This window comes from Gardnerella sp. c23Ub_4 (genome assembly GCF_055804115.1).
Genome location: NZ_JANUYO010000002.1, coordinates 1 through 57,057, shown reverse-complemented (window position 1 = coordinate 57,057; position 57,057 = coordinate 1). Strand labels below are relative to the sequence as shown.

Sequence of the window (57,057 nt, the reverse complement as noted above, 5' to 3'; positions counted from 1 at the left end):
GGTTCCTAGAGATTCTGACAATGGTGGTTCTGGCGATTCTGCTGGTGATTCTGGTGAAATTCCAGGCCGTCCAAAGGGGCCACTTGGCGCAGATCAGCAGGTAGAAGTCAAAACTACGCTAACTCGCGGTCCAATGTTCTCTGAAGTTCGTTAGTAAAGCTTTATAGCAAAAGTCGTTAGCAAAAGTCGAATAGTCGAATAGCAAAAGTCGTTAGTAAAAGTCGTTAGTAAAAGTCATGTAGCAAAGGATATTGTCTTGGAAAAAAATGCGAGCAGCAAAAAACGCTCAGGATTAGCCTCTTTAGCTTCCATTGGATCCGATGGAAAAGCGTTTTCTGTGATTGACTCCATTGGCGGCGTTCGAGGCGTAATCGAATCCATGCTTCCAGGATTACTGTTTGTTATTTGCTTTGTTGTAACGCGAAACGTGCAAACAACAGTTATTGCGTCTGCAGCTCTTGCAGTTTTGCAAGTGGTGGCGCGACTTATTCAACGCCAATCGATTATGGGCGCGCTAAGTGGGCTTGTTTCCGTAGGGATTTGCCTTATTTGGGTGTGGACTAGTCATCAAGCTCGCGACTACTACATGATGGGTTTTATTACAAACGCTGTTTATGGTGCACTTCTTGCGATTTCGCTGATTGCGCGCGTTCCAGCTCTCGGGCTTGTGATTGAGTCGATTCGCAAAATGCCTACGGAAAATTTTGGCGCGTGGCTGCACGAATGGCTTGATTACAGGCCACTTAAGCGTGCATATATGTATGTTACTGGATTGTGGATTGGTGTTTTTGCGCTGAGGCTTGTTTTGCAAGTGCCATTATATTTGACGAATCACGTTGTGTGGCTTGGCACTGTTCGATTGCTTATGGGATTGCCGTTCTGGGCGCTGGCAATTTGGGTTTCTTACTTGATTATTGCAACGCCATTTATGCGTCTTCATCATAAAAATCGAGAAGAAAATTATAGTGAAGAAAAGCAGATTGACGAAAAACAGATTAGCGAAAAGCAAAGTGAAGAGAAGCAAAACTAAGGGGTAGTCTATGCAAATAACGATGCGAATCGAGCGATATGCGGATCAAGGCAGATGCGTAGGTCATCTCGAAGGACGCGTTGTATTCGTGCGATTTGCGCTCCCTGGTGAGCTGGTTGTTGTGCGCATGGATGAGCCGATGCGTGCAAAAGCGCACTTTTTTACCGGCGAAGTTGTAGAAGTTTTGGAGCCTAGTGCGGATCGTGTGGAGCCGCAATGGAAGCTCGCTGGTCCTTTGGCTCAGGGCGGCGGAGTTGGCGGCGCGGATTTAATTCACGTTTCTTTGCCTGGTCAGATTCGTTGGAAGGCTTCCGTAATTGCCAATCAATTCCAGCGCTTAGCGCATATAGATGTTTTGGATAGTGATGTTAACGTTGAGCGCATTCCAGGGGACGAGGAGCTTAACGGATTTAATTGGCGTACGCGCATGGAGTTGGTTGCGGATGATGAAGGCCGATTGTCTATGCGTAAGCGCGAGTCGCATGATCGCATTGCGATTGATACTATGCCACTTGCGTCGCGCGCGGTTTTAGCAGTTGCGGATTCTTTGGACTTGTGGAATCGTTCTTTTTCGCCAAATGCGCAAATTCGTCTTGCTGTTCCAGAGCCTCGGGTTGATGGTTTGGATTTTAATGACAAGGCTGCGCTTCTTAGTGCGATTGGCGAAAATTATGCGCTTATAGTAAATGATGAGTTGGTTGCAGGCTCGGCATTGTTGCGCGAGCGCGTGCGCGTTGCGGTTGCTGGCGATTCATCGCGTATTCGTACTTTTGACTACGATGTTGACGCGCGCGGTTTTTGGCAGATTCATCGCGCAGCTCCAGAGCATTTAGTGAACTACGTTTTGGGATTAGTCCGTTCTGCGCTTGGTGGTCGCACTAAGAATACGGTTTTGTGGGATTTGTATTCTGGATCTGGTTTGTTTACGATTCCGCTTGCGACTTTGGCTAATGTTGGCGGAGATGCTGCTGGTGCTGCAGGTTTCGCTGGCGCTGCAGAGCCAGCTCGCGTGCTTAGCATTGAGGGTGCGCCGATTGCTGTAAAGAACGCAAGGCGAAACATTGGGCGCGCAGGGCTTAGCAGGGATGTTGTTGAAGCTTTGCAAGGTGATGTTGCACAAACTCTTGAATCGCAGGTGTTTAAGGCGAGTAAGTCATCTAAGATTGTGCGCCGATTTGCGCATCCAGATGTTGTTGTGTTGGATCCTCCTCGCGCTGGTGCTAAAGCTCAAGTTTGTAAGCAGATTGCGAAGTCTGGGGCTAGAAGCGTTGTGTATGTTGCTTGCGATCCGACTAGTCTTGCTCGCGATGTTGGTACGTTTAAGGAGCTTGGCTACAGCGTTCAGTCTTTGCGCGCGTTCGACATATATCCCAACACTCATCACGTGGAGAGTGTTGTTTTGATGTCAATGACTTAATGGGTGGGTGCATTTTTGCCCTTGTATAGCAGGGGTTTGCGAGGGCTATCGTTAAAAGGTTTAATGCGTGGCGGCTTTAAGCTGGCTTCTCGCGGTTTTTGAGCGTGATTTTGCTGTTTGAGGAAACATGTCTACACTCTAGGGTTGAGTGCACAGGATGTTAACGTTAAAAAGTGCACCCACCCTGCACCCACCCTGCACCCACCCTGTGGAGTGGGAAAATAAGGTTTAGGCTAATTATCATGGAGGAGAAATCTAAGTTTCGTTAGTCTAAAAATAAGGAGAGATGGCTATGGATAAGATAGATGAGCTAAATAAAGATGTGATAGTCATCAAACCTAAGCGGGTTGTTAAGGATTATGCTGTGGGTATTTATGCTCGTGTGAGTACGAATCGTAAAGAGCAGCTGGATAGTCTTTCTACTCAAGTGTCTGGTCTTACTCGTCTTGCTGCTTCTCACATGACTTGGTTTGTTGCTGATATTTTTCTTGATGTTGCTTCAGCTAAGGTTGGATCTTCAAGAAACGAGTTTAATCGAATGATTGATGAGTGCGAGAAAGGTAATCTTGATATTATTCTTACTAAAAGTGTGAGCCGTTTTGGTCGTGATACGAAAGAAGGCTTAGAGGCTATTAGAAAGCTTAAAGCTTGTGGCACGAGAATTATTTTTGAGGCTGATAAGATTGATACGGAAACGGTTGATGATGAACTTTTAATTAGCGTGGTTCAGGCTTGTAGTCAAGCAGAGAATGATTGGCGAAGTGAAAATATACGCTTTGGCTTAAAACATAGAGCTGAAGATGGCACATTAGGTCTTTATAGCAGAGTTTGTTATGGTTATAAAAAAGATAAACATGGCATGCTGATTATTGATGAAGAGCAAGCGAAGGTAGTGAGAGCTATCTTTGATTGGTATCTAGAAGGTTTAAGCGTTGTTGGAATTATTGAAAGATTAAAAAGTAAAGGTGTTAAGTCTCCAAAGGGGAAAGACAGTTGGAGTAAACGGGCTGTTGAGAGCACTTTGACTAGGCGTAAATATACAGGCGATGTGGCTATAGCTGATTCAGGCGGTTCTGACAGGCAATATTTGTATTCGGATCATCATTCCGGAATTATTTCTAAAGAGAAGTTTGAAGCCGTTGAGCTTGAGATGGCGGCTCGGAGTAATGTGGAAGTTGGAGAGGATGGGACTATTGTTAGAAAGAAGAAAAAATATAGCTCGAAGAAATAGGAAGGAGTCGAGATATGGATTGCAGAGGACATGCAACAAGAGAAAAGATTGCTCAAGATTACGAAATTCATCCTAGAGCACATATAAAACTATTAAAAAATCAAAGTAAACATAGTGATGCAGGGCCTATTATTCAAAATGAATACTATATTTTTAATGCTAAGAGAAGAAATGATGGGGAGCTAGAAATAATTCAGTGTGGTATGGGTGCAGCAAGAGATTTTCTTGAATTAATTAAGCATCAAGGGCTACCAATTTTTAATCCCCTAAAAGTTAATTACAGAGATTCAAACGGTGATGAAAGTAATACTACTGGTACTAATAGCTTAAAAAATGTGACCTGGAATGAAACTGCAAAACAACTGTATAACGCAATCATGTGGCTAATTGTATTATGGGATGCCAAACCTGATACGCCTCTCTTTGATTTTATGGATGAAGTAATCAAATACAAAAAATGTGAGCCTTTTGATAGAAAAATCAGAAGAGTAAATACTGCTATACAACATGGAGGCAAAGGTAGGACTTTAACAGAGATGATTGATGATTATAGAAAGTACAATGATTTTAAGAATGATATTTGCAATTTTGAACTTCTTAGCGACAAAATTAATAATATGAGGGACAAAGACGGAAGTAAAATAAAATCCTATTTTTAAGGCTCGCTAGATGGAATAGAAATTATATGCTTGAAATAGCCTAATCAAGGATAGAAAGAGCTGAATGAAACAACCTCCTCTAATAGACGCAGCAACACAGGAAAAACAAGTACCTTAGCCAATTTCCAAATTTAACCTAACAATCTCACGTCGAGAGTGTCGTATTGATGTCTAGGGCTGATTAGGTGGGTGCATTTTTGCCCTTATGTAGCAGGGGTTTGCGAGGGCTATCGTTAAAAGGTTTAATGCGAAGTGGCTTCAAGCTGGGTTCTCGCGGTTTTTGAGTGTGATTTTGCTGTTTGAGGGAAGATATCAACGCTCTAGGGTTGAGTGCACAGGATGTTAACGTTAAAAAGTGCACACACTTTGCACCCACCCTGTGAAGTGGGGATATACAGTATTACAAGCATAATATAGTAAGAAATAATATGATGCTCTAAATCAAAGTTTCAGAGTACAGAGCAATAGTTTCAGTGTTCAAAAGCAAAGCTTCATTGTATACAACACGTAATGAAGCTAGATGGGAGCGTAATGAAAATAGACGAGTAAAAATAACAAATATACAATATATAAAGGCTAGTCAATATAGATTTTTTCTTGTATAATTAGCACAAGAAAAATTAGCATAAAAGGTTGACAAGCCATGAAAAGACTGACAAAATCCTTGACAGACAGACAGACAGACAGACAGACAGACAGACAGACAGACAGACAGACAGTGTAGTTCTGTCTTTTTTCACGTAGACTTTTTTAATTGGCAGAAATATATACCTGATGGATAGGTATGTGTTTCTGCCTATTTTTATGCAATTTTTCAAAACAATAAAAAGAACATTATTAGATTGATAAGGAGGAAAATATGAAAACATTAGTAAAAAAGACGATGGGTCTATTGATGGCAACATTAGTAGCATTTGGTGTAATGGCCGGAACTACGCAAGCGTTTGCGGCTGAAGGACAACTTGTATATAAAGTTGATAGTCAATTAAACGTAAGCGGATCCTTTTTCTTAAAGAAAATTACAGGAACCGTTGATGTGAGTAAGACTGTAACTGCATCTCCCGTCACGCCAATTGAAGGGCAAAAAGACTCTTATACAGGTACTATAAGCGCAAGCGTGGAAGCTGCTGACCTTTTTGAAGGAGCCTACAAAGTATATGAGAAAGAAATAAAAGGACAAGGTTTTGGACCTTGGAAATTTGAAAATATAATCATGTCTAGTGAAGGTGAAAAGTTCCCTATTGCTCAGTATACGGTAAAATTCCCTTCTAACTTCCACGTTGATAAGACGGGAATTAAAGCTACGGAAAATTCATCTGCTATCAGTGGCATTGAGGCTGAATATGTAGAAAAGGATAATTCAGTTGTTATCACCATTCAATTAGGAAATTGGAATGATTATCAAGAATTCTTTAAGCTTGTAGAAAGTGAACGTAATCAAACTGGGCACGAAATTAACGTAAATATCCCATATACCGTAGAAGGAAAAGAAGAATTACTTGGAACTATAACTGGTTCAGGAATTTGTCAATTATACAAATTTGGCAATCACCCAGTTAGTGATCCAATCGTTAACATCACCTCCCCATTAAAGTCACTTGAAATCAAGAGACCGTAGGAGGCTTTGTATGAAATTACTAAAAAATATGGCTGTAACGATAGTATCAGCCACATTGATTGCATCAACAGCATTTGTGTCACCAGTGTTTGCTGCGGATAAGAGCGAACCGCTTCCATATTTAATTAAGGATTTGTTGGCTGCTCCGTCTGAATATTTGACCGATAGTGCACTAAAGAATACGTATTGGGTTGATGTGGAAAAGAAAGAGATAACCGATGGTTTTACAGGGAAAACTTATTATGGGGTATTCCCTAAGTATTTAACCTCTCCAAGTAAAACAGCGATTGCTGATTTTCCATTTAACTCTTTAGACGGCATGACTAGTACTCCAAATGCGGGGATAGTGAATAGCTCTAATACGTATTGGTTCTTGCCTGGGATGAATTTTGAAGAAAGATATGGTTATCTCGCAGGGCAAGATACGGCAGAAGGAGATACAAAACCAGGACAACATCCTACAAGCCCTATCGAAAAGCGTGTCAACCCATTTGGCTTTGGGAAAAATGATTTATTAACTCAAGATGAAATTAAAAATCCAGTTGATAAACTTAAAGTATACGGTGATCTAAAGCTCAAGGATGCAACGGATTCCAAAGCGGTTGGTGAACTACAGCCTGGGGATCAACTGAATCTTGATTTTTCAGTTAGTATCCCATGGTTTAAGCGTTATCTCAATGGTTGGACGCTAAACTATACAAGAGTTGGTGGTATGAATGACTCTGATGTTGAGAAATTCCACAATAGCTACGGTAAGGTTGATGCAGGATTTGCTTTTACGTTAGATATTCCAGATGGTGTAGAAGTAGCTAAGGATGTGTCTGCTAAAGTTAGTGGGCTTCAGGGGTTTTCAGCTAATGTAACCAAGACAACTAATGGTAAAACACTCATTGTTACATTGAAGAAAGATAATCCTGGAACAACTCAGAAATGGCAAGACATTATTAAAGAAGTTAAAAATGTAGATACCAGCAATATCGTGATTTCAGTAACTGGTCTATCTGTGAAAAAGACAGCTACTGAAGGTACAAAATATAGAATTCGTGGAACGGTATCCGGTTTCTATGATTTCGCCAATTCTTCCACAGAGAATTTTGTGAAAGCAACCACTGCAAGAGATAATAACTGTGCTAATCGCAATTATTTCTTTTTTGCAGCTGAACAGGATTCTAAAGGGTTAGATGCGAACGGAGAAGAAAATAAGTCTAAACAAATCTCTTATTCCTTCCAAGTGAAGAAGCCTGCTCAAAGCACGGTTACATTCAAGGACGGCGATAAGACGCATGCAACAGTAAAGGTAGAAACTGGTATGGCTATTGATACTGATGCGTTGCCTAATGAGTCTATGCCTGCTAATCCAACGAAGGCTGGTTGTACCTTCAAGGAATGGAATACAAAGGAAAACGGTAAGGGTGAGACGTTTACTGGAGCAAGCAAAGTTAATAGCGATATGACTGTGTATGCTATTTACACGAAAGATTCTGTGCCGACACCGGATCCGATTCCGAATCCTCCGGCACCAAATCCGGATCCAACTCCAAACCCACCTACACCGACACCGGATCCAGTGCCTAATCCACCGACTCCGGAACTTAAACCAAATCCTCAGACACCAGCTCCTCAGCCGCAGCCTGAAAAGCATATTGGCATGATTCCTAAGACGGGTGAATCAGCATCATTTGCAGGATTGCTTGCAGCTATAGGTTTCTCGATTGCTGGACTTGCAATTCTTCGTAAGAAGAAAATGATGGAAGAAAACAATAAGTAAGCACGCTTGTTTTAAGTAACGAGCATTGCTTATTAGAAGATGGCTCTAGCGATATGTTAGAGCCATCTTTTTTTAATGTTTCAAAGCTAAAACGTTATATTAAATAGGCAGCATAATAAGACAAAACAATATAGCATATCGGCTAGCTGCGGACGTGCTCTTTGCTGTTAAAGGGCTTATTTGTCACATATAATTAAGATAATGGATTTTTTACTTAGTTATTAGTAAAACAAAGGGGTGATTTTATGAAAGCTTATAGCAGCAAAGAAGAACTGAAATCAGAGATAAAGAAAACTTTCGAGAAGTACATTTCTGAATTTGATGTGATTCCAGAGATATTAAAAGATAAGCGTGTGGATGAAGTCGATCGCACTCCAGCAGAAAATCTTGCCTATCAAGTCGGCTGGACGACCTTGCTTCTGCAATGGGAACAAGAGGAGCAAAATGGGCGGAAGGTAGATACTCCGTCTGATCAATTTAAGTGGAATCAACTGGGTGAACTATACCAGTGGTTTACTGATACCTATGCTCACTTGTCGTTAGAAGAATTAAAAGCGAGACTAAAAGAAAATATTACGTCAATCTACATGATGATTGATTCCTTAAGTGAGGCGGAATTGTTCAAGCCACATATGAGGGTCTGGGCGGATGAAGCGACCAAAACAGCAGTATGGGAAGTGTATAAGTTTATTCACGTGAATACCGTTGCACCTTTTGGAACATTCAGAACCAAGATCAGGAAATGGAAAAAGGTGGCAATGTAGGAAAGGAATCAGCATAAAAATTAGGTCCCCAACGTGGATAGTCAGTATGGTTAAGGCGGTATCAATACCGTCTTTTTTGATGGATAAAATAAGGTTTCAGAGTTCAAAGTTAAAGTTTCAGAGTATAGATCAATAGTTTCAGAGTTCAAGGGCAAGGTTTCATTGTATCCAACACGTAATGAAAATAGATATGACTTTACAGAAAATGATACAAAGTTTGGTGGTTGTTGCTTAAAAGAACACTGTAAATAAGGGCTTATTGTAGGCTGACTAAGCAGAAGAACGTGAATGAAAGTCCGGCGTGAACTTACGCTAGACTTTTTCTTTTTTAGGTATATGTTCTTGATTTAGTGAGTATGTATTATAGCTAGTTTAATAGAACTTATGCATGAGAATGTACTATGTTTTAGATTTAGTACGGTAGTTTTGATGCTAAGAAAACAATAGGAATTCATATGCGTTGCTTAAAAGTTAGGTTGATTTTAGTCTAAAATTAGGCTAAAATTAACCTAGTAAAGGAGAAGACTATGACAGAAGAATTTATATATTTAGACACATATGTTTTACAGCAAGATATGAGAATAAGACTACCTAAGACGATTTTATCAAACTTAAATATCGAAAAAGGAAAGACAAAATTTGATATCTACTTAGATTCTAATAGTAAATGTCTAGTGCTAAAAGTGAATGGTAAGGAGTCAACTAAGTGAAACCGATAAAAGCAGTCTCTCTTTTTAGTGGTGCTGGCGGAATGGATGTTGGATTTGAAAATGCTGGTGTATCTGTAGTTTTTGCCAATGAACTTGTAAAAGAAGCAAGTGAAACATACCGCATCAACCACCCTGAAACAAAATTAGTGAATGACGATATAAATAATATAATGGATTGTTTCACTCAATATTATGGTGTAGATCTCGTATTCGGCGGTCCTCCATGTCAAGGATTTTCTGTTGCTGGTAAAATGAATCCAGACGACGATCGAAGCAAGTTGATTTTCAGTTTCCTTAAAGTTGTTAGTATTGTACAGCCTCGAATGTTTATCATGGAGAATGTCAAGGCGTTGGGCAAATTAGAAAAATGGAAGTCTGTTAGAGAGAGATTTTTAGATGAAGCAAGATCCATCGGATATAATTGTGAAATATATTTATTGAATGCAACTGAGTATGGCGTACCACAAAAAAGAGAACGGGTGTTTTTTATAGGTTTGAAGGGTTGTGATGATAAAACTTTTGGTGCTACTATGCACCAACTTTTGCATAGTCAGATAAATGCTGCTCCATGCGTTAGAGAAGTGTTAAAAGATTTAGGAAGGGCGGGTACCGAACGTAATCCAAATACCTGTACAGCTAAAATTACATTTGCAACAAATCCAATTATGAGAAAATCTCCATACGCTGGAATGTATTTTAATGGACAAGGAAGACCAATAAATGTTGATGAGTATGCTAATACGCTACCCGCATCTATGGGCGGTAATAAGACTCCATTTGTTGATGAAGAGTACTTGTATGGAAATGCAAATCAGGATTGGGTAACACAATATCACAAATCTCTAGAAAACAGCAGTACTAAACCAAAGTTTCAGGAAGCACCTAAGCGGTTACGGCGTATCACGATAAAGGAAGCAGCAAAGATACAGACTTTTCCTGACGATTACATTTTTTGTGGAAATAAGGGACGTATATACACTCAAATAGGGAATGCGGTACCTTGTAAGCTAGCCGAAGCAGTTGCTAAAGCAGTCATGCAGTATTTAGATGGGAAAAAATAAAAAAGAAGAACTTTTTAGGTTCTTCTTTTTTATTTTATAAATATCTATTTGTGTAGCTCCTGCCACTCCTTCTTCACTGATTCAGCAGTATTTATATCTGAAATATATAAATTTAAATCATAATAAAAATTACTTCTAGCTTTTGGTGTCATTCGCTGTAAAGTATCTGCAACCCATTCGTAAATATTCCAATAATAGTAAGTTATATCTTGATAGCTATAACTTCCCATAAAAAGATGGAAATCGCTTTTAATCATTTCTTTTGGACAATCTTCAGTGCGACAAATAACTATTATTTCGTTGACACTATCCTCGGTATTTTCATTATAAATTTGAACGCAGTCATATGAATCTCTAATACGAGCCAGATCAAAGGGTTTTACCGTTATTTCATAAACTTTATAGATTGTTCCATCTGTAGATTCTTCGTTAACGTCACCAGGTTTCTTGCTGGTGGTACTTGTTACAGATGCTCTGTCTTCTTCGCCTGTTACAACCACATTTGTGCACATGGACCTGTGGTAACTTTTCAGGAGTAAAGCCGAAATTTTCTGTGGTGTGTTTCCAGAGTCTGGTACTTTTGCAATAAGGTCGCAGCACAGTTTGCTTAAGTGTATAGGATCAGATGATGGATTGATGGTAATGCTAAGTGTTTCTAGCCGCTTAGATTCATCAATTAGTTTTCTTAGTAGCGAAATAGCAAGCTTATCGATTCTCGCTCTATCTTTTTCAATATAATTAATCAAATTAACTACTTCCTGAGCAACAGCTGACGGTCTACGTTGTGCTGCCCAAGTAACATCAAGACCAACAGTTGCTTTGGCAACATTCAATGGCTCGGATTTCCTATGCGGTATTTCTTTTCTTATTAGAAACTCTTTTATGGGTCCTTCATATATCGCACGTGGATTACAATCGTATAAACTGGTTGAGGCTCTAAAATTTGCATCTAGTTTCATACCTATTATCACAACCAGAAGGATTTCTCTGAACCCCCATGCGGTAGTTGAAAAAAGCATATCTAAGGATTTTTTATAATCCGTTTCATCTATCACATAATCATTACTAACAGCATTAGCATAAAAGTCATTTAGTATGTTTATTATTTTTGAATTTCTTTCGTCAGTACTACTCATAGACTCCTCCTTATATTGAGTGAATGAAAAGTTTTTAGTTGCACATAATTATTCCTTTACGATTTCAGCAATATCACTGATGTCACAATCTAAAACACCACATATTTTTACTAGTATTTCAGTAGTTACGTTTCCGCCATTGTTAAGTTTTGCCATGGAAGAGGAGCTTATTTTTGCCTCTTCACGGAGTTTGGATTTAGTCCAACCCTTGTCGATTAGTAATTTCCATAATTTGTTATAACTAAATTTCATTTTTATCACCTTTAATTTCTCTGTTCCAAGATTGTCCATATAGCTCGCCTCCACCACTGTATAGTTGAAGGACTTTGTTGTCTTGTAGAATTTCATATGTTTCGTTACTGTAGGAGCTTTGCTTATCAAATGCAATGAAGATTTGTTTATTCAAATTTGCCGTATCTTTGTATATTTTCATAATTCCGTCAATACCCTCGTCGTCAATATTCTTAAAGAATAATGAGTCATGCACCAAAGCAGGTAATGCCGAAGTGTAAAGTATAGCAAGGTCTAGTAGGATTAAACCTTTGAAGTTTGTACCAGTCCCAGTATCTTTTGGAGTGAAGAATCTATAACTGTTATAGTTTTTAAGTTCTATCTTTGGTGAGTTGCGTTTTTCAACATATAACCTATCGTTAAATTCATGCATCCTTGTATTGAGGTTGTATTCTATTTCAGAAAGTATATGTTCGACATTTTTCTCTAAGTTTTGTGTAGCTGATTGCTTTGCCTCTTGTAGTTGTGTTTCTTCAAGATAGGCTTTGTTTTGTTCTTCTAGGGCTTCTATTTTTTTGTTAAGCTCAGAGTGTTTGTCAAGAAAATCTTTAGAAATAGAGTTAGTAATATTTAATTCTGACATTTGTCGTTCTACTTGTTCTATAGAATCTTTTATTTCAGCAGTCTTTGTATCAAGTGATTCTTTTTCTGATTTGAACTGATCTTCTAAGATGGCTGAAAGTTTTTTATGGAACTGCTCGATTTCATAAATTTTCTTTAAGTTGATATCAGGGAAAAACTCGGCTAACGATTCAATGTCAGCTTCTGTCGGTAATAATCCAAACTCTATACTGATTTCTAATAGTTTAGATTGTCGTTGAAGTCGTTCAAGTTGGGTGTCTAAACTTAATTTGTTAGCTTTCAAATTTTCTCGAGCTTTATTGCTTTCGATTTCTTCACTGCTTGCATTTACCTCATAATTAAGTGTTAACGCATTAAGTTCAGCCCGTAGATTGGAAAGGATTTTAATGTTTTCTTCGTACTGTGTTTTGCCACCAACCAGATTGGAGATGAAACTATATTTTCTAGCGTTTTTAAATGTTTTGAGCTTGTCTATTTGTACGTCTAATTGATTGTGATATGGTTCTATATCTTTGTAGAAATCAAATAAGCTCATGAGAATTTTGATGGATTCTTTTGTTGGTTGATTTCTATATCCTTGCAGAGGATAATTTTCATCGTGATTATTCTTTCCATAGATTCTAAAAAATGTACTGGTTAATTGTCTAAAGGAAAGATTGGTTTTATTGCTGACGTATTTTTCTTTCAACCACTCGATGAATTCTTTTCTGGACAGTGTTTTGTCTGTGGTTTTATATTTTTCATTACATACAGTAATCGTATCTGCATCAGCTGTGCTTCTACTAAAAAAGTATTTCTTGTCAAACTTGAAACAAAAATATATAACGTGGTTGCCCACATATTTCACGCCATCGCTATCAAGGTAGGAGTTGCCGCCGAAAGCAAAATCTATTGCTAATAGAGCAGATGATTTGCCTATTGAGTTGGATCCTGTTTGTGTTCCTTGAATAACATTAAGCCCGTTTTTTAATTGAATGATTGGTCTAATATTGTTATTTTCTTTAAAGGCAGGAGAATAAATTTCTATAAGCATAGTTTCACCTCACCCTCATCTGTCATATCAATTGCATTAAGAGCGTAAAGACAGTCCATAACGGATAAAAAGTCTGTAGGTTCGTCTAAATAGTTCAAAGTAGATTGAAAAATATCTTTTACATTCGTTTTTCCGCTTTTTATTATTTTTAGCACTACTGGTAGTGTTGCCAGAGTGCTTTTTTCATATGGGTATAGCTTATTTGGTAATTGCATCGAACACCTCGCACTTCTGCACAAAGTAGCTCACAACGATTTGACAATAAATCAATTGCTGAAGAGTTAGTTTATGCAGTTTCTCAGAAATTTCTTCAAAAATCTCCATGTCGCTCCGTTTGGCTTTTTTAAGCTTTTTATAAATGGATCGCATTTGAGCTTGTAAGTCTTCATAATCGATAACATTACTTTTATCTAAGTTAATAAGGATTTCTTGGACTTTCACGAAGTAACTAGTAACTTGTTGTTTTACTGTTAGGTAAAGATGGAAATCTTTGTTAGGATCTATTTTTTCCTTTAATTCTTTTGGATCTAGAGAAGAGCCAAATAAATCTTTTTGATTAAGTTTAGTAATTTTGTAAATAACGTCTGTAAGTCCTTTTTCCAGCTGTGAGGAACTAAGTAAGCCTATGTTTGCCATGTGGTTAGCTAGGGCTTTTTTTCTTTTGAACAAAAGGCTTGTAACTTTTTTCCTATTGTCCATCTGGTATACAGCAAAACATTGAGGGCAAAGAGCTATAAGATTATCAATAGTTGGCTCCTTAGTCTTATCAATGCGACTTATTTCATAGACTTCTGAAACATTGGAATCATTAGAAAGTACGAGTGGTTTGGAACAACCGTTCATTACACAATGGTTTTCACATTCTTGCAATAAATATTTTCCGTATCTGGTTTTTAAATCAGAAGAGGATTGTAGTTGCTTTTTCTTTTCCAATACATCAGGTGCGATTATTCCTGCTGTTTCTCTAATAATATTGACGAATATATCAGCAAGTTTTTCAGCAACATTAGCAGTAGTAACATTCGGATCATACGGACGTAAATCTTGAGCTAATAATTTCAAAACTTCTGAAGGTCTTGAGTTCAGGCTTTCTATAAAAATTTCAGGGGTAAGCCTATAGCAAATTGCTCGAGCAACTTTTTTTGAAATACCTCTTTTAGCAAAATTACGATATGTATTCGTGCTTACGGATTCAGAGGGATCTTTTTTTGTGCCCCATTCACCTTCAGGCACGCTTGTAATCATGACAATTAAATCTTTCACAAATTGAGGAACATCATAATCGTCACTGATACGTTTGTATAGCATTGCACAAAACATTTTAAAGTCCAAAGATACCCCTCCTTTCTTTTTGAACCACATTGAACCACATTGATCCAAACAAGAACCAAATAAAAAATCCGATTTAATACAATCAAATCATCAAAGAAACAACTTTGCTGATGTGTAAATTATATCACGCAAAGATACCTTTGAGCAAAGCAAAAGTTCGATAAAAGGACGGTAGCTTTGCAAAGAGGCATCAGCCTCAACCTCTATGCGGAAATATCCCTTAGCTAAGGATTATTCGGAGTCCGCATAGAACAACTAAATAAGTACAGCAGTCTTACCGAATAAGGCAGCTGCAAGTCAAGATGAAGGAATTCTTCATTCTAGCTTGTGGTGTTTTGTCATGCCTTATTTGAGCTGAATTCAAGAAATTCCTTCATCGGAAATCAGATGGAGGATTTTTTATGAAAATTCGAGTTCGTTGTGACAAGCATTTTACAACATTCGACCTCAAGCTTGATGAGGTTAAAGGGTGGCTTAATATCGACCTTCTTCCCGATGAAAGCGAAGAAGAGTTTGAGAAGAGAGCACAAGAAAAGGTAGATGCTGAGTTTAACCGTCCCGAGTATAACTCTCTGCATAAATATGAGAGGCATAAAGGTTTTACTAGACCTTACAGCGGTGAAGACGGTGAGGAAACTGATGATTATGAGTCTTGCATGAGTGATGTTAGAGACTCTGGCATCTTTTTCAAAACAGTAAATCAGATTAAAGCTTCAGAAGAATATAGGGCAGTTGAGTCATTTGTTTACTCGATTTTAAAGCCGGATGTGGCGGATCTTTTTATGGCTGTCCGTATTAGGAAGATGGCGATTAACGAAAAGGCTGCATCCATGCTTAGCTGTGATGCGTTTGAAACGGATGTCGATTATAAAAAAGCCGTGGATCGCTTGGCTAACAACATTACACAGAAACTTAAGCGGGCTGAGAAAAAATTAGTAAAGAATTTCAAAAAAGCGTCAGATTTTGGCATCCGCCGTGGCTACTTCATAGGAGGAACCAACTCCTCCAATAATCCGAAGGAGGTCATGTAGATGACAATCAAGAAAAGAATTGAACAGTTAGAGCTGATGGCCAAGATCCAAAATCAGCAAATCAAAGAACTTCAATATTCAGTTAGCGAGCTATCGCAGAGATTAAAGGGAGGTGTTCACCATGCAAGCAATGATTCCAATGAATAATTACGGCATTATGGCTGACAAGAACAACACCGCCAGAGTAGACAGCCGATTTATCGCACAGTTCTTTGAAAAAAGGCATTCTAATGTGATTCGTGATATCCAGGCAATAACTGAGCCCAAATCTGGGCTCAGTGAAGAATTTACTGAACTCAACTTTGAGCTCAGTAGTTATAAGGATTCAACAGGCAGAAAGCTCCCGTGTTACTTGCTAACCAGAGATGGATTCACCATTTTAGCAATGGGCTATACAGGTCCTAAAGCAATGAAGTTCAAGGAACTCTATATTAAGCAGTTCAATAAGATGGAAGATTTCATAACAACCCTTGTGTCTGCAAGAGAGATGTTTCCGGTTCTTACAGAAAATATAAGTCTTGTTTATGACCACCCGAAAGCTTATCACTACAGCAACGAGTGCGACATGATCAACCGTCTTGTTTTAGGGATGCCTGCAAAACAAGTAAGAGAAACAAACGGCCTTGAAAAAGGGCAAAGCATACGTCCTTACCTCACATCAGGGCAAATGTATCTAATTGATCGTTTGCAGAAAATTGATGCAGGTCTTCTTATCTCAACACCAGATTTCCAAGCTAGAAAACGCCAGCTTGAATGGTATTTAACCAAGATAGATAAGGAGGCTAAAGATGAGTAAGTCTTATAAAAAACATTTAGAAACGACACCGAATTTTAAGCCTATCGTCTACATTTGTGCTCCCTACCGTGGAGATAAAGAAAGAAACGTGCAACACGCTATTCGGTGTGCGGCTTACGCGTATTCACGCGGAGCAATCCCCGTTACTCCACACCTGCTTTTCCCGTTTATGGATGATGAGAATCAAAAGCATAGAGGGGATGCGATGTTTATGGACATTATCCTCTTAGGCAAGTGCAACGAACTGTGGGTGTTTGGAGAAAAAATCACAGGCGGCATGCAAGTAGAAATCAATCTGGCAGAAAAACGCAGGCAGCCGATTAAGTATTTTACGGATAAGGATTTGGAGGTGAATGTTGATGCGTAGTTTAGCTATCGCTTACGGTAACAACAGGCAGGCAAAAACGTGGGTGAATAAGACCATCACCTATGATGAGCTGAAAGACCGTCTTAAAGTGACAATTCGCACCTCAGAGTCAGCGGAAGAGTATGCAAAAATGAAGAAAACGGATCGTGATCTTGCAAAAGACCACGGTGGTTTCGTTGCAGGAGCGTTGGCTTACGGTAGACGAAAAGTCGACAGCGTTGAATTTCGCTCCATGCTCGCCTTAGACGGTGATCATGTTGCTAAAGACTTTATCGCACTCTACGAGAGTGTTGCGCCTTACACGTCTTTTCTGTACACGACACACAGCCACACGCCTGATAATCCGAGGGTGAGAATTGTTTTTCCTTTAACGAGAAATGTAACACCTGACGAGTTTGTAGCAGTATCAAGGTATTTAGCTGACATGCTGGGTATTGACCAGTTTGATGAGTGCTCTTACTTGCCTAACCAGCTTATGTACTGGCCGTCCACGCCACGAAACGGCGTGTATGAGTATAAAGAGGTTGAAAAAGACTGGCTTAATCCAGATGATATTTTATCCGCTCACCCTGAGTGGACAGATCCAACCAGGCTTCCGACCTCGTCTCGTGAGAGTAAAGCAAATCAGGTGCAGAAACAGAAAGTGCAAGATCCACTCGCGAAAAATGGTGTGGTTGGACTGTTTAACCGAGTATTCTATCCGATAACTCTTGCTTTGGAAAAGTTTTTAAGCGACATATATGAGCCGACAGATAATGAAAACCGCTGGCATCTCATAGCCTCACACAGTATGGCAGGAGTTGAGATTATCGAAGACAAGTTCGTTTACTCTCATCATGCTAAAGACCCAGCGTATTTGAAACTGTGTAACGCTTTTGATATCGTTCGCACGCACAAATTCGCTAGCTTGGACGAGAAAGAGTCGTTTAAGAAAATGAGCGAGTTTGCGATGAGCCTTGATGAAGTAAAACTTCAAGCGGCAAACGAGAGACTCTTGGAAGCAAAAGATGATTTTGTTGACAGTGAGGATTGGAAGAAAAAACTACGCTACACGTCTAAAGGCGCGGTTTTAGAAAACTCGCTTTATAATGCGAAACTCATTATTAAACACGATCCTTTGCTTAAAGGAATCGTTTTTAACCAGCTGGCTGATGGTCTTGAAATTAAAGGCGATGTGCCTTGGCAGCATCCTGCGAAGTTTTGGAGGGACGCGGACGATGCGCAGCTTATCTGCTATGTGGACGACCATTATGGCTCGTTTTCTCAAAGAAACTATGATATTGCTGTCACGAAAGTATCAGATGATAGAAGTTATCATCCGATAAGACGCTATTTTGAGAGTCTTCCTCAATGGGATGGTGTGAAACGTGTAGACACGCTTTTTATCGACTATCTTGGTGCTGAAGACAACGCGTATATTCGTGCAGTGTGTAGAAAAACACTGTGTGCAGCATACATGCGTATCTACCATCCCGGTATTAAATTTGACTACCTTCCTGTTTTTAACGGTGCGCAAGGTATCGGCAAGTCAACGTTTATATCAAACCTTGGCATGGAATGGTTTTCAGACAGTCTCACGCTTTCAGACATGAACGATAAGACGGCGGCTGAAAAACTCCAAGGATATTGGATTCATGAGATCAGCGAGCTTGCGGGCATGAAAAAAGCTGATCTTGATAAGGTAAAAGCTTTTGTTTCAAGACGTGACGATAAGTATCGTGCTTCTTTTGGCAAACGCGTAGCGCCACACCCGAGGCAGTGCGTGTTCTTCGGTACAACGAATAGTGAAAACGGTTATTTAAGGGATGTTACTGGTAACCGGCGTTTTTGGAATGTGAAAGTGTCGGGAAACGGCAAGTATAAGCCTTGGGAAATGACACGAGAACTGGTTGACCAAATATGGGCGGAAACCATGGTTATTTCCAAAGCGGGTGAAGAACTATTCCTTGATGCGAGCTTGGAGGCTTTCGCTCAAGAAGAACAGCGTGAAGCCATGCAGCAAGACGACCGTGAAGGCATTGTCAGAGAGTATCTTAACATGCTTCTACCTGATACTTGGGATGAAATGGACATTTACAGGCGGCGAGATTACTTCCGTGATATGGAAGATCCAACACGACCTAAAGGCACGATTAAACGCATGGAAGTATCCAACATTGAAATATGGTGCGAATGCTTCGGGAAAGCCAAAGAAGATATTAAGCCTATCGACAGCTACGCAATATCGGCGATTATGAAACGTTTGAAAGACTGGCAGAGATCTGACAATCGTAGAACCATGCCAATCTATGGAAGGCAAAGAATTTATACCAGAATTTGAGTGGACAAGCGGCTAAAAACAGGACAACTGAATGTAGCTTGTCCTGACCTTGTCATTTGTCCCACCCATAACAACAGGCTTTGGACGAACAGGGACGGACAACACATGAAAATCTATATTAAATAAAATCTTTATTTATTACTTATAGCGTACACGTAACACGTGTATTCGCGCGTAAAGGGATTTTTAGCCATTTGTCCGTCCTTGTCCCGATAGAAAGGATAAGAAGCAGTGATAAGAAAACAACAAATAATAGTAAGAGAACGAGATGTTGAGCGAAAACTCGTCCGTGAAGTCAAAGCAATAGGAGGACTTTGTTTAAAGCTTACGAGTCCTTCTGTTGACGGGCTTCCTGACAGACTGGTTTTACTAAACAGCGGCAAGATTGGTTTTGTCGAGCTTAAAGCACCGGGTAAAAAGCCTAGAGTTTTACAGGTGAAACGGATGAAAGACTTACAGGCTTTAGGTTTTAAGGTTTTCGTGGTTGATGAGACAAGTCAGATTGGAGGTGTGATTGATGCGATACGAGCCACATGAGTATCAAAAGTATGCGACTGATTTTATTATCACACACCCGGTGTCAGCAGTTTTGCTTGAAATGGGACTTGGTAAGAGTGTGATAAGTCTTACAGCAATTAACGAGCTGATGCTTGACTCGTTCGATGTTTCCAGAACTCTTGTTATCGCTCCTCTTAGGGTTGCAAACACTACGTGGCCTTTAGAGTTAGAAAAATGGGAGCATTTAAAACACTTGACTTATTCTGTGGTAACGGGCACTGAGAAGGAGCGGATTCAAGCACTAAAAACGCCTGCTCACGTTTATATTATTAACCGTGAAAACGTGGAGTGGCTGATAATGAAAAGCGGCCTGCCGTTTAATTTCGACATGGTTGTGATAGATGAGCTTTCAAGTTTTAAATCGTATCAGGCGAAACGTTTTAAAGCGTTACTGAAGGCTAGGCCGAAAGTTAAAAGGATTGTAGGTCTTACGGGAACTCCGTCTTCTAACGGGCTTATGGATTTGTGGGCTGAGTTTAGGCTGCTTGATATGGGTGAAAGACTAGGCCGTTATATTACGTATTATCGGCAGAACTTTTTTAATCCTGATAAGCGTAACCAGCACATGATTTTTTCCTATAAGCCTAAAGATGGTGCTGAGAGTTTAATCTATAAGCAGATAGCTGATATTACGATTTCGATGAAGTCGAAAGACTATTTGAAAATGCCGGCGTGTGTGATAAACGAGGTGAAAGTAGAGTTATCCGGTAAGGAGCGAAAACTCTACGATGAGCTGAAACAGGATATGGTGGTGTCGTTGGAGGGTAAAGAAATTGATGCGATTAACGCAGCGTCTCTTTCAAATAAGCTTCTTCAAATGGCAGGCGGCTCGGTTTATAACGAGAAAAAAGAAAGCGTTCATATTCATGATCGTAAGCTTGATGCTTTAGAGGATTTAATCGAGGCTGCTAACGGTAAACCGGTGCTTGTAGCTTACTGGTTTAAGCATGATCTTGAGCGGATTAAGAAACGTTTTAACGTGCGTGAGATTAAAACGAGTGCTGATATTGCTGACTGGAATGCCGGCATGATTCCTGTAGCACTGATTCACCCGGCTTCTGCAGGTCATGGTCTTAACCTACAGGCCGGCGGTTCTACTCTTATCTGGTTTTCCCTGACTTGGAGTTTGGAACTTTACCAACAAACAAACGCTAGGCTTAACCGTCAGGGTCAAACCGGCACGGTTGTAATCCATCACATTATCACTAAGAACACGATTGATGAGGATGTGATGAGGGCTTTAAGCATGAAGGCTAAAGTGCAGGATGCTTTAATCGAATCGGTTAAAGCAAGACTATCAATTAACGAAGTGAGGGAAAGGGGTTCTAGAGAGAACTTACCTCAAAATGGAGGTAAGAATGAACAAAAAAGAATACTTACGGCAAGCCTATCTTCTTGATAAGCGGATTAAAGCTGATATGGATGAAGTAGTAAGACTACGTGAGCTTGCTACAAGTGTTTCATCATTAAGATACGACCGAGAGTATGTGCAGACGACTCGAAGTATAGAAGCTCCGTTTGTGAAAGCTCTTATAAGGGTTATGGATTTAGAAGCAAAGATTAACATGGAGATCACGCTGCTTATCAGTTTGAAAGAACAGATTTTGGATGTGATTTCTAAACTTGAAAGCGTGGATGAGCAGATGATTTTACGCTACCGTTACATGAGTAACATGACGTGGGAGGATATTGGCAAAGAACTCCATGCTAGCAGAATGACGATTATAAGGTGGCATGGTAAAGCGTTAGAGCACATGGTTTTACCAGATAATCTAATCCAAATCTGAAAAAATGGTACGGTTTGGTACGCTCTGATACGAGATGACACTGCCTTCTATATGGTATTATATAGTTAGCAAAAATTATAAATACTAAGCCTTGGAAGAGTAATCTTTCAGGGCTTTTTTCATGCCTAAAAGGAGGGCACAACATGGATCAGATGGTATTACTAACACAGCAATGGTTAAACAAAACCTATGGTGATAAGCCTGGGTTTGGTTCAGTTATTACTGATGGGAATACTGGTTGGGATACAATTAATGGGCTTATTCGTGCTTTGCAGATTGAGCTTGGTATAACAGCAACAGCAAATAATTTTGGTGCTGGTACAACACGTAAATTTAATCAACGTTATCCACATGGTGTTAAGCAACAATCCGATAGTGATAAGTCGCAAAGTAATGTTTACTCGATTATTCAAGGTGCTTTATGGTGCAAGGGTTACTCTACTGGTAATGATATTACACAAAACTTTTATGGTGGTACTGGGAATGCTATTAAAGAGTTGAAGAATGATATGGGCATTGGTGGTGATTCTACTGTCACAATTGATGTAATGAAAGCTCTTCTTTCTATGCAGCAGTTCGTTTTACTAAAGCGTTACGGTGGTATTGACGTTATTAGGATTATTCAACAAACTATTAACCGAACCTATAAGGATTATACAGGTATCATTCCTTGTGACGGCTTGTATGGTCGAGAAATGAATACCGCACTTATCCAAATTTTACAGTCGTTAGAAGGCTATTCGCCTGATGATGCCACGGGTAATTTTGGACATGGTACACGAGGTAATTTGAAAACTATTAGCAGGCAAAACGCTTCTTCCTATGGTAAGTGGGTATGGCTAGCAAAAGCTGTACTTAATTGTATTAGATATGATTGTCTTCAAAATGAGAATTGGGATGATGATTTTGCTGAGCAACTCACTAAATTCCAGAAAGACTATAAGCTTCCAGTCAGCGGAGCACTTGATGTTAACACGTGGATGTCGTTGTTAACTAGTAAAGGCAATCCAGACAGAGCTGCCAAGGCATGTGACTGTGCAACGGTACTAAATGCTCAACAAGCTAAAGATTTAAAAGCGGCAGGATACCAGATTGTTGGAAGATATTTGACTGGGTATGTTGGAAAGTCAACATCTAAAGCTCTAACTTTAGATGAAATTAAAAACATAAAAAACGCTGGTCTTTCCGTATTTCCAATTTATCAAGATGGAGGATATTATCCTGAATATTTTGCGAATCCTAACCAGGGAACTGTTGATGCACAGGTTGCTATTTCCGCTGCAAAAAGGATTGGTATTCCTTCTGGTAGTACAATATACTTTGCTGTTGATTTTGATGCTTATGGATATCAGCTGGACAGCATGATTTTACCGTATTTCAAGAAGATAAGTTTACTATTCAACAGTTGTGAAAATATTAAGAAATACCAAGTTGGTGTATATGGCCCAAGATTAATCTGCTCAAAAGTAAGCAAAGCAGGATATGCTAAATATTCGTTTGTAGCGGATATGTCTACTGGTTTTAGTGGGAATTTAGGTTATGCAATTCCTAACAATTGGGCGTTCGACCAATTTAATGAATTCTCTTTCCAATCTAGACCGACTTTTGCTCTTGATAAAGATGCATATTCTGGAAGAGATAAAGGTATCGCAAAATTTGATAGTGTAACAAAAATGACGAAAGGCGAACTAGAAAAGGAAAATATAAAAGACAAAGTAAATATTGCAAGAACACAGTTTGTGTATGATGTAGTAGAGCCTCTACATCTGCTAAATCAGCTTACTAGTTTTGGTCTTTCATATAATAAAGAAATTATTCTTAGTTATACTGAACTGCCTACTATTAGTATTCAAACCTCGGTAGAAGCAGTAACAGAATTGATGACAGTGCCTAATAATTCCTACAACGTTTCGATAGAACTAAATAGTGATGGTTCTCTAAGTGCTGCATGTGAAAATAAAATTTCTAAAATTGCTAAAGATATTAGAATTATGAAGGGCGGAGACATGATTCAAAAATCTATAGCAAATATTGCAGCATCAGTAAAATCGGGTGATATTGCATTCACTGGAAAAGTTATTTCTCCAAATCAAGTGGAGTTAGCTATTGAGGTAATGTCAGAAAATCTATTACCAACATTAGATGATGTTGATGAACATATAACGGTGATTGTAAAATACTTAATTACATTTCGTGATTTTACAATAAAGGTTCCTGAAATTCCTGAAGATGTTGTTGAAATAGGTGTAGCAGTAGCGGGAGTAGTTGCTATTTGTGCTTTTGTTCCAGTATTAATTACAGGTATTTTGGGATTCTTAGTAACATTAGGGTTGGTTGTTGCTGCTGATGCATAGAATGCATGAAAGAGAATAGGATCTGCTTTATGATAAGGTAAAGTTAGATATTAGAATTTGGTGGAGTATGAATAAGATAAGTAAAAAAGCGAAAGTGCTGATATTTTGTATTTCAATAGTTGTGGCTATCGTTTGTTTTATCACCTTATTCTTGCATCGTATTGATAATAATGCATTTAATGCTCAAATTGATAGTAAAGAGAAAATAGCTTCATATAGGGCTAACTATAACTACATAGATGTATATAAGCAAAAAGATAAAATAATTATCAACACCTATTCTGATAGTAAGTTTGACGAACCAAATCGGATTGTTGTTCCATTTGAAGGTAAATTAAGTAAAAGTGATATTCTAGTAAAGTGGAAAACCGCAAATGGTGATGTTATTGAGCAAGATAGTGATAGTATCCTTGCGGCGAGTATCATCATTGAGAAAAATGGAAAAACTATATGTAATGAAAACATAAATTTTTGTGAAAAAGGCTGGAAAGTATTAAACGATGTAATTGGAAAATAGTGATATAGTTTTGTAAATGATTTTGTTAAAAGCTCTTTGAGATTATCTCAAAGGGCTTTTTTCATGCCCGAAGGGAGGATAAGTCTTGCCAAGAAAACCTAAAAGACCGTGTTCTTATCAAGGCTGTCCGAACCTAACTGACGGCAGGTTTTGTGAGAAACACTTAAAACAAGAGAACCGGCGCTACGAAAAATACGAGCGTCCTTATGATGCTCACAAGCGTTACGGCAGAGCATGGCAGAAAATAAGGGACTCTTATGTGAGAGAGCATCCTTTCTGTGAGCTTTGCTTTAAGAACCATATGCTTGTGCCTGTTGAGCAGGTTCATCATATTAAACCGATTGCTGAAGGCGGAACGCATGAGAGGAATAATCTTATTTCTCTATGCAAATCCTGTCACTCTAAAATTCACGCTAAGCGTGGAGATCGCTGGCATAACAAATAAAAACCACCCCAGGGGCGGTCAAAATCTCTAAAAACCTATTCCCCGGGGAACGGGCGCAGGGTCTCGCGTGCAAAAACAGCATATTCAAAAGGGTAATAGGCAAAATCAGACACAAAAATTTTTTAATAGTTAAAACTCATGCGGAAAGGAGGCGGAAAGTTTGCCTACAAAATCAAATAATATCGGCGGTCGTGGCGGCAGACGCGTAGGTGCCGGGCGTAAAAAGAAAGCGGTTGTTGAAAAAGCGAGTGAAGGAAACCCCGGTGGTAGGCCTTTAAGCGTTCTTGATATTCCGGAGCTTGAAGGTGCTGAAATGCCTCAGCCTCACGAGTTTTTATCCGCCACGCAAAAAGACGGTACTCAGCTTCAGGCTAGAGAAATTTTCGCTGAAACATGGAAGTGGCTAAAAGACATTGGTGTTAGCAGTAAAGTGCCATCTCCTCTTATTGAACGGTATGCGATGAGCTGTGCTCGTTGGATTCAATGCGAGGAGGTAACCAGTAAACTCGGGTTTCTTTCCAAGCATCCGACCACGGGAAAACCGATACCATCGCCTTTTATCAATATTGGTATTAACTACATGAATCAGGCGGTCAGGCTTTGGAATGAGATTTTCCAGATTGTGAAAGAAAACTGTTCGACTGAGTTTGATGGTGTTTCACCTCAAAACGATTTAATGGAACGCCTGCTTATTACACGTAAAAACATTTAGGAGAAAAAATTATGATAGAAAAAGTAAATCCAAGTCACCCGGACAAGGTTTCGGATCGTATTGCGGGAGCAATTGTTGATCTGGCTTACAAGCTGGATGAGAATCCGAAGATTGCTGTTGAAGTGATGCTCGGGCATGGTAAGTGTGCCGTGTTCATTGAAAGCACGGTGATGTTTAAGTTTAAGGATATTAAAAATATTATCCACCGTTTAAGCCCTGGGAAAGTAAAGATTGATATTACGGTTGTGCCGCAGGATAAGCATTTAAGCCGAAACCAGAATGGTATGGTTCGCTGCGCTGATAACGGGATTTTTAAAGGCGTACCACTAACAGGCGAGCAGAAGAAACTCTCGGCTATTGCTCGAAAGGTTTATGAAAAGTATCCGTATGACGGCAAGTATGTTCTTGATGGTGAAAAGCTTATCATCTGCCAGTCTCACGCTAAACGAGAAGACTTACTGAAAGACTATCCGAATGCGTTTGTTAATCCTTTAGGCGACTGGACGGGTGGTATCAGCGTGGATACGGGAGCGGTTAACCGAAAACTCGGGTCAGACATGGCTGATTCTGTCACGGGCGGCGGCCTTCATGGTAAGGATCTTACGAAAGCTGACGTGTCGGTTAACATTTACGCGTTTTTGAAAGCACAAGAAACCGAACGGGTTGTTGAGTTTTCTTGCGCTATCGGAGATGAAATGGTTGATGGTAAACCGTATTCGCAGATTGTGAAAATTGCGAAAGATTACATTGACTCGGTGGGTGGTTTTGAAAAGCTGGCTTGCTGGGGTCTTTTCTAACGGGAGGAAAGCTTATGGAAAAAGAAATGCAGTATTATTTGGCTGACGTAAGTGAGCTTATCCCGTATGTGAGAAACGCTCGCACGCACTCTGAGACGCAAGTAGCTCAGATAGCGGCAAGTATTCGCGAGTTTGGTTTCCTCTCCCCAATTCTAGTGGCTGAGGATAATACGATTCTCGCAGGACACGGCAGGCTTGCCGCGGCATTAAAACTGGGTCTTAAAAAAGTTCCGTGTGTGAAAGAAAATCATTTAACTGAAACACAAAAGCGTGCTTATATTATTGCGGATAATAAGCTTTCACTTAACGCCGGCTGGGATAGTGAGCTTTTAGCTGTTGAATTGTCGGAGCTTGAAGGAGCTGATTTTAATCTTGATCTTCTCGGGTTTGACGAGGCGGAGCTTTCCAGTATTTTTGATGCTGATAAAGACGTGAGTGATGATGATTTTGATGTTGAAAAAGAATTGGAAGAACCTTGTTTTTCTAAAACAGGTGACATATGGATACTTGGTAAGCATCGTATTATTTGCAGTGATTCAACTGATTCTTCTACGTTTGAAAAACTGCTGGGTGAAACGAAAGTAAATCTTGTTTGCACGGACGCGCCTTATTTCGTGAACCTTGAAAACGCGTCAGGGAAAATTAAAAATGATGATTTAAGCGATAAAGAAGGCTACGAGTTTTTAATGAAAGTTTTTACCAACTTCAAAAACTCTATGGCAGCTGACGCGTCTATTTACGAATTTTACGCAACGATGAAAGCGCGTGTTTTCTATGATGCTTTTGAGGACGCGGGTTTTAAGGTGGCAGCCGGTTTGATTTGGAAAAAGCCGAGAGCTCCACTGATGCGAACGGACTGGAAGTTTAATATGGAGCCGATTATTTACGGTTGGCGTAAAGACGGTAAACATAAGTGGTATGGTGATCAGAAACAGACAGCCGTGTTTGAATTTGATGGGATTAAAAACTCGAAGGAAGAAGGATGTGGGCATCCTTCCAGTAAGCCTGTGCCGCTAATTGCTTATCTTATTAAACAAAGCACGCAAACAAACAGTGTTGTGTTAGACGGGTTTTTAGGATCAGCGTCCACGCTTATAGCCTGTGAGCAGATTGGCAGAGTCTGCTTTGGAGTGGAGCTTGAACCTAAATTCATTGACGTTGCAGTTAAACGGTACATAAAGTTTCACGATGATAAAACAGAAGACGTGGTACTTATACGAGATGGGAAACAGTATAGCTACGAGCAGGCAATTGAAATGATGAAAGAGGCTGGCGATGAGTAAAACACTTACACTCGCCAGCCTTTTTGATGGCTCGGGCGGTTTTCCTTTAGCGGCTACGCTTACAGGAATTAAACCTTTATGGGCAAGTGAAATCGAGCCGTTTCCTATAAGAGTTACCACTAAAAGATTGCCTTATGTTAAACATTTAGGTGATGTGTCAAAGATTAAAGGCGATGCTGTGGAAGCGGTTGATATTATCACGTTTGGAAGCCCATGTCAGGACATGTCGATTGCAGGTAAACGGGCAGGCCTTAGCGGTTCTCGCTCGAACCTGTTTTTTGAAGCGATTCGGATTATTAAAGAGATGAGGAGGAAAACAGGTGGACAAAAACCAAGATATATCGTTTGGGAGAACGTTCCGGGAGCGTTTTCCTCAAATAAAGGAGAAGACTTCGAGAAAGTTATCAAAGAAATCTGTGCTGTCAAAGGACATACGTTTAATGCTCCTAGACCTGGAAAATGGAGCAGTGCAGGACTTGTCATGGCAGAAGATTTCTCACTCGCATGGCGGGTACTTGATGCTTCATACTTCGGAGTACCCCAGAGAAGAAAACGTATCTTTCTTGTCGCAGATTTTGATGGACAAAGTGCCGGAAAAATATTATTTGAGCAAGAAAGCCTGCCTGGGGATTTTACGGCGAGCGGAAAGCCGTGGCAAGAAACTGCCGGACATTTTGAAACAGGCACTGGTGAATCAATCGAAAGATACTGTTTAAACGATCAGGGCGGGAACAGAATGGACGTGTTTGAAAACAAAAGCGGCACGCTTACAGCAAGCGTGGGAAACCATCCACCGCTCGTGTTTGAAAATCACGGACAGGACTCTAGATTTAAAGGACCGATAGATATTAGTAATACCATAGGAGCAAGTCTTGGAACTGGTGGTAATAATCAGCCTTTTGTGGTTTGTGATAAAACCTGTTTTGACGTTCGTTTAACATCACTCAACACGAAAAACAAGCGTGCTAAAGTGTATGAAACGAAACTGGCAAGAACAATTAACACAGGGCTAAACTCCCCTGAAGCTAATCAAGGCGGTCTTGCAATAGTGTACTCTACGAGTAAAAACTCGCATCACACAAACGCTCGCGCGGAAATGACAGACACGCTTGTGGCAAGTGACTATAAAGATCCTCCTGTCGTAAACGATATGAATGAGGATAAACACTATGTGGTTAGACGTTTAACACCGAAAGAATGCGCAAGACTGCAGGGCTTTCCTGACTGTTGGTGTGATAATCTTCAAACAGAAAATCCAAGCAATGAAGAGCTTATCTTTTGGCAGGACGTGTTTGAAACACATCGAAAACTAGTCACAAACGCCTGTAAGCCGAAAAGTAAAAATCAGATAATCAAATGGCTTAAAAATCCCCACACTGATTCGGCGGAATACAAGATGTGGGGCAACGGAGTGGCGCTTCCCTGCGTGTATTTCGTTCTTACAAATATCGCTTATTTTCAGGGAAAAGATAGCGCATAAGACTTGCTAAATACCTTCTTTAGAGTGATGTATATACACAAGGGAAAACCTAAAGGAGGTATTAAAATGAGCTTAGAATATGGTTTAAAAGGTTCTAAAAGAAAACCACTCATACAAGCAATAGAAGATTTAACAGGTCTTAAAGCCACGTATTTGAAAACACCCAGCATGGCTTACAAGATAGGTCCTTTCACAGTTGGTAAAACTGGGACAGTAACATCTGCGGATGATGAAGACCTAAAGGATCTAAAACAAATACTTGAGGGTGACTATGGTATAAGCCTTCCTAAAACACAAGATGAAAGCACGCGCATGCTTACGCTCGAGTTTCCAAAAGATAAGCTGGATGTGACTAAGCTTAGAAAAATCATCAAAAACAAGGGTGATTTAATTAAAAAAGCACTCGATGTGACAAGCCTTGAAATAGAAGAAAACGATGAAACAGTTAGTTTTCCCTGGTTTAAAGATGTAAGCCAAGACCATATGGATACTTACATGAAGCTTATTTTGGCTCTTTGCAAAATGAGTTTGGAAGTAAAACATGTGAATGAAACTAAGCATAAGCCGGTTAACGATAAGTATGCTTTCAGATGTTTTCTTCTTAGACTTGGGTTTATAGGCGATGAGTTTAAAAAGGATAGAAAGATTCTGCTTTCCCGTTTAGAAGGCTCATGTGCTTTTAGAAACGAAAGAGGTGAATGATGAGAACATTAAGTAGAGAACAGGTTGAAAAGCTGAGAAAAACTTATCCGACAGGTTGTGTGGTAGAGCTTGTCTTAATGGATGATGTTCAGGCACCTCCTATCGGCACTAAAGGCAGAGTACGAGGTGTTGATGATATGGGTTCAATCATGGTTTCTTGGGAAACAGGAAGCGGGCTAAGCGTTGTTTATGGCGTGGATAAATGCCGAAAAATTAGCGACTTGTAAGAACAATAATTAGTGGAAATACCAGCGGTTTTATCTCATTTATTGCTTGATAATATGTGCTTTTAGAGTGATATATAGTATCAGCAAAAGCAAAGAAGCAAAGGAGAAACCTATGAAAAAAGAAATCTTACAAAGACTTACAAGCGAAGTTAAAGCCTGCAGACGCTACGCTCTAAACGCAATCAAAAAAGCTGAAGAAGGGAAAATTAGCTCGGCTATCAGCATGCTCGATATTGCACAAACAGCAAAAACCTGTGCTGAGCAGGCCCACGAGGAGCTTTGGAAGGTAAGTGAAGGAAAACTAAACGATACGGAGTTTGAACTGTTTGCGGATGCTGAAACCTTGGACAAGGATATTCAAAAAGCCTATCAAGCGATTAAACAGGCAAGGAACTAAAAAGAAAAATTGGCGAAAAACAAAGAGAAATCGTGGAATTACCTGCGATTTTTTCTCATTTATGACTTGCTATTATGTGCTTTTAGAGTGATATATAGTACTAACAAAAAGCACAGACGCAAAGGAGAAAAACCATGTGGGAACAAGATACGCTTAAAGTAGAGAATCAGGTTGTAAGCTACAGCATGAAGGTTTTTGAAGAGCCAAGCGAATATGGGATTAACCAGGGGCGAATTTCCAAGCTTACTTTGAAAAACAATAACAAGGTTATCGCAAACTACGATAGAGGCTGGGATATTATGCCAACAAGCAAGCTTGCGAACGAGGCTTTAGAAATGATCCTTGACGCTAGAAACTAAAAACTGAAGTTTTATTAAAAGCAGCGGGGCTTTTAAGGCCCTGTTTCTCGTAGGAAAGATAAGAAATGATGTGGACGCTGAAAGCGTCTTTTTTTTTATGCCTAAAGAAAGGAGGAGCTTAAGTTGCAAGCGTACGAGGTTACTAAGTTTAAAAAAGAAGATTCAACGTATAGTAAGGATTTAGCGGATTATGCTGTAAGTTTTATCGAATGTTTAACACACACGAAGGGAACGTGGGCTGGTAAGCCTTTTAAGCTCCTTGACTGGCAGGAGCAGATTATCAGGGACTTGTTTGGCGTGGTGAAACCGAATGGTTACCGTCAGTTTAATACTGCTTATATTGAAATACCTAAGAAGATGGGTAAAAGTGAGCTTGCTGCGGCAGTGGCACTGCTTTTATGCTGTGGGGATAATGAGGAGCGTGCGGAAGTTTATGGTTGTGCGGCGGACCGTCAGCAGGCAACAATCGTGTTTGACGTGGCGGCGGACATGGTTAGAATGTGTCCGGCTCTTAATCGTAGGGTTAAAATTTTAGCTTCGCAAAAACGTATTATTTTCCTACCAACTAACAGCTTCTACCAAGTGTTGTCGGCTGAAGCTTACTCTAAACACGGTTTTAACATTCACGGTGTTGTGTTTGATGAGCTTCACACGCAGCCTAACCGTAAACTGTTTGACGTGATGACTAAAGGCTCCGGGGATGCTCGCATGCAGCCACTGTATTTTCTGATTACCACGGCTGGTACGGATACGCATTCGATCTGCTATGAGACGCATCAGAAAGCAGTGGATATTCTCGAGGGTAGGAAAATTGATCCAACTTTTTACCCCGTGATTTATGGTGCAAAAGATTCGGATGATTGGACGGATCCTAAGGTGTGGAAGAAAGCTAATCCTTCTCTTGGGGTGACGGTTCAAATGGAGAAAGTTAAGGCTGCTTTCGAGTCAGCCAGGCAAAATCCTGGTGAAGAGAATGCTTTCCGTCAGCTTCGTCTTAACCAGTGGGTGAAACAGGCTATTCGTTGGATGCCGATGGAAAAGTGGGATGCTTGCGGTTTTCAGGTGAATGAGGAAGAACTCGAGGGCAGGGTCTGCTATGGGGGTCTTGACCTTTCAAGCACCACTGATCTTACGGCTTTTTCGCTTGTGTTTCCGCCTTTAGATGAGTCGGATAAGTTTCGTATCCTACCTTATTTTTGGGTGCCTGAAGAAACCTTGAGTTTGCGTGTGAAACGGGACCACGTGCCTTATGACGTGTGGGAAAAACAAGGGTTTATTAAAACTACGGAAGGAAACGTTGTTCACTATGGTTTTATTGAAAAATTTATCGAAACTTTAGGTGAACGTTTCAATATTCGTGAGATTGCTTTCGACCGTTGGGGTGCGGTGCAAATGGTGCAAAACCTTGAAAACATGGGGTTTACCGTGGTTCCGTTCGGACAGGGATTCAAGGACATGAGTCCTCCTACCAAGGAGCTTATGAAGCTTACACTCGAGCAGAAAATCGCACACGCAGGGCATCCGGTGCTTCGCTGGAACATGGACAACATTTTCATCCGCACCGATCCTGCAGGAAACATTAAATGCGATAAGGAAAAATCAACCGAGAAAATAGACGGTGCAATCGCCACCATCATGGCACTTGACCGAGCAATCAGGTGTGGTAACCAGAATACGGAAAGCGTGTATGACAATCGCGGGATTTTGTTTATGTAGGAGGTGACAATGAACATTTTTAGCAGACTATTTAAATCAAGAGATAAGCCTGAAAACAAGATGTTAGGCGGCGGTTATCGTTTCTTAATGGGTACGTCTTCTTCGGGTAAGAGGGTGAATGAGCGTTCGGCGATGCAGATGACGGCGGTTTACTCGTGTGTGCGTATCCTGTCTGAGGCGGTGGCGAGTCTGCCGCTTCACGTGTATGAGCGCACGAGTACTGGTACGGCTAAAGCGGTTAAACATCCTTTGTATAAGGTGCTTCATGATGAGCCGAATCTTGAGATGACAAGCTTTGTGTTTAGAGAAACCTTGATGACGCATCTACTGTTATGGGGTAATGCTTACGCGCAGATTATTCGAAACGGTAAAGGCGAAATATTAGGGCTTTATCCTTTGATGCCTGATCGTATGAGAGTTGACCGGGATGAGAGTGGTCAAATTTTTTACGAGTATACGTTAAATGATAGTGATGTTTTAGCGGGTAAAGAAACGAGTGTGAAACTTAAACCCTTTGACGTGCTTCATATTCCCGGTCTTGGTTTTGACGGGCTTGTTGGCTATTCGCCTATTGCGATGGCAAAAAACGCTATCGGTATGGCTATAGCTACGGAAGAGTATGGTGCATCGTTTTTCGCTAACGGTGCTACACCAAGCGGCATTCTAGAATACCCCGGTACAGTAAAAGATCCGTCTGGTATGAGGGATAGTTGGAATAAGGGGTTCTCGGGTTCTAACTCGCATAAGATAGCGATTTTAGAGGAAGGCATGAAGTATACGCCTATTTCTATTTCGCCTAATGAAGCACAGTTTCTTGAAACTCGTAAGTTTCAGATTAACGAGATCGCTCGTATTTTTAGAGTCCCACCACACATGGTTGGTGATTTGGAAAAATCAAGTTTTTCTAATATTGAGCAGCAGTCGTTGGAGTTTGTTAAATACACGCTTGATCCTTGGGTGGCGCGTTTTGAACAGTCTATTACGAGGCGGCTTTTTACTGATAAGGAGAAAGAAACTTATTATGTGAAGTTTAACGTGGATGGTCTTCTTCGAGGAGACTATCAGAGTCGTATGAATGGTTATGCTACCGCTCGTCAAAACGGTTGGATGAGCGCAAACGATATTAGACAGTTAGAAAACTTGGATAAGATTCCAGCCTGTGAAGGCGGTGACTTGTATTTGATTAACGGCAACATGCTCCCGCTTAACCGTGCAGGAGCGTTCGCAAACAGTAGCGGAAAGGAGGAAAAAGGTGATGAGGAAGTTTTGGCAGTGGAAAAACCAAAAGGAAAATCAGGAGTCAAATGAAATATTGGAGAGGACACTGTTTCTTAACGGTACGATTGCTGAAGAATCATGGTTTGATGATGATATTACACCACAACTTTTTAAAGACGAGTTAAACGCGGGTAGTGGAAATATTACCGTGTGGATTAACTCTCCAGGCGGCGATTGTGTGGCTGCGGCACAAATCTATAACATGCTCATGGATTACAAGGGTTGTGTGACGGTCAAAATTGACGGTATTGCAGCATCGGCTGCATCAGTGATTGCGATGGCTGGAACAAAGGTTTATATGAGCCCGGTGTCAATGCTTATGATCCATAATCCTATGACGGTTGCTTTTGGCAACAGAAACGAAATGGAAAAAGCAATATCAATGCTTGATGAGGTAAAAGAGTCCATTATTAACGCTTACGAGATTAAAACAGGGCTTAACCGTGTGAAACTCTCGCATTTAATGGATTCGGAAACGTGGATGGATGCTAACAAGGCGGTAGAACTCGGGTTCGCGGACGGTGTTTTAACTAGAGGTGAAACCACTGATATTGGCATACCACAAGTTTCAACATTGTATTCGAAAGCAAGCGTGCAAAACACGTTATTGGAAAAAATATCTAAAGCCTGCCGGATAAGCGGTAAGGAAACAAACAATATTAGTGCAGACGATCTTATGGATCGTCTTTTTTTAATCAAAAATTGGAGGTAAACATGATGAACACTATTTCAAACATGGTTGAGAAACGTAACAAGGCTTGGCAGGGTGCGAAAGCTTTCCTTGAGTCTAAACGTGACAAGGACGGGCTTATTTCAGAAGAAGACGCGAAAACCTATGATGAGATGGAAGCGAAAGTGAAAGCTTACAGTATGGAAATTGAACGCTTGGAGCAGATGGAAAAAATGGATAAGGAGCTTTCAAAACCAACATCTGAGGCGATTGTTGCAAAACCTATGAAAACAGGTGTGAACCTTGAAAAACAAGGTCGTGCGCGTGACGAGTATAAGCAGGCGATGCTTACAGTTCTTAGAAGTAATTTTAAACGAGTCGATAACGTGTTGCAGGAAGGCGTGGACGCTGACGGCGGGTATCTTGTGCCGGAAGAATACGATAATCGTCTGATTGAAACGTTGAAAGAAGAAAACATTATTCGCTCTCTTGCTACCACGATTACCACTAGTGGAGAGCATAAGATTAATATTGCGATGAGCGATCCTGCAGCAGCTTGGATTGAAGAAGGCGCAAGCCTTAACTTTGGGGATTCCAAGTTCGCGCAAATCCTGCTTGACGCTCATAAGCTTCACGTTGCGGTAAAAGTTACTGAAGAACTCTTGCATGATAATGCGTTTAACCTCGAGAATCATCTTCTCACATCCTTCGGCATGGCTTTGGCTAACGCTGAGGAAGACGCTTTTCTTAACGGGGATGGCGTGGGAAAACCAACTGGTATTTTCAACAAGAAAGACGGCGGCACGTTCCTTAAAGAAACTACCAGTATTAAAACTGATGATCTGATTGATCTTATTCACGCTTTGAGGCGACCATACCGTAAAAACGCGAGTTTTATTATGAACGATAAAACAGTCGCGAGCATACGAAAACTTAAAGACAATAACGGTGCGTACGTTTGGCAGCCTTCATACCAGGATAATGAGCCGAACAGGATTCTCGGATACCCGGTATACACGTCTGCTTACGCACCTGAAAACATGGTAGCTTTTGGCGACTACTCGTACTACAACATTGGCGATCGCGGTTCACGCTCGTTTAAAGAACTTACCGAACTTTTCGCTGGAAACGACATGATAGGTTTCGTTGCTAAAGAGCGTGTAGACGGCAAACTCGTGCTTAAAGAAGCAGTACAGATTCTGCCTGTTAAAACAAGCGTAGCAGCCTAAAAAGATGGTTTAAGGAGGGGTGTTGATGATAGTTACAGTCGAGGAAGCAAAAAACTATCTTAGGGTGGATAGTAAAGAAGATGATGAGCTTATCAACACCCTTATTCATTCTGCTGAAAAACTCTGCCAGGGAGTAGCTCGTAAAAACGATAGTAGTTTGATTAGTGAAAACTTTGACGAGTATCGGCTCGCAGTCTTATATGCTACAGGCTACTTGTATGAGCATCGGGAAGAAGCAGACCACCACGCGCTTATGCTCACTTTACGTTCGATGCTTTTTACTGTTAGAAAAACGGGGTTTTAAATGAGAATAAGTTTATTAAACGAGCGTATTGTGCTGCTTAAAAACAGTGTTGAAATTGATGAGGTTGGTAACCATAAGGTTAAGTGGAGTAAATATTACGAGTGTTACGCCACGGTGAGTGCTGAAAGTCCATCTGAGCAGACTTCGGCGGGAAACGTGTGGGATGAGTCAAAAATAGATTTTACTATCCGCTATTCGAAAGAAACAGCTGTAATCTCATCGACAAAGTATCGTGTTGTTTTCCGTGATACGGTTTATGAGATTTTAGGTGTTGACCACATGAATTATAAGAAGAAAAGCCTGAAACTTCACTGTAAGAGGTGTAAAAAGTGAGCAAAACAGGAGTGGATAATCTTTCAAACAGGATAATAAAAGAGCTTAAAACTTACGCTGATACTACGAGTGAGAAAGTAAAAGAAGCAGTTAAAAACGTGAGTAAAACCGTTAAAGAAGATATAGAAAACACTGCTCCGAAACACACGGGTAAGTATGCGAAAAGTTGGGCGGTGAAAACTGTTAAAGAAACAGAAAACGCTCTCACACTGGTAGTTCACTCAAAAAACAAGTATCAGCTTACACACTTGTTAGAGTACGGGCATGCTAAACGAGGTGGCGGACGCGTGGAAGCAAGAGCACACATTAAGCTTGCGGAAGAAAAAGCGGTTAAAAGTTTCGAAGAAAAAATAAGGGAGGCAATAGAACATGACTAGACTTTTAAGCATCATGCGAGAGATAGGTTTTCCTTTTGCTTATCACCATTTTGCTGAAGGAGAGTCCCCTTCTCCACCGTTTCTTCTGTTTCTAACGCCTGCAAGCAGTAATTTTGCGGCAGACGGGAAAACGTATTTTAAAGCAAACGAAGTTCATATCGAACTATACACAGATTATAAGAATCCTAATGTGGAAGAAAAAGTTGAAGCCGTGCTTGATAGGCACGGCATTTTTTATAACAAAACAGAAGCGTTCATAGAGTCGGAAAAACTTTATGAAACACTCTACATTTTTGAAATGGAGGTAACAACAAATGGGTAACAAGGTTAAATACAATCTTAAAAACGTGTACGCGGCAAAACTTAAAAAAGACGCAGGCGGAAGTTTTAACTATGATGCACCTAAGCCGATTCCGGGGGCTGTGAGCATAAGCCTTGATGCGGAAGGTGAATCCTCACCGTTTTACGCTGACGGGATTGTCTACTTCAGGTCGACTGCTAACAACGGTTACAGTGGCGACTTGGAAATGGCTCTTATACCTGAATGGTTTAGAACGGAAATATTAAAAGAAAAACTTGATAAAAACGGTGTGCTGGTAGAAAAAGCAACTACCGGTGAAGCGGAAAAGTTCGCGCTTCTTTTTGAGTTTGACGGTGATGTTAAAGCAATCCGCCATGTGCTTTATAACTGCTCGGCTTCAAGGCCGTCTATTGCTTCGGAAACTAAGGAAGACACGATAGAACCGGGTACGGAAACACTCTCGCTTACGGCTGATCCTAGAGAAGATGGGCTTGTGAAATCTCGTAGCGGAGATACGACATCTGATGAAACTTACGCTAACTGGTATAAGAGCGTGTACGTTCCTCAAAACACGACAGAGGTTAAACCTAAGTAAAAGGAGTAGTGAGTATGATTGAAAAAACAGTAAAAATCGGTGGCAAAGACGTGAAGTTTCGCTCTTCTGCCACTATTCCAAGACTGTATCGCATCAAATTCAAGCGTGATATTTTTCAGGATCTTTCTAAACTCGAAAAATCGTATAAGAGTAAAAGCACCGGGTTTGAGATTGATGATCTGGAGATTTTTGAAAACGTAGCCTATATCATGGCCTACCATGCGGATAACACGATTCCTGAAACGATTGAAAAATGGCTCGATGAGTTTGAAATGTTTTCTATCTACGAGGTGCTGCCTGAAATTTTAGAGCTTTGGGGTGCGAATTTACGAACACAGGTTCAATCTAAAAAAAGTTACGTCAACTACAAGAGAAATGACAACCGCGTTATTTCTTCTTAGATGCACAGAAATCGGGATAAGTATTTACGAGCTGGATCTTTTAACCATCGGCATGATTTTAGACATGTGGACGGAGAAAGCAAACGATAGTGTGAAATACGATAAGCTCGCAAGCCAGGCAGAATTCGACAGGTTCTAAAATAGTATCGACATTGCAATATTGTGGACTACAATTAATAAAATCTATTTATGTACGAATATTGTTAAAGGTAGTTATCGTGGATAAAGTAGTGTCAAAAATCGCAGCATTAGGAGTTCCGGGACTTATGTTGCTTGTGGCAATTGAGGCTTCAGGATTTACTGGTGCTGCCGCAATTACTACAGCATTATGTGCTATCGGACCTTTTGGAATTCTGGGTGGAATTGTAACGTTAGCTTTTGTTGGATTGATTATGGAATCTATTGCTGAGTACGGGTTTGGAAAAATTTTAGAGGGAGTAATTAAAGAACTCGTTAAAAAAGGAGAAACCAAAGAATCAATTCTATGCAAGATTAATGGTTATCCAGTTTCAAAATCATTGAAAATGAAATTAAAAGAAGTTTTAGAAGAAAAATGGTCAGATAAATTAGACCAGGAACACCTACATTAAGTGCCGGAGATACTAGCATGAGTTTCTTTAGTGGATTATTTAGTAAAAATGCTAATGCCAACATTAATAATGACAGTGTTTACGAAGATTTAGGTTGTGATTGGAACTGTGACAGTTGCGGTGCATTCATGAACAATCAGCCAAACTTCACCACGATTTCTGGGACTTGGATTTGTAAGGATTGTGGTTTTGAAAATGATGTAACAGAAGATAATATCGTCTATGACGATGATGAGTTCGATGGCATAGGTAATGAATCTATTGATGTTGATGATGCTGCTCTAATTTGGGCATCAAATGGAGGAGATGAAGATTATACTTTTGGATACTCAGAAGAAGAACTCAGAGATGCTTTAAAGTAACCAAACATTAAATCTAAATTAAAACTAGCAAAGCACCTGTTACGGGTGCTTTTTTCATACCTAAATTAAGAGAAAAAGGAGGTGAAGTTATGGCAAACAGGATTAAAGGTATTACCGTTGAAATCGGTGGAGATACCACAGGCTTGGATAAAGCGTTAAAAGATGTGAATACGACTATCAGATCCACGCAAGCTCAGCTTCGTGACGTAAACAGGCTGTTAAAACTGGATCCGTCCAACGCTAAACTTTTAGCACAAAAACAGCAGTTGTTGCAGCAGGAAATAGCAAACACTTCCGAGAAACTTAACGCTTTAAAACAGGCGGATAAGCAGGCTAAAGTACAGCTTGAAAACGGGGATCTCGGTAAAGACAAGTATGATGCTTTGCAGCGTGAGATTATTGAAACCGAGCAGAATCTTAAAAATTTAGAACAGCAGGCAAAGAAAGTCCCTTCAGCGTTAGCAGTTTCTATGAAAGAAACCGGGGATAAAATTAAAAGTGCCGGTGAGAAAACAGCCCAGGTCGGTACAAGCTTATCCACGCATGTTACCGCACCAATTGTAGGGCTTGGAGCTGCGTCTTTAGCCGCGTTTAACGAAGTTGATGCGGGCATGGATACGATTGTTACTAAAACAGGCGCAACAGGAAAAGCACTGGAAGATATGCAAGATAGCATGAAAAATCTTGCTACCAGTATTCCTACTGATTTTCAAACCGCAGGTGCTGCTATCGGCGAGGTGAACACCAGATTCGGTTTAACAGGTAAAAGCCTTGAAGACCTGTCAGGCAGGTTTATTAAATTTGCTCAAATTAACAACATGGATGTTTCCACGGCTGTTGATAACACGCAGAAAGTTGTGGCTGCTTTTGGGCTTAAAGCACAGGATGCCGGGGCTTTACTTGATACGATGAACGCAGTCGGTCAGCGTACCGGTGTCAGCATGGATACGCTTGCTAAAACCATGGTGACTAACAGTGCCTCCTTACAGCAGCTCGGGTTTAGTGCATCTGATGCTGCTAATTTCTTAGGTAATGTTGAAATGTCCGGTGCTGACACGTCACAGGTTATGACCGCTCTTACTAAAGCATTGGCTGCTGCTACAGCTAAAGGCACGCCTATGAAACAGGCTTTAGAGGATATTCAAAACAGTATGGTGAATGCGAAAAGCGACACTGAAGGTTTAAAAGTAGCTTACGAGCTGTTTGGTAAGCGTGCAGGTGCGGCTATTTATCAGGCGTGTAAAAACGGTTCGCTGTCTTTTGCTGAGCTTGGTACTTCCCTTAAAGATAATGCCGGCAGTGTGGAGAAAACGTTTAACGAAACGCTTGATCCGATAGATAAGTTTAAGACTTCGATGAATAGTCTGAAAATCGTGGGAGCAGATCTTGGCAGTTCTCTTGCAACGGTTTTACAGCCTATGCTTGAAAAGTTCGCTTCCTGTATGAAGTCTTTAAGCGAAGCCTGGAATGGATTGTCTCCGGGAATGAAGGATGCGATAGTAAAAATCACGCTTATTGCGGCAACAGTCGGTCCTGTGCTCATTGTGATCGGGAAAATTATCAGTGCTGTTGGAACAATCACTTCTGCTCTGGGAGGTCTTATCGGACTTCTTGGAGGAACAGCCACAGCCACTACTGCGGTAGGTGTGGCAGGAGGAGCCAGTGCGGCAGGAACAGCGGCAGCAGGAACAGCAGCCGGAACAGCGGCTGTTGGGTTTGGAGCGTTAAACGTTTCACTTCTTCCTATTATCGGTATTATTGCGGCGATTATTGCCGCGGTTGTGGCGATTATTGCGATTATTAAAAACTGGGGTGCTATAAGCGAATGGTTTAAAAACCTGTGGCAGGGTGTTTGCCAGAGCGTGAGCAGTATTTGGCAAAACATCTCGGAGTTTTTCCAAAACGTGTGGCAAGGCTTAGTTCAGGTTTTTACCGGTGTGTGGGATACGATCAAAAACGTGCTCACGGTAGCACTCATGTTTATCGTAGAGCTTATCAAAGGCTATTTTTCGCTTATCACACTACCGTTTAGGTTTATTTGGGAAAACTATAAAGACGTGATTATAGGCGCATGGGATGCGATTAAAACCACGGTAAGCAGTGTGCTTGAAGCCATAAACAGTGTAATAACAAGTGTTATGAACACGATTATGTCGTTTATAACAAGCGTGTTAAACACTATAAGCAGTGTGTTTACGAGCGTGTTCAATGCGATTTTAAGTGTTGTAACCTCTGTTTTTAACAGTATAAAATCAGTGGCTGAAACGATATGGAATGGAATTTGCAGTGTTATAACAAACGTGGTGAACACGGTTAAAAATACGGTTTCTTCAGTGTTTAACACTGTGTCCAGCATGATAAGCAACGTATTTAACGGTATTAAAAACACGGCCGTATCAATTTGGAATGGTATTAAAAACGCTATCATCACTCCGATTGAAGCGGCGAAAAACAAGGTTAAAGCGGTAGTTGACGCTATAACAGGCTTTTTTGCAGGTATTAGACTTAGTCTTCCTCATATTAAACTGCCTCATTTTAGTATTAAAGGACACTTCTCACTCGCACCACCGTCTGTACCGTATCTTGCTATCGACTGGTATAAGAAGGCAATGGATAAGCCAATGCTGTTAAACGGGGCGACTATCTTCGGTGAGAAAAACGGGCACTTGCTTGGCGGCGGAGAGAAAGGCCCTGAGGTGATTATGGGGCTTGATACTTTGCAGAATATGAGTGCGGGAGCAAACACGCAAATGCTTAGTGTTATGAACCAGATTCTAGCGATTATGGACGCGTATTTCCCACAGTTTTCCAACCAGAGTATTGTGCTTGATTCAGGCGAGCTTGTAGGCGGTATTGCAAACAAGATGGACAGTGAGCTTTTCAAGCTTCAAACAAGAAAAACAAGGGGGTGGTAAAAGTGTATGGGATGACGATAGGCAAATTACATAGTTTTAAGGATTTAGGCTTAGTTCCAACACTTAAACCACATGTTAATCTACCCTCCCCAAGGTTTAGCTATCTGGAAGTGCCGGGAAGACTGGGAAGTTTTGATCTTACGGAAAGCTTAGCGGGTGAAGTTTTATACGAGATGCGTGAAGGTTCTTTTGAGTTTATTGTCGCAGATAAAGGTGTGTGGCAGAAAGCTTACGAGAGGCTTAAACGTGATGTTCACGGTCTTAAAACAACACTTGTATTGGACAGTGAATCTTCCTTTTACTATCAGGGTCGAGTGTGGGTAAGTGATTTTAAATCGGATAAAAACTATGAAATGATTACGCTTAACTACAGGCTAAACCCTTATAAGCACAGTGTTTTGGACATGGAAACAAGTGGCGTGTACACGTTAAAAAACGTGCAGGTTAAAGAAGGACAAGAAGTAAGGCTTATCCGTGATTTTGATATGACGCTTATACCTGAATTTACTAATAAAACACGAAATGTGATAAGCGTTGATTTTAACGGAAAAACCTACAGTCTAAAACAAGGCGTATCTCGTTTCCCTGAACTTAGAACACGCGGAGATGATATGACGCTTACGTTTCAAGGCACAGGCACGCTTGATATTTCCTACCTAAGGGGGTGGTTATAAATTGTACAGAATAACTCTTGATGAAACAGCCTTGTATTATCCGGGGGACACTAAGAATGTTCTTCTTGACGCGACGCTTAACGTGGAACTTAACACTGCAGGCACGCTCGTGTTTACGTGTCCGAAAGAAAATCCCTGCTATGAGAAGTTTTTTAACAGAAAATCAGTAGTGAGCGTGTATCGCGGTGAGAAAGAAATTTTTACAGGAGAGGTAAGAGAACAGGAGAAAGACTTAAACCAAAACAAGAAAGTAGTATGTGTAGGTCTTTTAACGTATCTTGCAGACAGTATTCAGCCGCAGAGAGAATATCATGATCACACACCTTACCAACTGTTGGAAAAATTCCTAAACATTCATAACGAGCAGGTGGATGACAGGAAGAAGATTCATATCGGAAAAGTCAGCGTGACAGATCCCAATAATTCCCTGTACAGGTTCACCAATTTTGAGACAACGCTTGAAGCGATTATGGGAAAAATGGTTGATAAGCTGGGCGGATACTTAAAGCTAAGACGAGAAAAAGACGGGCTGTACCTTGATTATCTTCGCTTGGAAGAAATGGGTAAAATGGCGAAACAGCCGGTTGAGTTTGGTCTTAATATGCTTGATTATACTGAAAACTTATCGGCAGAAGATGTTTCTACAGCGATTATCCCTTTAGGCAAAGAACTGGAAAGTGAAAACAGTAAAAACGAGGTTCTTAAAAAATACACTGATATTACAAGCGTTAATAACGGGAAAAATTATCTTGTTTCCACTCAGGCAAAGACTGCGTTTGGCTGGGTTTGTAAAGTCGTTAGATGGGATGATGTGAGTGTTCCTGAAAACCTGTTACGTAAAGCCTCTCTTTGGCTTAAAGATAATCAGTTCGAACAGACAGAGCTTAACTTAAGCGCGGTTGACTTATCCGAGTTTGACCTTGATTTTGAAACTATTGAGTGTGGAGACAGATTAAGGTGCATAGCATCGCCTTTTGGCATGGACAGGATATTTCCCGTGATGAGACAGTCTATTCCATTGCAAAAACCCGGTGAGATGAAAATCGTTCTGGGCAGTCAAACCAGGCGAAGCTACGTGCAAAGCTCACATAATTCTGTTCAAAGTCTACGTGAAGAAAGCCTTGCAACAAGAAAAATAGATAACGAGCGTGTGCAAAGTGAAATCAACAATATTAAAGCACAGATGAACATCACCTCAGGCGGCTACAAGGTAACAGAATATGATGATTCAGGCAGATGGTTAAGAGACCTTTATATGGATACGCCTGATAAGAATACTGCTACGAAAGTATTACAGGTTAATATGAACGGGATCGGCGGAAGCCATAACGGTTTTGCAGGACCTTACAATACCGCGATGACTCTTGACGGCATGGTGTATGGTGACAGGATTATCGGACATTCGATTGATGCTGAGAAACTTTCAGTTTCGTACACTTCGCAGGTGGAAAAGCAGATTAGTAACGCAAAACAGGAAGCTATTTCTGATAGTGATGAGAAGCTTAAAAGCTACTATACGATAAACGAGGTTAACACCAAGTTTTCTGTAACTGATCGAAAGATTGAGTCAAGTGTTGAAACAGTTAATCAGAAACTGGAGCAGAAAAACGGTAACTATTACGGCACGTATACTCCCTACTCTTCTAATGCTCCGGCTAACTCTTGGACAAGCAGAAGTGAGAAGTTAAATCATGTGGGAGATTTTTTCTTCGATACTCAAACAGGTTACGCTTACAGGTATCGGGTTAGAAGAGACTGTTTAGAGGTTAAGTTTAACGGTAATTGCCGTACGGAAAGCGCAAACTATGATTGGGTGGAAGTTTTCTATGAGTCTGAGGGTAAGATTCACGTTTTACCGAAACTTGGCGGTGTGGACATAGCAGATAAAAGAATCTTTGTACCGAGTAATACGTTTTGGCTTTATTTTAGAAGTGACGGCTCCAGTCATGATTATTACGGTTTTAAGATTGATGCGATAAGAAAAAGCAGTTCAAGGCAAGAAGTTCAAGATAGTTTAGCGGTTTTACCTAACGATGCCGGAAACATAATAGATCTGTCAGGCAGCAATTATCCTGAGTCAGAGCATGATCCGTATCAGGATAATACGAGAAAACTCTGGCGGTATACGTCAAATGAGAGTCTTGACAGCTATCTGGAGTTTGACTGGGTTAGAGTTAGTGACAAAGACATTCAGGCTGCTAAAGATACAGCTGACAGAGCTATATCTAAAGTTTCTATTGTTGAAGGCTCGATTACTTCCATGGTGAAAAAGGGTGAGTTCGGTTCGTTTATGCGACAAAACTACAACAGTTTTCTGATTGGATTTAACGAGTCAAGCAACTATGTTCAAATCACTGCAGGGCAAATAGGTCTTTACAACGGGTCGATTGATTCTGATAGTAAGCGTGCCGTATTTGATCAAAACGGTAACCATTTTTATCGTGACGGCTACTATGTGGGAAAAATCGGAACGAATCAGTGGAATAAAGACGACTCCCATAAAGGGCTCGTGTTTGACCTCTCTCCTGAAGGAAAGTATATGGCTTTCGCGCAAAAAGAATCATCCTATTCTAATTCGTATAATACGATGCTTTGTTTTTCACGCTCAGGCAGTATATATAACGAGTACGGCTTGCATTTAGGTTGCAACTTTTATGCCCACGGTTTCAAGGTTATAAACCCTCAGTGGGAAGGAGGCTTTGGAACTACGGCCACCATTCATTATGTGCAGGTACTTGATGTGGATGAGTACGGCAAAGTAAGAAGATGGGGTGAAAACGGGCGCATGGTATTTAAAAACGGTATCCTCATGGACTTGACTTTCTACAACTAAGGAGATGAATATGGCAGAACTTATTATTAACACAAACGAGGTTGTGATAAACGAAGGTACTAAAAACAGTGACATAAAAGTCGCTAAAACTGTTGATGAGAGTATGGAACTAGAGCAGTTTATCAGCAACAGTAAGTACGCAAAGATGATAGAAGACATCAATCGGAAACTGGATATTCTAATCGAAGAAAAGGAGGTGGAAGATGGAAAAGCCGACCATTAACTATGCGATAGCTACACAAAAGTTTAGAGCGAAGTTAAGCGATGAGATAGTGTCTTTGCAAAAAAGTATCCCTATCCCGACCTACATGGTTGAAGGCATAATCGCATCAATTTTAGCTGACATACGCTCAGCGGTGATAGCTGAAAACACGATGGAACATGTTGCTTTTAGTGAGGAAAACACCAAGTATTACGAAGAACAGTTAGAAAAACTAAACGAGGAAATCCTAAAACTTAAAGCAGAAAAAGAAGAAAAACCATAAGGAGGAAAGCCTTATGTATAGAGGAACAACACCTACAAACGTGTTCAGGACAGATGTGGATTTAGAAAACGCATCTGTCCTTTTTGTTAGCTATAAGCAAAACGGAAAAGTTGTTTTAGAAAAAAGCTTAGAGGATGTGAGTGTTAAAAAGACGCTTGTAACAGTCAATCTCACGCAGAAAGAAACACTTTTGTTTCAAGACGGTATTGTCACGATTCAAATCAGAGCCAAGTTTCCCGACAACACGGCTATCGCTTCAAATCTGATACGAACAACAGCTGAAGAAATAGTAAAGGACGGTGAGATTTAATGGCAGAACTACAGGCAAGTTTTAAACACAATACAGATATGAGCGCATCTTTTGAAAGCATCATAAAAGTAACAGGCGGAGAAACAACGGATTACAACAGTCTTACTAACCTGCCGAAAATTAACCAAGTAAAGCTTATAGGCAATAAAACGCTTTTAGAGCTGGGACTTTGCTCTATCAGCAATATTGAACTCGAAGAACTACTTAAATAAGGAAGGAAATTATTATGCAAACCAAATTTTTAGACAACAACGGACTTTTATACGTTTGGAAGAAAATCAAGGAAAGCTTTGTGAAAAAAGAAGAGCTGACAAAAGCCTTGGAAACAGTGCCGAAGAAAGTTGCGGATTTAAGTGATGCGGCAAACTATGCACAAGTATCTTCACTGCCAACCAAGGTGGAAAACCTGACAGATGCGTCAGAATACGCGAAGAAAACCGACATCGTGACAAACGTAGAAAATCTTCAAGGCATTGACGCGTATGCGAAAACAAGCGCATTACCGACAAAAGTAGAACAGCTGGAAGACGCAGCGAATTATGTGAAAAAGACAGACCTTACTGAAGAGGTAAAGCATCTTGTCGGCAACATTCAATCAATTGATTTTAAGGTGGTTGATAGCCTGCCTCAGACAGGTGATAAGGCAACAATCTATCTTATAAGCGATAACAAGGGCGAAAACGATGCGTATGATGAGTGCATTTATGTAAACGACAGGTTTGAAAAAATCGGTACAACATCAGTTGATTTAAGTGACTATGTGAAAAAAGAAGATGTTAAAAGCATCAGCAATGAAGAAATCGATGCACTGTTTGTGTAGGTGAAGCTTATGGCAGATAAGTTTTTAGGCAAAGAAGGTTTACTTAGGCTGATAGAAAAATTGAAAGGAAAATTTGCCACACTGGACAGTCCTGCTTTTACGGGAAAACCGACTGTTCAAACACCAAACTATATACCGGACACCAGAGGAAAAGAAATCGTTAACCGTGAATACGTGGATTTCGTAACAAAGCTGCTGATACATCAGGACATGCCTAAGCTTCCTCGGCAGTTCAAATGGGTTATTACACCTGATTCTTGGCAGGAAGTACTAGATGGTTATGTGTATGGCTTTTTTTACGAAAAATATTACAAGCCACATAAAGAACAGTACCCCAACAATGCACAGGAACAGAATGTAGCACTTGATATAAAAATCGACTTTGAAAGACTTCCGTCTATGAGGTTTTATGGCACGGGAGATATTAAGGAGGTTTGCAAACTAACTATGGCAATCGGCAGTGATTGGAGGATTTACTGTTATGGGGATAAACCTTCAAACGAAATACCGGTAATTATTACGTTTATGCAGGTAGAAGATGTAACTGATCTTATTAAGGAGGCGGTAGAATGAAAGAATTTTGGAATACACTACAGCTGGCTTTCACAGTAGTAGGCGGCTGGCTGGGATACTTTTTAGGTGGGTGCGATGGTTTAATCCTCGCACTTCTTTTATTTGTGGTAACTGATTACATCACAGGCGTGATGTGTGCGGCAGTTGATAAAAAGCTTTCAAGCAGCGTGGGTTTTAAGGGCATCTTTAGAAAGGTGCTCATTTTTATGCTTGTTGGCATAGCAAACATTATAGATTTTCAGGTTATTAAGCAAGGAAGCGTGATTAGAACCGCAGTAATTTTCTTCTACCTATCTAACGAAGGACTTTCACTCATTGAAAACGCGGCTCACCTGGGGCTTCCCGTGCCTGAGAAATTAAAAAACGTTTTAGAACAATTACACGACAAAGACAGAAAGGACAATACTCATGAGTAAAAGAGGAATAGACGTATCAGTATGGCAGGGTGACATTGATTTCAACATGGTGAAAGCATCCGGCGTTGAGTTTGTGATCATTCGAGCCGGATACGGTATCGGACACAAAGACAAGTGGTTTGAGGAAAACTATCGTAAAGCAAAAACAGCCGGTCTTGATGTTGGAGCCTACTGGTATTCGTACGCAAGCTCTGCAGGCGAAGCGTCTGAAGAGGCTCAAAGCTGCGTGAACATACTTTCAGGTAAGAGTTTTGAGTATCCTATTTACTTTGATTTGGAAGAAAAAAGCCAGCTTAACCGTGGACGAGCTTTCTGCGATTCTTTGATTACAAGTTTTTGTAATAAGCTTGAAACTTACGGGTATTATGCAGGTTTTTACACCTCGCTTTCAGTAGCTAATAATCTTGTGTCTTCTCATGTTAGAGACCGTTACGCTTTGTGGATCGCACAGTGGAACACGCACTGTGATTATCAAGGCTCATATGGTCTTTGGCAATACTCGTCAAGTGGCAGCGTGAATGGAATATCCGGCAGAGTTGACATGGATTATGCTTACGTGGATTATCCAAGCGTGATTAAAAACGCCGGTCTAAACGGATATAAAAACGGTGGTTCTTACACTGTTCCTCAAACATCAAGTATTGATGAGGTGGCGCGAGAAGTTATTAACGGTGATTGGGGTAACGGAAATGAGCGTAAAAACCGTTTAACTCAAGCAGGATACGATTATACGAGCGTGCAAAATAAAGTTAATGAACTTCTTGGTGTTAAAGCCTATAGAAAGTCGGTTGATGAGATTGCACGTGAAGTAATCCGAGGCACTTGGGGTAACGGTAGCATGCGAAAACAGCGTCTAACTCAAGCAGGATACGATTATGATACGGTACAAAAACGAGTAAACGAACTCTTGTAAAACAGTTTGAAACTTGTAAAGCCCGAGGCTTGTTCCTGCATTGGAGCAATCCTCGGGCTTTTTTATTTTTGAAAACTTTTTAGAAAAACCGTCAGATTATCACCTTTCCCAAGGCTACCCCATAGAAGGACACAAAGTCCTTTTAGAAAGGAGGCGGCATATGAAACAAAAACTTGTCGTAAGTGTTTCAAAAAAGCCTAAAGAAGATGGGCTTGCAAGTTGTAAACCTATCGGGCTGAGAGAAAAAATCATCCGATTCTTCCTCGGAAAGAAAGAAGACATCATGGTCTTTATTCCAAGTAACAGAATCGATGAAGTCGTGGTTCAAAACAAGAAAGGTGAATAAGAATGAACGAAAACACAGTAAAAAAGATAATTGGCGATCTTGAATCACTGATTTGTCACCTGAAAGAGATCGAAGGTGAAACAACACATAAGACGTCACCAAAACAAGTACCTGAAACTAAAAAGGTAAGTCTTGAACAGGTGCGAGCGGTTTTAGCAAAGCTTAGCCAGCTGGGAAAGACAGCTGAGGTGAAAAAACTCATCGTTAAGCACGGTGCGCAAAAGCTCTCGGATGTTCCTGAAAGCGAGTATGAGAGTCTATTGCATGAAGCGGAGGGAATTAAAGGTGACTAAGCATGCTTTACTTTCCCCATCTTCTGCTCACAGGTGGATTAAGTGTACTCCGAGTGCTGTTTTAGAAGAAAAGTTTGAAAATACTACTTCTGCAGCGGCTGAGGAAGGAACGGCGGCACACGCGTGGTGTGAGTACAAGCTAAATAAGCTTCTTAACCGTCCGTGCGAAAAACCGTCAACCGAGTATGACTCAAACGAGATGCAGGAATGCTCGGATGCTTACGTGGATTTCGTAATGGAAAAATACGAGCAGGCAAAGCATGCTTGTGCTGATCCGATTCTTCTCATCGAGCAGAAAGTTGATTTTTCAGCTTACGTGCCGGACGGGTTTGGTACAGCGGACTGCATTATTGTAGGCGAAAAAACGCTGCAGGTTATCGACTTTAAGTACGGTCAAGGCGTGCTGGTGGACGCTTACGAGAATCCTCAGATGAAATGCTACGCGCTTGGAGCTTTAACGCTTTTCGACAGCTTGTATGAGATACAAAGCGTTGAGATGAGTATTTTTCAGCCAAGACGTGACAACGTATCCACTTTTACGCTACCTGTCGCGGAGCTTATCTCTTGGGCTGAAAGCGTGCTTAAACCTAAAGCAGAGCTTGCTATTAAAGGTGAAGGCGAATTTGAAGCCGGTGACTGGTGCAGGTTTTGCAGGGCAAAAGCAGTATGCAGAAAGCGTGCCGAGGAAAATCTAAAACTTGCAGAACTTGAGTTCAAAGAGCCATCTGTTTTAACGGATAGTGAGATTGAAGAAGTGCTCACGCTTATCCCACAGTTAACGAAATGGGCTGATGATGTTTTAGCGTACGCCACAGATTCCGCTATTAACCATGGTAAAGAGTGGTCTGGTTTCAAACTCGTGGAAGGCAGATCAGTTCGCAAGTTTAAGGATGAGACAGCGGTTATTGAGAAAGCGAAAGCCGCAGGCTTTACCAACATTTTCAAAACTAGTCTTATTGGTTTAACGGAAATGCAAAAGCTGATGGGCAAGAAAAAATTTGAGGATATTCTGGGCGACCTCATTATCAAACCGTCCGGAAAACTTACGCTCGTGCCGGAGTCGGATAAGCGGGCAAAAGTCAATGTAACAAATGTAAATCAAGAATTCAAAAAGGAGAATTAGTATTATGTCTAAATTAAATAACACGAAGGTTATCACCGGTAAGAACACGCGTCTTTCTTATTTCAATGGTTGGGAGCCAAAGTCTATTAACGGCGGCCCTGAAAAATATAGTGTTTCACTGCTTATCCCTAAAGATGATGTTGAAACAGTAAACGCTATTGAGAAAGCTATTGATGCTGCGATTGAGGAAGGTGTCGGCAAGTTTGGTGGTAAGAAACCAAACAAGCAAGCAATTAAACTCCCGCTCAGGGATGGGGATATTGAGCGTGATGATGAAGCGTATAAAGGACATTACTTTATTAACGCGAACTCAACCACGGCTCCGCAGATTGTAGACAAGCAGGTAAAACCAATCATGGATCGCAGTGAAGTGTATTCAGGCTGCTATGCGAGGGTTTCCATCAACTTTTACGCTTTTAACTCTAACGGTAATAAGGGAGTTGCTTGCGGTCTTGGCAATATTCAAAAGATCCGAGACGGTGAGCCGCTCGGCGGACGTAGCCTCGCAACCGATGATTTTACGACTTTAGAAGATGATGACTTTCTAGCCTAAGGAGCATGTGAAGATGATTAGCTGGTTTGTTGGAATATTTGCTGGCGTATTGCTTCTTGATTTCGTGGTAAGAAAACTTGTCAGTCTTTATATCGAAGTCAAAAACATGCTGAACAGAAAGTAAGGAAGTCAAGGAGGTGGCAGATTTTCTGTCACCTCTTTTATTAACTTGGAGGTGATGTAATTTGGAAAATTTGAGTATAGATTTAGAGACGTTTTCCTCCGTTGACCTTAAAAAATGTGGTGTTTACAAGTACGCAGAATCAGAGGATTTTGAGATACTGCTCTTTGGCTACAGTGTGGACGGCAGTGAAGTTCAGGTCGTTGACTTAGCACAAGGTGAAACCATACCGGATACCGTGCTTTCTGCTTTAACGGATGAAACGGTGACCAAGTGGGCGTTTAACGCTCAGTTTGAAAGAGTCTGCTTATCACGCTATTTGCGAGATAAAGGCATCAATGTTAACCCCGGTCAGACAGGAAAAAGTGAAGGCTTGTTTTTAAACCCAAGCTCGTGGCATTGCACAATGATCTGGTCAGCCACCCTGGGGCTTCCCATGTCGCTTGAAAACGTGGGAGCAGTACTGGGTCTTGATAAGCAGAAACTCACTTCGGGTAAGAATCTTATTAAATATTTCTGCCTGCCGTGTAATCCTACGAAAGTAAACGGTGGAAGAACAAGAAACAAGTATTTCCACGATAAAGAAAAATGGGAGCAGTTTAAATCGTATAACAAGCGTGATGTGGAAGTTGAGATGAATATTCAAGAAAAGCTCTCACGCTTTCCCGTACCAGACTTTTTATGGCAGGAGTTTTATCTCGACCAAGAGATTAACGACCGTGGGATTGAAATAGATTCTCTTTTCGTTGAGTCAGCCATAAAACTCGACTTAGAGGTGAGAACGCATCTCATGAGTGAGCTTAAGCATATTACAGGTTTAGAAAACCCGAACTCAGTGTTACAAATGCGCTCTTGGCTTAAAGAGCATGGTCTTGAAATGGAGTCGCTTGGTAAAAAAGAAGTCGCTAAAGAACTTAAAACAGTAGGTAAAGAGTTGGCTGAAGTTTTACGGCTTCGCCAGCAGCTTGCCAAATCCTCGGTGAAAAAGTATACGGCGATGAAAAACGCTGCCTGCATGGATTATCGGGAGCGTGGCATGTTTCGCTTCTATGGCGCAAACCGTACAGGAAGATTCGCAGGAAGGCTCGTGCAATTACAAAACCTACCACAAAACCATCTGCCTGATCTAGCTGAGGCTAGAAGCCTTGTTAAACAAGAAAATGTTGAAGCTTTGGAAATGCTTTATGAGGATATTCCAGATACCTTATCCCAGCTTATCCGCACTGCTTTTATTCCACGCACGGGATTGAAGTTTATTGTCGCAGACTTTTCAGCAATCGAAGCGAGAGTCTTGGCTTGGCTTGCAGGTGAAAAATGGCGTATGCGAGTATTCGCGGAAGGTAAAGACATTTACTGCTCGTCAGCATCTCAAATGTTTGGCGTACCTGTTGAAAAACACGGAGTAAACGGGCACCTGCGGCAGAAAGGTAAGATCGCGGAACTCGCTCTTGGATACGGCGGCTCTGTTGGAGCGTTAAAAGCCATGGGAGCACTCGACATGGGTCTTAGAGAGGATGAGCTGCAGCCACTTGTTGACGCGTGGAGATCATCTAATCCAATGGTGACAACACTGTGGTGGGACGTGGACAGAGCGGTAAAACAGTGTGTACACGAACACGCATCTGTTCGAACACACAACATCGTGTTCACTTACAAGAGTGGGTTTCTTATCATCAAACTGCCTTCGAAAAGATGCCTTTACTATGTAAAACCACGTGTGGAAGAAAACAAGTACGGTGGCGAATCAGTCACCTATGAGGGTGTTGGGTCTACTAAAAAATGGGAGCGGCTGGAAAGCTACGGGCCTAAATTCGTGGAAAACATTACGCAAGCTATAGCTCGTGACATTCTACTTTACGCCATGCAAACGCTGAAAGAATATCGAATCGTTGCTCACGTGCATGATGAAGCCATTATCGAAACCAATAAAAGCGTGAGTGTTCAAAGCGTGTGTGAGCTAATGGGAAGAACACCACCTTGGGCAGAAGGTTTACTTCTTAGAGCTGACGGCTACGAGTGCGAGTTTTACAAAAAAGATTAAAAAAACCGTCAGATTTTATTCTTTCCCAAGGCTACCTCATAGGAGGTGGCCTTTTTATGAATATGGAAGAACAACGCAAGGTCAAATTACTAAGAGATGAAGGTCTTAGCTATACGCAGATTGCAAACCGTATGGATATTTCCGTTAATACGATTAAAAGCTACTGCAAACGTAACAGCCTGGGCGTAATCCAGTCTATGAAAATACAGACGGCATTATGTGAATCTTGTTCAAAACCAATTAAGCAAAACAAAGGAAGAAAAGTTAAACGTTTCTGCTCTGACGCGTGTAGAAACACGTGGTGGAACAAGCATACACAGTTGGTAAAAAGACAGGCAAACTATGAGTGCACTTGTCTTAACTGCAAAAATTCTTTTATCTCTTACGGTAATAAGACTCGAAAATACTGCTGCCACGCCTGCTATATAGAGCATCGTTTTGGAGGTGAGCATCATGCAAATAAGTAATGATGCTCACGGGCTAAAGGATGTTAAAGCCAGAGCTTGGACAAAAGAGAGTATGCAGGCGGATTTTCATTTTGAAATAGCCGAAAAACTTACCGCTTCACTCTTTAAAAAAGGGCTTATCAGCGAGCAAGAAAAAGAAAAAATAAGCCGTCTTAACAGGGAAAAATTTCACCCGTTTTACAAGGAATTATTGGGCTAAAAGCTTGATAAACACTGCTTTTAGAGTGATGAATAGTATTAGCTGAAAGTGAGGGGAAATAGTGAAAGAAATAATAAAAATAGACTCTACAATACGAAAAACTGGTTTTAAGAAAAAGACGCGGGTTGCAGCGTATGCGAGAGTTTCTAGTGATAGTGATGAGCAGCTTCTCAGTCTAGAAGTGCAAAAGGAGCATTACGAAAACTATATTAAGTCTAATCCATGCTGGGAGTATGCGGGGCTTTACTTTGACGAGGGTATTAGCGGCACGAAAATCGGTAAGCGTGAAAGTCTTAAACAACTGCTTAAAGACTGTCAGAGCGGTCAGATAGACAGGATTATTACAAAGTCTATTAGTAGGCTTGCAAGAAACACGGTTGACTGTCTTGAAATAGTTAGAAAACTTACCGGTCTTGGTATTTATTTGTATTTTGAGAAAGAAAACATTGATACCGAGCATATGAGTTCAGAGCTCATGCTTTCTATCCTGAGTTCTATTGCGCAAAGCGAGTCAAGATCTATCTCGGAAAACAGCATGTGGGCAATTCAAAAAAGGTTCGAAAACGGAAGCTTCATCATTTCCTGCCCTGCGTATGGGTATAAAAACGAGAATAAGAAAATGATTATAGTTCCAGAGCAAGCCAGGGTAGTAAAAGAAATTTTCAACATGGCTCTTTCCGGCATGGGTGGAGAAGCAATAGCACGAGTATTGACCGATAAAAAGATTCCTGCGAAAAGAGGAGCTAAATGGTCTTCAACTACCGTGAATGCTATTTTGAACAATAAAACATACACAGGGGATGTGATTTTTCAGAAAACATTTACAGACGATAATTTTAACCGCCATAAAAACTGTGGCGAGAAAAAACAGTATGTTATTGAAAACCATCACGAGGCTATCATCAGTCATGAAACTTTTAATCTTGTAAAAGAGATTATCGCGTGGAGAAGAAATGAAAATAACATAGTATGTGGTAGTGGTAAGTACAATAAGCTTTATGCGTTTTCAGGTAAAATTCGTTGTGGTGAGTGTGGAAGCAAGTGTAAAAGACGAATAATTTATCAACATAATAAGGCGTATGGCATATGGGTTTGTATAACGCATCTTGAAGATATTCATGCTTGTTCACAAAAGTCTGTTATGGAAAGTTATCTTAAAATTTCCTTCCTGCAAATGTTAAACAAGTTAAAAGCAGGATACGTTCAAATATTAACGCCTTTCATAAAAAGCTTAAGAAACGTGAATAGTAAAGACGGTTTGAACAAGGTTATCGAACTCGAAGAAAAAATAGCTAAATTGCAAGAACAAGAGCAAGTACTCAGTAAGCTTTTCGCCAGTGGTTACATTGAGATGGATTCCTACTATCTGGAAAGCAATCAGCTTAAAACGGAAATAGATACTTGTCTTAAGGAAAAACTTAAGCTTTCCAACAGTTTAAACGGTAACTTAACGCACTTAAACGAGGTGCAAAAACTTCAACGGTTCGTAAGCGTCACAGAAGTATTTAGCGAGTTTAAGGATGAGGATTTTCTGGATTTTGTAGACGGCATAGTGGTAAAAAGCAGAACAAGATTTCTTTTTATTTTGAAATGCGGATTGGAATTAGAAGAAGAGGTGAAAGAAACATGGCACGCATCCCATATGGTTACAGAATAGTAGACGGTAAAGCGGTTATAGATGAAGTAAAAGCTCAAGAAGTAAGAGAGTTTTTTCGTTTCTATCTTGAATTTAAAAATATTTCTCAAGCTGCTAAAAAATCAGGTATAAAAAGGGATTGGCCAGTCACGGGCAAAATTCTTAGCAAGAAATTGTATTTAGGAACAGAGTTTTATCCTCAGATTATCGATGAGGATATGTTTAGACAAGTGCAACAAATAAGGCATGAGAATGCTATCAGGAATCATCGTTATAAAGAGCCTAAGCCAATAAAGGAAATTCGGCTTATTACAAGCTACCAGTTAGAAAAGGTAGAAAAGAAATATGATGATCCTTATCGTCAAGCAGTATACGCGTACAGTCAAATCAAGGAGGTGTAAAATGAGTGCCAACGTTATAATCATTCCACCAAGAAAAATAGCGGGGAATACGGTAGATAAGCATGAAGATAAGCCGAGGTTAAGAGTAGTAGCGTATTGTCGTGTTAGTACTGACAGTGAAGAACAGGCAACAAGTTATGATACGCAAGTTCAGCATTATACGGATTATATTTCAAGAAATCCTCTCTGGGAGTTTGCTGGCATTTACGCTGATGACGGTATTTCAGGAACTAGCACGAAAAAACGTGTCGGTTTCAACGACATGATCCACGATTGCATGAGTGGCAAAGTAGACATGGTTATCACTAAGTCGATTAGCCGTTTTGCGAGAAACACTATCGACTGTTTAAAGTTTGTTAGGCAGTTGAAAGACAAAAACATTCCGATTATTTTTGAAAAAGAAAACATCAACACCATGGAAGCAAGTGGAGAACTATTGCTTACTATCATGGCTTCTTTAGCTCAACAGGAATCCGCGTCGCTTTCTCAGAATGTGAAGCTTGGACTTAAGTTTCGCTACCAGGAAGGCAAAGTGCAAATCAACCATAACTGGTTTTTAGGATACACAAAAGACGATGAAGGAAATCTTGTAATTCTTGAACAGGAAGCAAAAGTCGTAAGAAGGATTTATAGAGAATATTTAGAAGGAGCAAGTCTTAGAGATATAGCGGAGGGCCTTGAAAAAGACGGTGTTAAAAACGGTGCAGGGCATTTAAAATGGAATTTATCTAATATTAAAGGCATCTTGCAAAACGAAAAATATATTGGTGATGCTCTTTTACAAAAAACCATCACGACAGATTTTATTAACCATGTTCGTATAAAAAATGATGGAACAGAACCACAGTATTATGTAAAAGATAGCCACGCGTCTATTATTCCAAGAGATATTTTCTTTAAAGTTCAAGAAGAAATGGTAAGACGAGCCAACATGTTTAGTGGTGAGGAGAACAAAAAAAGAAGAGTTTATTCCAGTAAGTACGCTTTATCCAGCTTATGTGTTTGTTCTAAATGTGGT

67 protein-coding genes (1 of these 67 only partly in view) are annotated in these 57,057 nt (G+C 40.5%); 62 read left to right on the top strand and 5 right to left on the bottom strand.

Annotation, left to right across the window (positions count from 1 at the left end):
- The 10 genes from NYP67_RS04880 to NYP67_RS04835 form a co-directional block, all read left to right on the top strand.
- Window positions 1-154: the 3' portion of a DUF3710 domain-containing protein gene (locus NYP67_RS04880; protein WP_415701101.1), read on the top strand. 656 nt of this gene lie to the left of the window's left edge; only the last 154 of its 810 coding nucleotides appear in the window; its start codon lies off the left edge, out of view; its stop codon occupies window positions 152-154.
- A 102-nt stretch (window positions 155-256) separates the two neighbouring features.
- On the top strand, window positions 257-1,030 hold the full coding sequence (locus NYP67_RS04875; RefSeq protein ID WP_473411251.1) for a DUF3159 domain-containing protein: 774 nt from the start codon (window positions 257-259) through the stop codon (window positions 1,028-1,030).
- 10 nt (window positions 1,031-1,040) lie between these two features.
- Window positions 1,041-2,447 carry a class I SAM-dependent RNA methyltransferase gene (locus tag NYP67_RS04870; RefSeq protein WP_473411250.1) on the top strand — a complete coding sequence of 469 codons (1,407 nt, stop codon included), beginning with the start codon at window positions 1,041-1,043 and terminating at the stop codon, window positions 2,445-2,447.
- A 292-nt stretch (window positions 2,448-2,739) separates the two neighbouring features.
- Complete coding sequence (locus NYP67_RS04865) at window positions 2,740-3,678, top strand: recombinase family protein (RefSeq protein ID WP_115761595.1); 939 nt, start codon at window positions 2,740-2,742, stop codon at window positions 3,676-3,678.
- A gap of 14 nt (window positions 3,679-3,692) precedes the next feature.
- On the top strand, window positions 3,693-4,337 hold the full coding sequence (locus tag NYP67_RS04860) for a hypothetical protein (protein ID WP_205411957.1): 645 nt from the start codon (window positions 3,693-3,695) through the stop codon (window positions 4,335-4,337).
- Window positions 4,338-5,196: 859 nt separating this feature from the next.
- Window positions 5,197-5,955, top strand: coding sequence for a hypothetical protein (locus NYP67_RS04855; RefSeq protein WP_020757402.1), 759 nt, complete (start codon window positions 5,197-5,199; stop codon window positions 5,953-5,955).
- 10 nt (window positions 5,956-5,965) lie between these two features.
- Entirely contained in the window at window positions 5,966-7,723 is a 1,758-nt protein-coding gene (locus NYP67_RS04850) for an InlB B-repeat-containing protein (RefSeq protein ID WP_225362600.1), read from the top strand.
- A 245-nt stretch (window positions 7,724-7,968) separates the two neighbouring features.
- Window positions 7,969-8,487 carry a ClbS/DfsB family four-helix bundle protein gene (locus tag NYP67_RS04845; protein ID WP_020757400.1) on the top strand — a complete coding sequence of 173 codons (519 nt, stop codon included), beginning with the start codon at window positions 7,969-7,971 and terminating at the stop codon, window positions 8,485-8,487.
- Between the two features lie 527 nt (window positions 8,488-9,014).
- Window positions 9,015-9,197, top strand: coding sequence for a sucrose-6-phosphate hydrolase (locus NYP67_RS04840; protein ID WP_075523306.1), 183 nt, complete (start codon window positions 9,015-9,017; stop codon window positions 9,195-9,197).
- Window positions 9,194-10,258 (top strand): DNA cytosine methyltransferase, encoded by a 1,065-nt coding sequence (locus NYP67_RS04835; protein ID WP_082266231.1) that lies wholly within the window; start codon window positions 9,194-9,196, stop codon window positions 10,256-10,258. Before NYP67_RS04840 ends, NYP67_RS04835 begins: the two co-directional genes overlap by 4 nt.
- A 44-nt stretch (window positions 10,259-10,302) precedes the next feature.
- On the opposite strand, the gene NYP67_RS04830 is transcribed toward NYP67_RS04835, so the two are convergent.
- Genes NYP67_RS04830 through NYP67_RS04810 form a run of 5 tightly spaced genes read right to left on the bottom strand, consistent with a single transcriptional unit; the run spans window position 10,303 to window position 14,662 of the window.
- Window positions 10,303-11,394, bottom strand: a complete 1,092-nt coding sequence (locus tag NYP67_RS04830; protein WP_473411249.1) for a hypothetical protein — start codon at window positions 11,392-11,394, stop codon at window positions 10,303-10,305.
- A gap of 48 nt (window positions 11,395-11,442) precedes the next feature.
- Window positions 11,443-11,685, bottom strand: coding sequence for a helix-turn-helix domain-containing protein (locus tag NYP67_RS04825; protein ID WP_233186109.1), 243 nt, complete (start codon window positions 11,683-11,685; stop codon window positions 11,443-11,445).
- Window positions 11,636-13,300: a DUF2326 domain-containing protein gene (locus NYP67_RS04820; RefSeq protein ID WP_075523303.1), complete on the bottom strand. Its 1,665-nt coding sequence runs from the start codon at window positions 13,298-13,300 to the stop codon at window positions 11,636-11,638. The genes NYP67_RS04825 and NYP67_RS04820 overlap by 50 nt, the downstream gene beginning before the upstream one ends.
- On the bottom strand, window positions 13,291-13,515 hold the full coding sequence (locus NYP67_RS04815; RefSeq protein ID WP_075523302.1) for an ABC-three component system middle component 7: 225 nt from the start codon (window positions 13,513-13,515) through the stop codon (window positions 13,291-13,293). Before NYP67_RS04815 ends, NYP67_RS04820 begins: the two co-directional genes overlap by 10 nt.
- Window positions 13,499-14,662 (bottom strand): ABC-three component system protein, encoded by a 1,164-nt coding sequence (locus NYP67_RS04810; protein WP_285060785.1) that lies wholly within the window; start codon window positions 14,660-14,662, stop codon window positions 13,499-13,501. The genes NYP67_RS04815 and NYP67_RS04810 overlap by 17 nt, the downstream gene beginning before the upstream one ends.
- 371 nt (window positions 14,663-15,033) lie before the next feature.
- Between NYP67_RS04810 and NYP67_RS04805 the strand changes: the two genes are divergently transcribed.
- The 52 genes from NYP67_RS04805 to NYP67_RS04550 form a co-directional block, all read left to right on the top strand.
- Window positions 15,034-15,663, top strand: coding sequence for a hypothetical protein (locus NYP67_RS04805; RefSeq protein WP_285060784.1), 630 nt, complete (start codon window positions 15,034-15,036; stop codon window positions 15,661-15,663).
- Window positions 15,664-15,810: a hypothetical protein gene (locus NYP67_RS04800; RefSeq protein WP_180946766.1), complete on the top strand. Its 147-nt coding sequence runs from the start codon at window positions 15,664-15,666 to the stop codon at window positions 15,808-15,810.
- Window positions 15,785-16,459, top strand: a complete 675-nt coding sequence (locus tag NYP67_RS04795) for a Rha family transcriptional regulator (RefSeq protein WP_065189564.1) — start codon at window positions 15,785-15,787, stop codon at window positions 16,457-16,459. The genes NYP67_RS04800 and NYP67_RS04795 overlap by 26 nt, the downstream gene beginning before the upstream one ends.
- Window positions 16,452-16,826: a DUF7768 domain-containing protein gene (locus NYP67_RS04790; protein ID WP_410295936.1), complete on the top strand. Its 375-nt coding sequence runs from the start codon at window positions 16,452-16,454 to the stop codon at window positions 16,824-16,826. Before NYP67_RS04795 ends, NYP67_RS04790 begins: the two co-directional genes overlap by 8 nt.
- The gene (locus tag NYP67_RS04785) at window positions 16,813-19,146 is read left to right on the top strand and encodes a virulence-associated E family protein (RefSeq protein ID WP_473411248.1); all 2,334 of its coding nucleotides are present in this window, start codon (window positions 16,813-16,815) and stop codon (window positions 19,144-19,146) included. The genes NYP67_RS04790 and NYP67_RS04785 overlap by 14 nt, the downstream gene beginning before the upstream one ends.
- Before the next feature lie 231 nt (window positions 19,147-19,377).
- Window positions 19,378-19,683: a VRR-NUC domain-containing protein gene (locus NYP67_RS04780; RefSeq protein ID WP_473411247.1), complete on the top strand. Its 306-nt coding sequence runs from the start codon at window positions 19,378-19,380 to the stop codon at window positions 19,681-19,683.
- Entirely contained in the window at window positions 19,664-21,103 is a 1,440-nt protein-coding gene (locus NYP67_RS04775; protein ID WP_473411246.1) for an SNF2-related protein, read from the top strand. Before NYP67_RS04780 ends, NYP67_RS04775 begins: the two co-directional genes overlap by 20 nt.
- Window positions 21,063-21,491, top strand: coding sequence for a sigma factor-like helix-turn-helix DNA-binding protein (locus tag NYP67_RS04770; RefSeq protein WP_116712584.1), 429 nt, complete (start codon window positions 21,063-21,065; stop codon window positions 21,489-21,491). The genes NYP67_RS04775 and NYP67_RS04770 overlap by 41 nt, the downstream gene beginning before the upstream one ends.
- Window positions 21,492-21,634: 143 nt before the next feature.
- Window positions 21,635-23,845 (top strand): glycoside hydrolase domain-containing protein, encoded by a 2,211-nt coding sequence (locus NYP67_RS04765; RefSeq protein ID WP_019260868.1) that lies wholly within the window; start codon window positions 21,635-21,637, stop codon window positions 23,843-23,845.
- A gap of 67 nt (window positions 23,846-23,912) precedes the next feature.
- Window positions 23,913-24,362, top strand: a complete 450-nt coding sequence (locus tag NYP67_RS04760) for a hypothetical protein (RefSeq protein WP_019260869.1) — start codon at window positions 23,913-23,915, stop codon at window positions 24,360-24,362.
- A 259-nt stretch (window positions 24,363-24,621) separates the two neighbouring features.
- A complete protein-coding gene (locus NYP67_RS04755) occupies window positions 24,622-24,807 on the top strand; it encodes an HNH endonuclease (RefSeq protein WP_016815948.1) in 186 nt (61 codons plus the stop codon).
- A 160-nt stretch (window positions 24,808-24,967) separates the two neighbouring features.
- The gene (locus NYP67_RS04750; protein WP_032842293.1) at window positions 24,968-25,519 is read left to right on the top strand and encodes a P27 family phage terminase small subunit; all 552 of its coding nucleotides are present in this window, start codon (window positions 24,968-24,970) and stop codon (window positions 25,517-25,519) included.
- An 11-nt stretch (window positions 25,520-25,530) separates the two neighbouring features.
- Complete coding sequence (locus NYP67_RS04745) at window positions 25,531-26,316, top strand: S-adenosylmethionine synthetase N-terminal domain-containing protein (protein ID WP_473411245.1); 786 nt, start codon at window positions 25,531-25,533, stop codon at window positions 26,314-26,316.
- A gap of 14 nt (window positions 26,317-26,330) precedes the next feature.
- Window positions 26,331-27,599, top strand: coding sequence for a site-specific DNA-methyltransferase (locus NYP67_RS04740; RefSeq protein WP_473411244.1), 1,269 nt, complete (start codon window positions 26,331-26,333; stop codon window positions 27,597-27,599).
- The gene (locus tag NYP67_RS04735) at window positions 27,592-29,079 is read left to right on the top strand and encodes a DNA cytosine methyltransferase (RefSeq protein ID WP_473411243.1); all 1,488 of its coding nucleotides are present in this window, start codon (window positions 27,592-27,594) and stop codon (window positions 29,077-29,079) included. The genes NYP67_RS04740 and NYP67_RS04735 overlap by 8 nt, the downstream gene beginning before the upstream one ends.
- A gap of 66 nt (window positions 29,080-29,145) precedes the next feature.
- Entirely contained in the window at window positions 29,146-29,781 is a 636-nt protein-coding gene (locus NYP67_RS04730; protein WP_473411242.1) for a virulence protein, read from the top strand.
- On the top strand, window positions 29,778-30,008 hold the full coding sequence (locus NYP67_RS04725; RefSeq protein WP_473411241.1) for a DUF4314 domain-containing protein: 231 nt from the start codon (window positions 29,778-29,780) through the stop codon (window positions 30,006-30,008). Before NYP67_RS04730 ends, NYP67_RS04725 begins: the two co-directional genes overlap by 4 nt.
- A gap of 112 nt (window positions 30,009-30,120) precedes the next feature.
- Window positions 30,121-30,405, top strand: coding sequence for a transcriptional regulator (locus tag NYP67_RS04720; protein ID WP_473411240.1), 285 nt, complete (start codon window positions 30,121-30,123; stop codon window positions 30,403-30,405).
- 134 nt (window positions 30,406-30,539) lie between these two features.
- A complete protein-coding gene (locus NYP67_RS04715) occupies window positions 30,540-30,764 on the top strand; it encodes a DUF7678 domain-containing protein (protein ID WP_014554466.1) in 225 nt (74 codons plus the stop codon).
- Between the two features lie 123 nt (window positions 30,765-30,887).
- Entirely contained in the window at window positions 30,888-32,480 is a 1,593-nt protein-coding gene (locus NYP67_RS04710; protein ID WP_473411239.1) for a terminase large subunit, read from the top strand.
- Between the two features lie 9 nt (window positions 32,481-32,489).
- Window positions 32,490-33,788, top strand: coding sequence for a phage portal protein (locus tag NYP67_RS04705; RefSeq protein WP_473411238.1), 1,299 nt, complete (start codon window positions 32,490-32,492; stop codon window positions 33,786-33,788).
- Complete coding sequence (locus tag NYP67_RS04700; RefSeq protein WP_081264724.1) at window positions 33,736-34,470, top strand: head maturation protease, ClpP-related; 735 nt, start codon at window positions 33,736-33,738, stop codon at window positions 34,468-34,470. The genes NYP67_RS04705 and NYP67_RS04700 overlap by 53 nt, the downstream gene beginning before the upstream one ends.
- A 2-nt stretch (window positions 34,471-34,472) precedes the next feature.
- Entirely contained in the window at window positions 34,473-35,657 is a 1,185-nt protein-coding gene (locus tag NYP67_RS04695) for a phage major capsid protein (protein ID WP_473411237.1), read from the top strand.
- Between the two features lie 25 nt (window positions 35,658-35,682).
- A complete protein-coding gene (locus NYP67_RS04690) occupies window positions 35,683-35,961 on the top strand; it encodes a head-tail connector protein (protein ID WP_473411236.1) in 279 nt (92 codons plus the stop codon).
- Window positions 35,962-36,294, top strand: coding sequence for a phage head closure protein (locus NYP67_RS04685; protein WP_473411235.1), 333 nt, complete (start codon window positions 35,962-35,964; stop codon window positions 36,292-36,294).
- On the top strand, window positions 36,291-36,671 hold the full coding sequence (locus NYP67_RS04680) for an HK97 gp10 family phage protein (protein WP_020757774.1): 381 nt from the start codon (window positions 36,291-36,293) through the stop codon (window positions 36,669-36,671). Before NYP67_RS04685 ends, NYP67_RS04680 begins: the two co-directional genes overlap by 4 nt.
- Complete coding sequence (locus NYP67_RS04675) at window positions 36,664-36,993, top strand: hypothetical protein (RefSeq protein ID WP_116691918.1); 330 nt, start codon at window positions 36,664-36,666, stop codon at window positions 36,991-36,993. The genes NYP67_RS04680 and NYP67_RS04675 overlap by 8 nt, the downstream gene beginning before the upstream one ends.
- The gene (locus tag NYP67_RS04670) at window positions 36,986-37,567 is read left to right on the top strand and encodes a major tail protein (RefSeq protein ID WP_020757772.1); all 582 of its coding nucleotides are present in this window, start codon (window positions 36,986-36,988) and stop codon (window positions 37,565-37,567) included. Before NYP67_RS04675 ends, NYP67_RS04670 begins: the two co-directional genes overlap by 8 nt.
- A gap of 14 nt (window positions 37,568-37,581) precedes the next feature.
- Window positions 37,582-37,968, top strand: a complete 387-nt coding sequence (locus tag NYP67_RS04665; protein ID WP_473411234.1) for a hypothetical protein — start codon at window positions 37,582-37,584, stop codon at window positions 37,966-37,968.
- A gap of 218 nt (window positions 37,969-38,186) precedes the next feature.
- Complete coding sequence (locus NYP67_RS04660; RefSeq protein ID WP_415693784.1) at window positions 38,187-38,558, top strand: hypothetical protein; 372 nt, start codon at window positions 38,187-38,189, stop codon at window positions 38,556-38,558.
- A 17-nt stretch (window positions 38,559-38,575) separates the two neighbouring features.
- The gene (locus NYP67_RS04655; RefSeq protein WP_415693783.1) at window positions 38,576-38,920 is read left to right on the top strand and encodes a hypothetical protein; all 345 of its coding nucleotides are present in this window, start codon (window positions 38,576-38,578) and stop codon (window positions 38,918-38,920) included.
- A gap of 89 nt (window positions 38,921-39,009) precedes the next feature.
- Window positions 39,010-41,835, top strand: coding sequence for a phage tail tape measure protein (locus NYP67_RS04650; protein ID WP_473411233.1), 2,826 nt, complete (start codon window positions 39,010-39,012; stop codon window positions 41,833-41,835).
- Window positions 41,836-41,846: 11 nt separating this feature from the next.
- On the top strand, window positions 41,847-42,509 hold the full coding sequence (locus tag NYP67_RS04645; RefSeq protein ID WP_258003528.1) for a hypothetical protein: 663 nt from the start codon (window positions 41,847-41,849) through the stop codon (window positions 42,507-42,509).
- A gap of 1 nt (window position 42,510) precedes the next feature.
- Complete coding sequence (locus NYP67_RS04640; RefSeq protein ID WP_473411232.1) at window positions 42,511-45,342, top strand: phage tail protein; 2,832 nt, start codon at window positions 42,511-42,513, stop codon at window positions 45,340-45,342.
- Between the two features lie 10 nt (window positions 45,343-45,352).
- Window positions 45,353-45,565, top strand: a complete 213-nt coding sequence (locus NYP67_RS04635) for a hypothetical protein (RefSeq protein WP_231108436.1) — start codon at window positions 45,353-45,355, stop codon at window positions 45,563-45,565.
- Entirely contained in the window at window positions 45,546-45,827 is a 282-nt protein-coding gene (locus NYP67_RS04630) for a hypothetical protein (RefSeq protein ID WP_020757765.1), read from the top strand. The genes NYP67_RS04635 and NYP67_RS04630 overlap by 20 nt, the downstream gene beginning before the upstream one ends.
- A gap of 13 nt (window positions 45,828-45,840) precedes the next feature.
- Window positions 45,841-46,137 carry a hypothetical protein gene (locus NYP67_RS04625; protein WP_020757764.1) on the top strand — a complete coding sequence of 99 codons (297 nt, stop codon included), beginning with the start codon at window positions 45,841-45,843 and terminating at the stop codon, window positions 46,135-46,137.
- Window positions 46,137-46,349 (top strand): hypothetical protein, encoded by a 213-nt coding sequence (locus NYP67_RS04620; RefSeq protein WP_473411231.1) that lies wholly within the window; start codon window positions 46,137-46,139, stop codon window positions 46,347-46,349. Before NYP67_RS04625 ends, NYP67_RS04620 begins: the two co-directional genes overlap by 1 nt.
- A gap of 14 nt (window positions 46,350-46,363) precedes the next feature.
- Complete coding sequence (locus NYP67_RS04615) at window positions 46,364-46,957, top strand: hypothetical protein (protein WP_473411230.1); 594 nt, start codon at window positions 46,364-46,366, stop codon at window positions 46,955-46,957.
- Between the two features lie 9 nt (window positions 46,958-46,966).
- Window positions 46,967-47,530 carry a hypothetical protein gene (locus NYP67_RS04610; protein WP_473411229.1) on the top strand — a complete coding sequence of 188 codons (564 nt, stop codon included), beginning with the start codon at window positions 46,967-46,969 and terminating at the stop codon, window positions 47,528-47,530.
- Complete coding sequence (locus tag NYP67_RS04605) at window positions 47,527-47,946, top strand: phage holin family protein (protein WP_103013457.1); 420 nt, start codon at window positions 47,527-47,529, stop codon at window positions 47,944-47,946. Before NYP67_RS04610 ends, NYP67_RS04605 begins: the two co-directional genes overlap by 4 nt.
- Complete coding sequence (locus NYP67_RS04600) at window positions 47,939-48,859, top strand: GH25 family lysozyme (protein WP_473411228.1); 921 nt, start codon at window positions 47,939-47,941, stop codon at window positions 48,857-48,859. Before NYP67_RS04605 ends, NYP67_RS04600 begins: the two co-directional genes overlap by 8 nt.
- A 160-nt stretch (window positions 48,860-49,019) precedes the next feature.
- Entirely contained in the window at window positions 49,020-49,205 is a 186-nt protein-coding gene (locus tag NYP67_RS04595; protein WP_020757758.1) for a hypothetical protein, read from the top strand.
- 2 nt (window positions 49,206-49,207) lie between these two features.
- The gene (locus NYP67_RS04590) at window positions 49,208-49,498 is read left to right on the top strand and encodes a hypothetical protein (RefSeq protein WP_473411227.1); all 291 of its coding nucleotides are present in this window, start codon (window positions 49,208-49,210) and stop codon (window positions 49,496-49,498) included.
- Complete coding sequence (locus NYP67_RS04585; protein WP_473411226.1) at window positions 49,491-50,621, top strand: DUF2800 domain-containing protein; 1,131 nt, start codon at window positions 49,491-49,493, stop codon at window positions 50,619-50,621. Before NYP67_RS04590 ends, NYP67_RS04585 begins: the two co-directional genes overlap by 8 nt.
- 4 nt (window positions 50,622-50,625) lie before the next feature.
- Window positions 50,626-51,174 (top strand): DUF2815 family protein, encoded by a 549-nt coding sequence (locus tag NYP67_RS04580; RefSeq protein WP_020757304.1) that lies wholly within the window; start codon window positions 50,626-50,628, stop codon window positions 51,172-51,174.
- 185 nt (window positions 51,175-51,359) lie between these two features.
- A complete protein-coding gene (locus NYP67_RS04575) occupies window positions 51,360-53,336 on the top strand; it encodes a DNA polymerase (RefSeq protein ID WP_473411225.1) in 1,977 nt (658 codons plus the stop codon).
- A 56-nt stretch (window positions 53,337-53,392) separates the two neighbouring features.
- Entirely contained in the window at window positions 53,393-53,803 is a 411-nt protein-coding gene (locus NYP67_RS04570) for an RNA polymerase sigma factor (protein WP_102703082.1), read from the top strand.
- Complete coding sequence (locus tag NYP67_RS04565; RefSeq protein WP_102703083.1) at window positions 53,790-54,002, top strand: SHOCT domain-containing protein; 213 nt, start codon at window positions 53,790-53,792, stop codon at window positions 54,000-54,002. Before NYP67_RS04570 ends, NYP67_RS04565 begins: the two co-directional genes overlap by 14 nt.
- A gap of 61 nt (window positions 54,003-54,063) precedes the next feature.
- Entirely contained in the window at window positions 54,064-55,659 is a 1,596-nt protein-coding gene (locus NYP67_RS04560; RefSeq protein ID WP_102703084.1) for a recombinase family protein, read from the top strand.
- Window positions 55,629-56,039 (top strand): serine integrase family protein, encoded by a 411-nt coding sequence (locus tag NYP67_RS04555; RefSeq protein WP_004125819.1) that lies wholly within the window; start codon window positions 55,629-55,631, stop codon window positions 56,037-56,039. The genes NYP67_RS04560 and NYP67_RS04555 overlap by 31 nt, the downstream gene beginning before the upstream one ends.
- Before the next feature lies 1 nt (window position 56,040).
- A partial coding sequence (locus NYP67_RS04550) for a recombinase family protein (protein ID WP_473411224.1) occupies window positions 56,041-57,057 on the top strand: 1,017 nt, incomplete at its 3' end.

Excerpts from the sequence above, each read along its gene's own strand:
- NYP67_RS04765 (WP_019260868.1), top strand. The coding sequence starts at position 21,635 with ATGGATCAGATGGTATTACTAACACAGCAATGGTTAAACAAAACCTAT.
- NYP67_RS04665 (WP_473411234.1), top strand. The coding sequence starts at position 37,582 with ATGATTGAAAAAACAGTAAAAATCGGTGGCAAAGACGTGAAGTTTCGC.
- NYP67_RS04735 (WP_473411243.1), top strand. The coding sequence starts at position 27,592 with ATGAGTAAAACACTTACACTCGCCAGCCTTTTTGATGGCTCGGGCGGT.
- NYP67_RS04815 (WP_075523302.1), bottom strand. The coding sequence starts at position 13,515 with ATGCAATTACCAAATAAGCTATACCCATATGAAAAAAGCACTCTGGCA.
- NYP67_RS04610 (WP_473411229.1), top strand. The coding sequence starts at position 46,967 with ATGGCAGATAAGTTTTTAGGCAAAGAAGGTTTACTTAGGCTGATAGAA.
- NYP67_RS04730 (WP_473411242.1), top strand. The coding sequence starts at position 29,146 with ATGAGCTTAGAATATGGTTTAAAAGGTTCTAAAAGAAAACCACTCATA.
- NYP67_RS04860 (WP_205411957.1), top strand. The coding sequence starts at position 3,693 with ATGGATTGCAGAGGACATGCAACAAGAGAAAAGATTGCTCAAGATTAC.
- NYP67_RS04745 (WP_473411245.1), top strand. The coding sequence starts at position 25,531 with ATGATAGAAAAAGTAAATCCAAGTCACCCGGACAAGGTTTCGGATCGT.
- NYP67_RS04620 (WP_473411231.1), top strand. The coding sequence starts at position 46,137 with ATGGCAGAACTACAGGCAAGTTTTAAACACAATACAGATATGAGCGCA.
- NYP67_RS04555 (WP_004125819.1), top strand. The coding sequence starts at position 55,629 with ATGGCACGCATCCCATATGGTTACAGAATAGTAGACGGTAAAGCGGTT.
- NYP67_RS04795 (WP_065189564.1), top strand. The coding sequence starts at position 15,785 with ATGCAAGCAATGATTCCAATGAATAATTACGGCATTATGGCTGACAAG.
- NYP67_RS04870 (WP_473411250.1), top strand. The coding sequence starts at position 1,041 with ATGCAAATAACGATGCGAATCGAGCGATATGCGGATCAAGGCAGATGC.
- NYP67_RS04760 (WP_019260869.1), top strand. The coding sequence starts at position 23,913 with ATGAATAAGATAAGTAAAAAAGCGAAAGTGCTGATATTTTGTATTTCA.
- NYP67_RS04565 (WP_102703083.1), top strand. The coding sequence starts at position 53,790 with ATGCAAATAAGTAATGATGCTCACGGGCTAAAGGATGTTAAAGCCAGA.
- NYP67_RS04700 (WP_081264724.1), top strand. The coding sequence starts at position 33,736 with ATGAGGAAGTTTTGGCAGTGGAAAAACCAAAAGGAAAATCAGGAGTCA.
- NYP67_RS04845 (WP_020757400.1), top strand. The coding sequence starts at position 7,969 with ATGAAAGCTTATAGCAGCAAAGAAGAACTGAAATCAGAGATAAAGAAA.
- NYP67_RS04705 (WP_473411238.1), top strand. The coding sequence starts at position 32,490 with ATGAACATTTTTAGCAGACTATTTAAATCAAGAGATAAGCCTGAAAAC.
- NYP67_RS04615 (WP_473411230.1), top strand. The coding sequence starts at position 46,364 with ATGCAAACCAAATTTTTAGACAACAACGGACTTTTATACGTTTGGAAG.
- NYP67_RS04740 (WP_473411244.1), top strand. The coding sequence starts at position 26,331 with ATGGAAAAAGAAATGCAGTATTATTTGGCTGACGTAAGTGAGCTTATC.
- NYP67_RS04715 (WP_014554466.1), top strand. The coding sequence starts at position 30,540 with ATGTGGGAACAAGATACGCTTAAAGTAGAGAATCAGGTTGTAAGCTAC.
- NYP67_RS04580 (WP_020757304.1), top strand. The coding sequence starts at position 50,626 with ATGTCTAAATTAAATAACACGAAGGTTATCACCGGTAAGAACACGCGT.
- NYP67_RS04775 (WP_473411246.1), top strand. The coding sequence starts at position 19,664 with ATGCGATACGAGCCACATGAGTATCAAAAGTATGCGACTGATTTTATT.
- NYP67_RS04675 (WP_116691918.1), top strand. The coding sequence starts at position 36,664 with ATGACTAGACTTTTAAGCATCATGCGAGAGATAGGTTTTCCTTTTGCT.
- NYP67_RS04695 (WP_473411237.1), top strand. The coding sequence starts at position 34,473 with ATGATGAACACTATTTCAAACATGGTTGAGAAACGTAACAAGGCTTGG.
- NYP67_RS04645 (WP_258003528.1), top strand. The coding sequence starts at position 41,847 with ATGACGATAGGCAAATTACATAGTTTTAAGGATTTAGGCTTAGTTCCA.
- NYP67_RS04635 (WP_231108436.1), top strand. The coding sequence starts at position 45,353 with ATGGCAGAACTTATTATTAACACAAACGAGGTTGTGATAAACGAAGGT.
- NYP67_RS04625 (WP_020757764.1), top strand. The coding sequence starts at position 45,841 with ATGTATAGAGGAACAACACCTACAAACGTGTTCAGGACAGATGTGGAT.
- NYP67_RS04840 (WP_075523306.1), top strand. The coding sequence starts at position 9,015 with ATGACAGAAGAATTTATATATTTAGACACATATGTTTTACAGCAAGAT.
- NYP67_RS04590 (WP_473411227.1), top strand. The coding sequence starts at position 49,208 with ATGAACGAAAACACAGTAAAAAAGATAATTGGCGATCTTGAATCACTG.
- NYP67_RS04655 (WP_415693783.1), top strand. The coding sequence starts at position 38,576 with ATGAGTTTCTTTAGTGGATTATTTAGTAAAAATGCTAATGCCAACATT.
- NYP67_RS04720 (WP_473411240.1), top strand. The coding sequence starts at position 30,121 with ATGAAAAAAGAAATCTTACAAAGACTTACAAGCGAAGTTAAAGCCTGC.
- NYP67_RS04790 (WP_410295936.1), top strand. The coding sequence starts at position 16,452 with ATGAGTAAGTCTTATAAAAAACATTTAGAAACGACACCGAATTTTAAG.
- NYP67_RS04770 (WP_116712584.1), top strand. The coding sequence starts at position 21,063 with ATGAACAAAAAAGAATACTTACGGCAAGCCTATCTTCTTGATAAGCGG.
- NYP67_RS04820 (WP_075523303.1), bottom strand. The coding sequence starts at position 13,300 with ATGCTTATAGAAATTTATTCTCCTGCCTTTAAAGAAAATAACAATATT.
- NYP67_RS04865 (WP_115761595.1), top strand. The coding sequence starts at position 2,740 with ATGGATAAGATAGATGAGCTAAATAAAGATGTGATAGTCATCAAACCT.
- NYP67_RS04670 (WP_020757772.1), top strand. The coding sequence starts at position 36,986 with ATGGGTAACAAGGTTAAATACAATCTTAAAAACGTGTACGCGGCAAAA.
- NYP67_RS04855 (WP_020757402.1), top strand. The coding sequence starts at position 5,197 with ATGAAAACATTAGTAAAAAAGACGATGGGTCTATTGATGGCAACATTA.
- NYP67_RS04690 (WP_473411236.1), top strand. The coding sequence starts at position 35,683 with ATGATAGTTACAGTCGAGGAAGCAAAAAACTATCTTAGGGTGGATAGT.
- NYP67_RS04805 (WP_285060784.1), top strand. The coding sequence starts at position 15,034 with ATGAAAATTCGAGTTCGTTGTGACAAGCATTTTACAACATTCGACCTC.
- NYP67_RS04630 (WP_020757765.1), top strand. The coding sequence starts at position 45,546 with ATGGAAAAGCCGACCATTAACTATGCGATAGCTACACAAAAGTTTAGA.
- NYP67_RS04600 (WP_473411228.1), top strand. The coding sequence starts at position 47,939 with ATGAGTAAAAGAGGAATAGACGTATCAGTATGGCAGGGTGACATTGAT.
- NYP67_RS04810 (WP_285060785.1), bottom strand. The coding sequence starts at position 14,662 with ATGTGGTTCAAAAAGAAAGGAGGGGTATCTTTGGACTTTAAAATGTTT.
- NYP67_RS04725 (WP_473411241.1), top strand. The coding sequence starts at position 29,778 with ATGATGAGAACATTAAGTAGAGAACAGGTTGAAAAGCTGAGAAAAACT.
- NYP67_RS04850 (WP_225362600.1), top strand. The coding sequence starts at position 5,966 with ATGAAATTACTAAAAAATATGGCTGTAACGATAGTATCAGCCACATTG.
- NYP67_RS04595 (WP_020757758.1), top strand. The coding sequence starts at position 49,020 with ATGAAACAAAAACTTGTCGTAAGTGTTTCAAAAAAGCCTAAAGAAGAT.
- NYP67_RS04685 (WP_473411235.1), top strand. The coding sequence starts at position 35,962 with ATGAGAATAAGTTTATTAAACGAGCGTATTGTGCTGCTTAAAAACAGT.
- NYP67_RS04830 (WP_473411249.1), bottom strand. The coding sequence starts at position 11,394 with ATGAGTAGTACTGACGAAAGAAATTCAAAAATAATAAACATACTAAAT.
- NYP67_RS04800 (WP_180946766.1), top strand. The coding sequence starts at position 15,664 with ATGACAATCAAGAAAAGAATTGAACAGTTAGAGCTGATGGCCAAGATC.
- NYP67_RS04570 (WP_102703082.1), top strand. The coding sequence starts at position 53,393 with ATGAATATGGAAGAACAACGCAAGGTCAAATTACTAAGAGATGAAGGT.
- NYP67_RS04825 (WP_233186109.1), bottom strand. The coding sequence starts at position 11,685 with ATGGACAATCTTGGAACAGAGAAATTAAAGGTGATAAAAATGAAATTT.
- NYP67_RS04605 (WP_103013457.1), top strand. The coding sequence starts at position 47,527 with ATGAAAGAATTTTGGAATACACTACAGCTGGCTTTCACAGTAGTAGGC.
- NYP67_RS04785 (WP_473411248.1), top strand. The coding sequence starts at position 16,813 with ATGTTGATGCGTAGTTTAGCTATCGCTTACGGTAACAACAGGCAGGCA.
- NYP67_RS04650 (WP_473411233.1), top strand. The coding sequence starts at position 39,010 with ATGGCAAACAGGATTAAAGGTATTACCGTTGAAATCGGTGGAGATACC.